Genomic DNA, 57,102 nt, shown 5'->3' on the forward strand with positions numbered 1-57,102 from the left:
ACTGGGCAAAGTTCAGCGGACTTCCTTTTAGTCCGCCATCTCAGCGCATCTTTTCCGCTCGCTCCGCGTTGACAAATCCTCCACATAGCCCCGCTATGCGTCCGGTTTGTCCCTTGATCGAACGAAAAATCTGCGCCCATCTGACGGACTTCCTTTTAGCTAAGAAAATGGCGCCGTGCGGATTCCAGCGAATCCATGCGGCGCCGTTTCTTTCTTTCGCATCGAGGCGGGTCATATCCGTGCCGCATATTCTCGCGTCGTTTGACAAATAAATCGTTACATCGTAATATATGGATATAACAATCCAAGGGGTTGAAAATATGATAGGGGATATGGAGCTTGAACATGCGGCAGAAATCCTGAAGGCGCTGGCGCATCCCGTGCGGCTTTGCATCGTGCGGGGGCTTTGGCGGAACGGCGCCTGCAATGTGGCGCACATGCAGCAGTGTCTTGAGACGCCGCAGTCGACGATCTCGCAGCACCTCGCAAGGCTGCGCACAGCCGGCATCATCGAGGGCGAGCGCAATGGGCTGGAAGTTTTTTATCATCTCAAGAGCCCGGAAGCGGAACGGCTGCTGCAGGGACTTTTTGCAAAGAAGAACCAAAAGAAGAAGTAAGTGTACGTTGATACGGAAGGATCCTAGGATAAGAAAGGCGGAATCATCATGGAAGCAAAGGACAGCCGGGGAGCCTCGGCCGCGAAGCGCTATGTCATCGTCGGCGGTGTTGCAGGCGGGGCGACGGCTGCGGCGCGCCTGCGGCGGCTTGACGGAGAGGCGCAGATCACCCTGTTCGAACGCGGGGAGGATATTTCATTTGCAAACTGCGGCCTGCCCTATTATGTGGGCGATGCCATCAAGGAGCGCGAGCAGCTGCTCCTGATGACGCCGGAGCTTTTTCGGACGCGCTTCGCCGTCGATGTGCGCACGAGATGCGAGGTCACGGGCGTGGACACCATCCGGCAGCAGGTCCATGTGCGGACGGCAGACGGCGCACGCTACGACGAACCTTACGATGCGCTGCTCCTGGCGCCCGGTGCAAAACCGCTGCGGCCGCCGATTCCGGGCATTGACAGCCCGCGCATTCTGGCGCTTCGCAATGTGCCCGATGCAGCGCTCCTGCGCGGCCTGGCAGACCGCTATGCGGGATCCGGCCGTGCCGTCATCGTAGGCGGCGGCTTCATCGGTGTAGAGATGGCGGAAAACTTGCGGGAACGCGGGCTTTCCGTCACGCTGGTCGAGGCGGCGCCGCATATTCTCGCGCCGTTCGATACGGATATGGCGAAGCTGGCGGAAAAGGAGCTCAATGAAAACGGCGTCGGGCTCGTGCTGGGCGACGCCGTGCAGGAATTCAAAGAAACGGAGGACGGCGTGCGCGTCCTTCTCGGCAGCGGACGTGAGCTTGCGGCGGATTTCGTCGTGCTGGCGATCGGCGTCAGCGCCGATACAGAATTTTTGCAGGACGGCAGCATTGCGCTTGCACAGCGCGGCCATATCCTTGTGAACGAATATCTGGAAACGAATATTCCCGGCATCTATGCCGTCGGCGACGCCGCAGCGACGCACGAGCGGCAGACGGGGCGGCCCGGATCCCTGCCGCTTGCCGGTCCCGCGAACCGCCAGGGCCGCCTGGCCGCCGACAATATGGCAGGCCGCCACCATGCCTATGACGGCTTCATCGGCACCGCCATCCTCAAGGTCTTCAGCCTCACGGCGGCTGCCGTCGGCAAGAACGAGCGTACGCTCGAGAGGGAAGGGCTGCGGTACGGTGAGGACTATCGCGTGGTGAAGCTGCACCCGTTTTCGCATGTCACCTATTACCCGGGGGCGGCCGCGATGACCGTGAAGCTCATTTACGCTGCGAAGAATCCTGCGGGAAAAATCCTCGGGGCGCAGATCGTCGGCGGCGACGGCGTGAAGGCACGCATCGACGCGCTTGCAGCGGCCATCTCCCTGGAAGCGGACGCCGTGTTCCTGTCGGGACTGGAGCTTTCCTACGCGCCCCCTTACGGTGCGGCAAAGGATCCGGTGAATATGGCGGGCTACATGGCCTTGAACGAGTTGGACGGGCTTGTGCGCTTCCTGCCGGCCGAGCGTCTTGCGGCGGCAAAGGAAAACGGCGTCCGCGTCCTCGAGGTGCGTACGCCCGGCGAGGTGCAGAGCGCGCCTATGGCGTCGGACGCACAGATTCCGCTCGACGAGCTTAGGGAACGCTGCGAAGAGCTCGACAAAAATACGGTCTGGGCCGTGCTCTGCAAGGTTGGCCAGCGCGCCTACAACGCCGCGCGCATCCTCGCGCAGAGAGGCTATCAGGTGCAGGTCATCTCGGGCGGCTATACTTCGCTCGCCATAGAGGAGTTCGAAGCCTCCCCCGAAGCCGCGCCGCCGCGGTCGATTTCGTGATGCGCTATATTGCATTTGCGTAAGTTTCGCATTAGAATGGCGGTTTTCCCTTCTAGCCGAAACGGCCGCATTGCAGCAAGGAAAAGCTCCTTGTTGTGCAGGAAGCGCGTGCCTCAGGGACGGGAAAATGCGGCGCGAATATGCAAAAAATGAAGGATGCCTGGGGCTGACGCATGATTTTGTGCGGCAGCCCTTTTATCCGCGCGAAAAGAGCTGGGAAATCAATGGGGATGGAATCGTTGGTTCCTCATGCCATTGCCGATAGCTGCTCTCGGGCGATGGCAATAGCTCGGCAGTGCTGCTCGTAAATCTGTTTGTCGAATTCCACAAGAGTAACAAAGCAATCCGTATACCCAGAGGTATCTATATCGTTTACGCCACTGGCCCGGGGGTAATCGCTTTCATCGATGCCCTCAAGCATGCAGCCAATAGCATCTTGCGCCATCCACATGGCTTTTTCCAGCGTCTTTCCCTCTGTGAAGCAGCCGTCAATATCCGGCACGGTCACCGTATAGCCGCCCTCTTGTGCCGCTTCAAACACGGCAGGATAATAATGTTTCATGAACCATATTCCCCCTTCCACAGGCAGGTCTTATTCTACCAGTCCCGCCTGCTTCAAAATCTTGTGCTCCAATCCTTTGCCAAGCGTCCCAGTATGCATTGGGACGACAGTCGTTTTCCCCGTCACGGGATTCCTCATCTTTTGATGGGAGCCGGAGCACGAGTATACTTTTTCAAAGCCGTTCTTTTCAAGCAGTCGCACCATTTGCTTTGCTGTCATCGGCATTTGCGCCGCCTCCTTGGGCTGTATCATAGCCTTTTATCCGCGCGAAAAGAGCTGGGAAATCAATGGGGATGGAATCTTTTTATCGTTATCGTGTAGGTGGACAGCAGCAGAAGGTTCTGCATATCGGGCATATAGATCGTTTTATAAATATCGGATTTTTCAAGGGCATTGATCCACTAGGGAACGACGATGGTTCCGTCGGCCAAGGAATCGATATGCTCAGCTGCTTTATGCAGTTCCGCGCACTTTACAGCAGCTCTTTTGCCTTCTTTCCCGTCAGATGCTCGATTTTCATCTCGATCATGGCGAAGGCCGCCCATGTCCTTTTGATTTCCGCATCGCAGTCTTCCGGGTGGCCGGGGTAGTAGGTTTCCCCGAGGAATTCCGCTGTCCGGAACTTCTCCTCGTCGTCCGTGATAAGGCGCAGCCGCCCGAAGGCGATGACGCTTCGGTAGTACGTCGTGAATTGGCTCGGCACGACCGTGTCCTCGGCGATGACGGTGAAAGACGCCTTATCCGAGCGCGCGATGGCGTCCATCTTATGCCCGGCGCGTGCGCTGTGGAAAAGCAGGCGGTCGCCCTCCTCGTCGTAGGCGAAACTCATGGGCACGGCATAGGGGTAGCCGTCGTCGCCCGCGAGCGCGAGCACGCCTGAAGTCGCCTCCGCCAGCACATCGCGGGCTTCTTCGTCTGTCATCTGCTGCCTTTTGCGGCGCATTTCCCTGAACATGGCATCGTCTCCTTTTCGTAGATGGATTTTGATGTATCTGGCATAAGAATCCGGCGCAAAAGCATTCTTTCATCGCCGATGCCGCTTTTGACAGAACCGTTCTTCCTCCTTGCGCATTAGTAAGCTACACGCACAAACGTCCACTCTGTGGACATTGTGCGCCGTCCTTACAGAAGCCTAGCCAATCAGTCTGCGCCCTGCGGGCTTGACTTCTTGGGGCTTCATGGTAAAATGCTTAAAACGTAAACATGTACCGGGGTTTCATGAAAGCAAAGGGATGCTTCCTAAAATTGTTTCTATTTCCATTGACCGATTTCTGCATGGCCGTTTTCATGGAATATGTTTCTCGCATTTGTTTTTTTCTCCATACATAATGTTTAATCCTGCTTGTCGTGTATAATTTGCATGAGCTGCACGTACAAACATCCACTTCGCGGACATTGTGCGCCGCTCTTACAGAAGTATGGGGAATCTGCTGTACGAGTCTTGCGACGAGAGGTCTTTTTCTGCACGGTTGAGCCGTTCATTTCCATCGTATATCATCAGGAACAGCCGTATTCTTATAGAGAAAAAAGTTTTGTATTTCAAAAAGAAAACGTTTGCTTTTTCAAAATCCATAGAGTATAATGGAAAACGTAAGAAAGAAAACGTTTACTATATTTCCCGCTCCTATTATTTTCAAGGTTTGTTTACGGGAGACGCATAGCCGTTTCCCAATGATGAAGGAGGAAGTCACATGGAGGAGAAAAAATTCATTCTCACCATCAGCCGCCAATATGGCTGCGGCGGACGGGAGCTTGCCGGGCTGCTCGCGGAGAAGCTCGGCGTTCATCTCTACGATCGTCAGATCGTGCATCTTGCCGCGGCGAAGCTTGGCATCAACGATCTGAATGAGAAGGAGCTGCTCGAACTTGAGAATAGGGTGAAGCCACTGTCCTCGCGCTTCATCCCGTTTCACTCATTCGGCATGGCGATGGGGGAGTCGAGCCAGGGGATGTTTATGGCGGAGTCGAACGTCGTGCGCAAGCTCGCCGCCGATGGTCCCTGCATCTTTCTCGGACGCTGCGCGGACTATGCGCTCCGAAAGCGCGACGATGTATTTTCCGTCTTCGTTTGTGCGGACGACAACTACCGCGAGGAGCGCGGGCGCACGGTCTACGAGGGCAAGACGCTCAAGGAGCTGAATCGCGAGAACGAGAAACGCGCGCGCTACTATGACTACTATACGGGGCGCAAGTGGGGCGACGGAATGAACTATGATCTCGTTGTGAATACGAGTAAAGAACCGCTCGGAAAGATTGCGGACGGCATCATCGCCTACATCCGCACGGTCAAAGGCTGAGGAGGGCTTCCCATGTCGGACAAAAAGAGCAAATTCTGGCCGCGCATTGCGTATTCCTGCGGCACTTTCGGACATGATGTGTTCTATGCCATGCTCGCGACGTACTTCATGATCTTTGTCACGAGCAATCTGTTTCACTCCGAAAACCACGAACACGATGCTTATATGATCGGCATTGTGACGACGATCATCCTCGTCTTGCGCGTGGGCGAGCTCTTCCTCGATCCGTTCATCGGCAATACGATTGACAAGACGAAGACGCGCTGGGGCAAGTTCAAGCCGTGGGTGATTGTGGGCGCGTTTGTTGCTGCAATTTCCCTTGCGATCCTCTTTACGGATATGGGCGGGCTGACGGTGTCGAATCCAATGCTCTACCTCGTCCTCTTCGCATTGCTCTATCTCATCATGGATGTGTTCTACTCGGCAAAGGACGTTGCGATCTGGTCGATGATTCCCGCTCTCTCGTTCGACTCGCGCGAGCGTGAGGTGACAGCGACTTATGCGCGTATCGGCTCGGTGTTCGGCGGTCAGTTGGTGACGGCGATCGTCATGCCCGTTGTCCTGTACTTCTCACTGAATGAAAATGGCGGCGCGGGAGACTCTGCGGGCTGGTTTGCGTTTGCCGTCATCGGCGGCGGCATCGCGACCCTCGGGGCGATCATCCTCGGCCTTGGCACGAAGGAAGAGGATTCCGCGCTGCGCGAGAACAAGACGGAGACTTCGTTCAAGGACGTGTTCTCCGTGCTTATCAAGAACGATCAGCTGCTCTGGATCGCGATTGCGTATCTTGTTTTCGTTCTTGGGCAGAATATCATCAACAATTTCAACCTCTACTATTTCATCTATGTGCTTGGCGATGCAAAGCAGTTTTCGTTCCTCGGCGTGATCAACGTCATCATCGGTCTGCTCGCTGTGGCGCTTTTCCCGACGCTGACGGAGAAGTTCAGCCGTCGCAGGCTCTTCTTCGGCTCGGTCGCCGTGATGCTCGCCGGCATTGTTCTTTACGCGATGGCGGGCACGAGCGTCGTCATGACGCTCTTTGCCGCAGGTCTGTTCTCCCTGCCGCAGCCGCTGATCTTCCTCGTCGTGCTCATGACGATTACGGATGCGGTCGAGTACGGGCAGCTGAAGCTCGGGCATCGCGACGAGGCGCTTGTTCTCTGCGTGCGTCCGCTGGTGGACAAGCTCGCAGGTGCGATTGCGAGCGGCATGATCGGCCTTACCGCGATCTGGGTCGGCATGACGAGCGGTGCGACAGCGGAGACGATTTCTCCGGAGAATCTCTTTCACTTCAAGCTCGTGATGTTCGCTGCGCCGTTTGCCCTCATTCTGCTCGGCACGATTCTCTACCGTGCGAAGGTGACGCTCACGGAGGCGGAGCACGCGCGCATCGTGGAAGAACTCGAAGAGAAATGGGATGAAATGAACAAGTGATTCTATTTTAGGAGATGGGAAAGCGGTCGGCGGCGGCCGCTTTCTTTCGGAAGCGCTGATAAGACGGGTGGCTGCATTTATCCGTGCTTCCTTTACAAGATCGGAGGTTTCACATGGCTGCATTCGACTTTGAGAAATTGAAAGATCCGCGCTACTTCGCAGAGAACCGTCTGCCTGCGCACAGCGACCACGTCTTCTATCGCGACGAAGCGGAGCTTGCGCGCGGCGTGTCCTCATTTTACCGCACGCTCGACGGCATTTGGCATTTCGCCTATGCGCGGAACACCGCGCACATCCCGCAGGGGTTCGAGGCGGCAGATTACGACTGCCGCGACTGGGAGACGATCCGTGTGCCGGCGCATATCCAGATGGAGGGGCACGGAGCGCCGCATTACACGAATACGACGTACCCGTGGGACGGTCATGAGAGCATCGTGCCGGGCGAGATTCCCGTGCGCGATAATCCCGTCGGCTGCTATGTGAAGTATTTTGCCGTGCCCGAGGATTGGGAGCGCGTCTATATCTCCTTTGGCGGCGTGGATGCGGCGCTCGCACTCTTCCTCAACGGTCATTTCGTCGGCTACAGTGAAGACAGCTGCACGCCTGCAGACTTCGACCTGACGCCGTATCTCGTGACGGGGGAGAACAAGCTGGCGGCGATGGTCTTCCGCTATGCGAGCGCGAGCTGGCTCGAAGATCAGGACTTCTGGCGGTTCTCGGGAATCTATCGCGACGTCCTGCTCTACACGAAACCGCAGCATCACATCGAGGATGTTGCCGTTCGTGCCGTGCCGCTTGAGCGGGATGGCTATACGCACGGAAAGCTTGATGTGCACCTTACATTCGGCGATGCGGCAGAAAAGCATGTCGAGATCCTGCTCTGCGATCCGGAAGGAGATTGCGTAGAGGGGGAAAAGGCAGTCATCACGGAAAAGAGCCATGCGTTTTCGGGAGAGGCTGCCTGCGTGCGTCTCTGGAGCGCGGAGCACCCATGGCTCTACCATCTTATGATCCGCGTGCGTGATGCGGCGGGTGCTTTGCAGGAGGTCGTGCGCGTGCGCGTCGGTTTCCGTGAGTTCTGCATCCGGGACGGAGTCATGCAGATCAACGGCGAGCGCATCGTGTTCAAGGGAGTCAATCGTCACGAGTTTGACTCTGACCATGGGAGGGCGATGGATCCTGCGCTCTTCGAGCAGGATCTCATCGCGCTGAAGCGTGCGAACGTCAATGCGATCCGCACGTCGCACTATCCGAACAGCAGTCGTCTCTACGAGCTGGCAGACATTTATGGCTTTTATGTGATCGATGAGACGAACCTTGAGACGCACGGCACATGGATGAAGAACGGCGCGTGTGTGAAGGACGCGCATACCGTTCCCGGCGACAGCGAGGAGTGGCTGCCCGCCGTGCTCGACCGCGCGCAGTCGATGTACGAGCGCGACAAGAATCATCCGTGCATCCTCATCTGGTCGTGCGGCAACGAGTCCTGCGGCGGCCGCATCATCTACGAGATGAGCGAGTACTTCCGCCGCGTCGATCCCACGCGCCTCGTGCATTACGAGGGCATTTTCTGGGACCGCAGCTATCCGGCGACGAGCGACATGGAGAGTCAGATGTATACGAAGGCGGCGGACATCGAAGCGTTCCTCAAGGAGCACCGCGACAAGCCGTTCATTTGCTGCGAGTATACGCATGCGATGGGCAACAGCTGCGGCGGCATGCACAAGTACACGGAGCTGACGGAGCGCGAGCCGCTCTATCAGGGAGGCTTCATCTGGGATTTCGGCGATCAGGCGATCCGCAGGCGCGGGCGTTATGGGGAGGACGCATTCCTCTACGGCGGCGACTTCGGCGATCGTCCGTCGGACTACAACTTCAGCGGCAACGGCATCTTCTTTGCCGATCGTCGTCCGACGGCAAAGCTGCAGGAGGTGAAGTACAACTATCAGAATTTCACGCTCCGTCCTTCATGGGAAGGTGTGGAGATCGAGAATAAGAGCCTCTTTTCGGATGCGGGCAGCTATGATCTGTGGCTCTCTCTCCTCCTTGACGGGCGCGAGATCTGGCAGGCGTATGCAGGGGAGCATGATGTGTCGCCGGGAGAAACACGCTTCATCAAGAATAGACTGCCTTACGCAGGCGAAGGCGAGTATGTGCTGACGGCATCGCTCCTTGTCAAAGAGGAGGAAATATGGGCGCCTGCAGGCCATGAGGTCGCCTTCGGGCAAGCGGTCGTCGTGCCGCCTGAGGATGCAGGAACACGCCTTTTGGATGTCCTTGGCTTTGGCGTCGCCGCTCCTGCCCATATACCGCTGGAAGCGTCGGGCAGCCTGCGCGTGGTGCAGGGAGATATCAACCTCGGCGTGCAGGGGGAGGGCTTTTCCCTCATGTTCTCAAGCGCGCAGGGCAATCTCGTCTCCTATCGCCATGGCGGACGGGAGCTGATCGAGGAACTGCCGCAGCCGAGCTTCTGGCGTGCGCCGATCGACAATGACTACGGCAGCGGACGCATGGCGGATACGGCGCAGTGGAAACTCGCGAGCCTCTACCGCCGCTGCACGCGCATCGAGTACAGCGTGGACGGTGAAGATTTCGAGACGGTGAGCGGTTTCTTCGGCAGACGCGATGAACGGCGCGCCAAGCGCGTCACCGTGCGCTTTACTTATGCGCTTGCCACGGAGCCTGCTGCTGCATGCGTGGTCTCCTATACGGCGGAGGCAAGCGGGGAAGTTGGTGTCACGATGGAGTATGAGACGGCGGGGATGCCCGAGATGCCCGACTTTGCCATGATTTTTACGCTAGATGCGGACTATGACCGCATTCGCTTCTACGGCTATGGGCCGAAGGAAAACTACATCGACCGCTGCTGCGGCGCACGTCTCGGCGTCTACGAGAGCACGACGGCGGACGAGGTCGAGCCGTATCTGCGTCCGCAGGAGACGGGAAATCACTGCGGCGTGCGCTGGATCGAGGTCACGGATCATGGCGGTCACGGAATCCGTCTCGCGGCAGATGTGCCGTTTGAGGCATCGGCGCTCCCGTACAGTCCGCACGAGCTGGAGAATGCGCGCCATGCGTATGATTTGCCGCGTCCGCAGCATACATATCTGCGTGCGTCGGCAGGCATGTGCGGCGTGGGCGGCGACGACAGCTGGGGTGCACCCGTGCTTGCGGAGTATACCTATCCGAATGGGAAGAGAAGCCTCTCGTTCACGATGAAGGGGATTTGACGGCGGGGGCATCCGTCTTTTGCTGAACCTATGGAATCACTGATAAATTCAGCCACCCATCTTCACGCATCTGCACTGTCCTCTCGTCGTCGACAAATCCTCGACGTAGCACCGCTACGCCTGCGGTTTGTCTCCTTGCTGAGCCGTCCAAAAGCCAAGTCCGAAGGACGCAGGCGATTGGGCAACGGCTCGTATGCGAAAACGTCCCAAGAATGCAAGCGCGAAGTGCGCCGCATGATTGGTTGACGTTGACCGCCATAGAACCAGTGCATCTGCGCAAATCTGGGCGACTTCATTTTATCAGCGTTTCCCTATGAAAATCTCACAAAAACGCTTGCGTTTCTTTACGAAAGAGGATAGAATAGGAAGCGGGAAAAGAAAACGTTTACTTTCATACAAGCCAAAATATAGACGGACAAATGAAGATATATGGAGGAGGAGCCAATGGCAATCTTGGATGAGATGAAAAAAGTATTTCGTGAGAAATTCGGTGCGGCTGAAACGCATGCGTATTTCTCACCGGGGCGTGTGAATCTCATCGGCGAGCATACGGACTACAATGGCGGGCACGTCTTTCCGTGTGCGATCTCGCTCGGCACGTATGCGCTCGCTGCGCCGCGTGCGGATGATGTGTCGCGCCTCTACTCGATGAATGCGAAGGAGCAGGGCGTGGTGGAGTTCCCCATGCACGGTGCGGTGAAGAGCGCGGCCTATGGCTGGGCAAACTATCCCATCGGCGTCGTGCGCATGATGGAGGACGCGGGTCATCCTGCAGCGCACGGTTTCGACATCCTCGTCTACGGGACGCTGCCCAACGGCGCGGGGCTTTCTTCTTCCGCTTCCATCGAGGTCTTGATGGGGGTCATTCTGAACGATGAGCTTGGTCTCGGCATCGACATGGTGGAGATTGTAAAGCTCGCGCAAAAGGCGGAGAATGAATTCGTCGGCATGAACTGCGGCATCATGGATCAGTTTGCCGTCGGCATGGGCAAGAAGGACTGCGCGATCCTGCTCGACTGCAATACGCTTGAGTACCGCTACAGCAAGCTCGACCTCAAGGGGTGCAGCATCGTCATCACAAACACGAACAAGGCGCACAGCCTCGTTTCTTCTGCATACAACGAGCGGCGTATGCAGAGCGAGGCGGCGCTGAAAGCTCTGCAGAAGGTCAAGGCGATCAAAACGCTCGGCGAGCTGACGAATGCAGAGTTCGATGAGAATGCCGCTGTCATCGAGGATGAGGTCGAGCGCAGACGCGCACGCCACGCGGTTTATGAAAACCGCCGCACACTTGAGGCAGTGGAGGCGCTTGAGCAGAATGATGTGAAGCGGTTTGGCGCACTGATGAACGATTCCCACGTTTCCCTGCGCGACGATTACGAGGTGACGGGGCCCGAGCTGGATACGCTCGCGGAACTTGCGTGGCAGCAGGAAGGAGTGCTCGGCTCGCGCATGACGGGAGGCGGCTTTGCAGGCTGCACGGTCAGCATCGTGCGCGACGAGGCAATTCCTGCATTTGAGAAGAATATTGCAGAGGCATATACGGCGAAGATCGGCTATGCGCCGAGCTTCTATGTGGCGAATATTGCGGACGGCGCACACCGTCTGTAAGAGCGGAGCGAAAGGAGAATTCTCATGGCGATATTGGTATGCGGAGGCGCGGGCTACATTGGCTCTCATGCCGTGCACGCGCTCATCGAAAAGGGCGAGCAGGTTGTCATTGTCGACAATCTGCAGACGGGACACCGCGGCGCACTGAATCCGAAGGCGAAGTTTTATGAGGGCGACATTCGCGATGCTTCGGTTCTCGACAAGATTTTTACCGAAAACAAGGTCGAGGCGGTCATCCACTTTGCGGCGAATTCTCTCGTCGGCGAGAGCATGGAAAAGCCCCTGCTCTACTTCAACAACAATGTCTACGGGATGCAGGTGCTCCTTGAGGCGATGGTGCGTCATGGCGTCGACAAGATCGTATTCTCTTCGACGGCGGCGGTCTACGGCGAGCCGAAGCGCGTGCCGATTCACGAGGACGATGAGACATGCCCGACGAACACCTATGGCGAGACGAAGCTCACGATGGAGAAGATGATGAAGTGGGTGAGCCGCGCCAACGGCGTGCGCTATGTGTCTCTGCGCTACTTCAATGCGGCGGGGGCGCTGCCGGACGGCTCGATCGGCGAGGATCACGCGACGGAGACGCATCTCATTCCGCTGATCCTGCAAGTGCCGACGGGGCGGCGTGACCATATCACGGTGTTCGGAGACGATTATCCGACGCCGGATGGAACGTGCCTGCGCGACTACATCCACGTCGTCGATCTCGCGGACGCTCATGTGCTTGCGCTCGAATACCTGCGAAAGGGCGGTGCGAGCGATATCTTCAACCTCGGCAACGGGCAGGGCTTCTCGGTCAAGGAGATGATTGCGGCAGCGGAAAAGGCGACGGGACGCTCCATCAAGGTGGAAATCGGCGCACGGCGCGCGGGCGACCCGGCGCAGCTTATCGCGTCCAGTGAGAAGGCTCGTTCCGTGCTCGGCTGGAAACCGCAGTTCACGGATGTGGAGCAGGTCATCGGCACGGCGTGGCGCTGGCATGAACATCATCCGCATGGCTATGAGGACTAGGAAACGGGAGGATTCATCATGTGTGATATGCAGCATGAAATAAGCCGCCTCCTGCACTTTGCCCGTCAGAAGGGGCTGATTGCGCCGGAGGATGAAGTCTATGCCGCGAATCGTTTGCTCGACGTGCTCGGTGTGGAAGAATATGTTCCGGAGCAGGTGGATGAAACACTGGAGACGGCGACGCCCATCTTGGAGCGCATGCTCGACTATGCGGCGGGGAAGGGGCTGATCGAGGGCACGACGGATGAGCGCGATCTCTTTGATACGCGCATCATGGACTGCGTGATGCCGCGTCCGTCCGAGGTCGTGCGTCAGTTTCGCGCCCTTTATGCGGCATCGCCGCGTGAGGCGACGGATTACTATTATGACCTGAGCATCGCCTCGAACTACATCCGCAAGACGCGCATCGACAAGAACATTGCATGGAGGGCAGAAACGGAGTACGGCGCTCTCGATGTGACGATCAACCTCTCGAAGCCGGAGAAGGATCCGCGCGACATCGCAAAGGCAAAACTCGCGAAATCTTCCGCCTATCCGAAATGTCTGCTCTGCCGCGAGAATGAGGGCTATGCGGGGCGCGTAAATCATCCCGCACGTGAGACTCATCGCCTCATCCCGCTCGAGCTTGCGGGACGTTCGTGGTTTTTGCAGTATTCGCCTTACACCTATTACAATGAGCACTGCATCGTGCTGAACAACGAGCATGTGCCGATGGCGATCTCGCGCGAGACGTTTGAGAATCTCGCGGCGTTTCTTGAGATTTTTCCGCATTATTTCGCGGGCTCGAATGCTGATCTGCCGATCGTCGGCGGCTCGATCCTCTCGCACGACCACTATCAGGGTGGGCGCTATACGTTTGCCATGGAACGCGCGCCGGTGGAGCAGGAATATCGCTTTGCGAACTATCCGAATGTCCGTGCAGGGCATGTGAAATGGCCGATGTCGACATTGCGCCTCACGTCATCCGACAAGGGAGCGCTCATCGACCTTGCAACGAAGATTCTCGCCGCGTGGCGCACATACAGCGACGCTTCGGTGGAGATTCTGGCGGAGACGGATGCGCCGCACAACACGATCACGCCGATTGCGCGGCGGCGCGGCAAGGATTTCGAGTTCGATCTCGTCTTCCGCAACAATCGCACGACGGAGGAGCATCCGCTCGGGTTGTTCCATCCGCATGCCGATGTGCACCACATCAAGAAGGAGAACATCGGCCTGATCGAGGTGCTGGGGCTGGCAATTCTGCCCGCGCGCCTTAAATCGGAGATGGAGCAAGTGCGTGCGGCACTGCTGAAGGGAACGGAGGACATCTCCTGCATCGCGGACATTGAAAAGCATGCGGACTGGTATCGCTCGGTACGCGCGTCGCATCCCGCAGTGACGGAGGCGGATGTGGATGGAATCCTGCGCGATGAGATCGGCGCCGTGTTTTTACGGGTGCTCACGCACGCGGGCGTTTTCAAGCGCGATGCGGCGGGGATGGCGGCGTTCGATCGCTGGATCAACAGTATAAAGGACGTTTGAAATCGGGAGTATGAGGGAGCAGAGAAGAACGAGATGAAGGCGACGATCATCGATGTGGCAAAGGATTCCGGCGTTTCAGTGGCGACGGTCTCGCGCGTGGTGAATGGCAATTATCCCGTGCGCGAAAAGACGCGGCTCAAGGTGGAGGATGCCATCAAAAAACTGGAGTATGTGCCGAATTTGCAGGCACGTGAGCTGAACATGCAGCGCTCATCGAGCATCGGCGTCGTCGTACCGAGCTTTGACAATATGTTCTTTGCCGAGGTGCTCGACGGAATCGAGGAGCATCTGCGGCAGAGCTCGTACTCCCTGCTCCTCGCGTGTGCACAGAACGATGCGGCGCGCGAGGAAGAGTGCGTGCGGGATTTCATCACACGCAATGTTTCGGGCGTCATCGTTGTCAGTCCGAATACGGAGATGGCTGTGTCGGACTTCTACGAGAATACGGCGGCGCGTCTGCCTCTGGTCTTTGTCAACAGTGCGCGGGAGATCGCGGGCATATCATACGTGACGAGCGATCAGAGCAGCGGGGCGCGGGCGGCGCTTGAGCATCTCTTTCACTACGGGCACGAACGCATCCTCTTCGTGCAGGGGGAAAACAGTGATTCCTACCGCATCAAGGAGAAAGTTTACCGTTCCGTCATGCAAGAGCGCGGGACATTCCATGAAGCGGATATTGTCAATATCGGCGAGGGCAATCGCATCGAGACCGTCGAGAACACGATGTTCATCCTGATGGACATGATGCTGGGGTTTGCGCCGACGGCAATCTTCTGCTGCAACGATCTCATGGCGATGGGGGCGCTGAATGCTTGTCAGCGCATGGGGCGACGCGTCCCGCAGGATATCTCGTTGATCGGTTATGACAATACGGCACTCAGTCGATACACTGCGCCCAACCTTACGACTATCGACCAGCACATGGGCGATCTCGGGCGGGAGGCGGCGCGCCTCATGCTGAAAAGGATCGAGGATGGCGTGACGGAGAGTGTCGTGCTTGCCAATACTGTGGTTGAGCGTGGGTCGACAGGGTTTCGCGTGGAAGAAAGTTGAAATGCGGGGGACTTGCATGGAAAAGGCTGCAAGCGAAGGGGGAAATTGCATGAACATCGTCTATCATGAGAAGGGCAAGGTCTTTCATCTCTTCAACGATTCCGTGAGTTACATCTTCATGGTGCTGCCCCATGGCGGGCTGGGTTCGCTCTACTACGGCAAGGCGCTCCGCGACCGTGAGGGTTTCGAGCACATCTTCGAGCGTGCGCACCGCGGCATGACGGCATGTGTCTTTGCGGATACGCGCAGCTACTCGCTGGACGCGATCCGTCAGGAATTGCCGACGTACGGCTCGTCGGATTTTCGCCGCCCTGCGCTGAATGTTCTTCAGGAAAACGGCAGCCGTATCCTCGATCTGCAGTATGCAGGCTATCGTGTCATGGACGGCAAGCCGAAGCTTGCCGGGCTGCCTGCGACGTATGCGGAGGCAGAGACGGAGGCAAAGACGCTCATCGTCGAGGTGAAGGACGAATTGACGGGACTGCGTGCCGAGCTTCTCTATACCATATTTGCCGAGGGCGGTGCCATCGCGCGCAGTGTTCGCTATATCAATGAGGGCAAGGAAGTGCTGCATCTGCAGAAGGTCATGAGCATGTCGATTGACTTGCCCGATACGCAGTACGATTGGCTGGAACTGACGGGGGCTTGGTCACGCGAACGTCATATTGAGATTCGTCCGCTCACAACGGGCATCACGGCGATCGGCAGCCGCCGCGGGCACTCTTCGGGACAGTACAATCCATTTGCAGCGCTCCTGCGTCGCGGGACGACGGAGACATGCGGTGAGGCGCTGGCGATGAGCCTCGTCTACAGCGGGAATTTCGAGATGCTTGCCGAGGTCGACAACCACGGCGTGACACGTCTGCAGGCGGGTATTCACAGCACGGATTTCGACTGGAAGCTTATGCCGGGCGCAGAGTTCCAGACGCCCGAGGCGGTTCTCGTCTGGACGGATGCGGGACTCAACGGCATGAGTCAGACGTATCACCGTCTCTATCAGAAGCGATTGGCGCGCGGGCCGTGGCGCGACAAGGTGCGCCCGATTCTCATCAACAACTGGGAAGCGACGTATTTTGACTTTACGGAGGAGAAGCTGCTCAAGATAGCGGACAAGGCGGCGGAGTGCGGCATCGAGCTCTTCGTTCTCGACGACGGTTGGTTCGGTGCGCGCACCTCCGACTATGCGGGACTGGGCGACTGGACGGTAAACCGCGACCGTTTGCCGAACGGCATCGACGGACTTGCGGAGAAGATCGAGGCGCGCGGCATGAAGTTCGGCATCTGGGTCGAGCTTGAGATGGTCAACGAGGACTCCGATCTCTATCGTGCGCATCCCGACTGGGTGCTTTCCGTACCGGGACGGCGCAAGTCGCTCGGACGCTCGCAGTGCGTGCTCGATTTCTCGCGCCAAGAGGTGGTCGACAACATCTATGGGCAGGTGGAGGCGATTCTCGCGAGCGGCAAGGTCTCCTATGTGAAATGGGACATGAACCGCAGCATTACCGAATGCTGGTCGCACGCGCTGCCCGCAGATCAGCAGGGCGAGGTGTTCCATCGCTATATCCTCGGCCTTTACGAGCTCTACGAACGCCTGACCGCGAAATTCCCGCATGTGCTCTTCGAGTCCTGCGCTTCGGGCGGCGGCCGCTTTGACCCCGGTATGCTTTACTATGCGCCGCAGGCGTGGACGAGCGATAATTCGGATGCCGCCGAGCGGCAGAAGATCCAGTACGGCACATCCATGTGCTATCCTGTGAGCAGCATGGGCAGCCATGTCTCCGTCGTGCCGAACCATCAGATGAATCGCATGACGCCGCTGCACACGCGTGCGAATACGGCATACTTCGGGACGTTCGGCTATGAGCTCGATCTGAACAAGCTGACGGAAGAGGAGATTGCAGAGGTCAAAGAACAGGTTTCCTTTATGAAGGAGTATCGGGAAATCTTCCAGTACGGGACGTTCTATCGCCTGCAAAGCCCCTTTGAAAATAATGTCATGGCGTGGATGAGCGTGAGTGCGGATCGGAAGACGGCGATTGTCGGCTGGTATCGCACACTGAACCGCGTGAATTATCGCTTCGAGCGCGTGAAGCTTGCGGGACTCCTGCCGGATGTCCTCTATGAAAATCGCCGCAACGGTGTGCGCTGCTACGGCGATGAGCTGATGAACTACGGGCTTATCACGACGGACGGCACGGCGGGCGAACCGATTGCGGAGAACGGGCTGTCGGTGGATTTTGAGTCGCGCATTTATGTGCTGAAGGCTGTTGAATAGATTTGTATTGCCGGAAGGCAGCGAGGGAAACCGGACTGCACCCCAAAATACGGACAAAAATCCCTCCTGCTGTAGAAGAACTACAACAGGAGGGATTCTCTATGCTCGGGAAATAATATACAAAGGTGGTGTCCAAGATCGTGTCGGTGAGCGGCTGTGCGAGGTTCATTCTGTTATCGCTTTGCGCCGTATCTTGGAAGCACCGCGCAGCAGTTATTACGCCGGGGAGCATCCGCCGTGTTTTCTGTCAGCAGTTCCCCTTATGCACATAGCGCAGATGCTTCCCTGCGATGGCAGCGAGCCGCTCGATCGTCTCGATGGGCGTCGCGGGAGCGTATTCCTTCCAGCGCGGGAAGTAGCGGCTGATGTGGAGAGGCAGGTCGGGACTCAGCGAGGCGAGCCAGAAGGATTCTTCTTCCATATCGCCTGCACTGTCGTTCTGACCGGGGATGATGAGCGTCGTGACTTCGACGTGGCAGCTCTTTACAGCGCGGGCGATCGTATGCTTGACCGCAGCGAGGTCGCCGCCGAGGCGGCGGTAGAAGTCCGGCTGCCAGCCCTTGAGGTCAATGTTCATGGCATCGACGTGCGGGAGGAGCGCTTCCAAAGGCGCAGGCGCGATCGTGCCGTTCGTCACGAGGACGACGAAGAGGCCGGCCTCGTGCAGCAGCGGCGCGGCATCCATGATGAATTCATAGCTTAGAAGCGGCTCGTTGTAGGTGAAGGCGACGCCGATATTGCCGGGCGGGCGGCGGCTGAGGTCATGGGCGAGCGCGGCAAGCTCGGCGGGCGTGACGTCCTGCGTCTCGCTTTGCCCGTCCGCCATGGAAATCGCGTAATTTTGGCAGAAGGGGCAGGCGAGGTTGCAGCCGAAGCTGCCGACGGAGAGGATGAATCTGCCGGGGTGGAAGTGATAGAGCGGCTTCTTCTCGATGGGGTCGAGGGCGACGGAGGTCAGCCTGCCGTAGTTCTTGCAGCGGATCGTGCCGCCCTCGTTCGCGCGGGCGCGGCAGAAGCCCGTTTCGCCCTCGGCGAGGCGGCAGTGGTGCGGACAGAGGGAGCAGACGGTGCGCTTGGGTGATGGCGCCCCTGCCGTGGCCGCGTCAGTCTCCCCGGGGCGGGCGCGTTTTTCTGAAATATCCCGGTGTGACGGGATCATTTCCATGTTCAATGGTGCCGTTCGACTTCGAAGCGCCAGATGCGGATCGGCGCATCGTCCGGGATGCCGCCTTTCTTGCGCGCGATTTTGAGCTGTTCGTCCGCCGTGTCGACGCCTTCCAGGTCGGGCAGGAGAAGCCCCTTGCGGCCGCGCGATTCCACAATCACGCCATACCGCTTCGGATCGAGGTCTTTTGCCGCATCGTTGATAAGCTCCGGCTCCGTCAGAACGTCGACGCTGTAGACGATATCGGGCAGCTCGTCGTCTTTGAGCGGCGAAAAGCGCGGGTCGTGGATGGCGGCAGAAACCGCATTGTAGAGGATTTCTTCCGCAATATTCTTTTGCGCGGGCTGGAATGTGCCGATGCAGCCCCTGAGTTCGCCGTCCTTTTTCAGAGAAACGAAGACCCCGGCGCGTCCGTCCATCTCTTCCGGCAAATCCTCGGGGATTGCCGCATATTGCCCGGTCACGACGAACTTCTCAACGCTTTCCCGCGCCAGGCGCACATAGGCGTCTTCCGCCGACTTGATGTCGTCGAGGCTGCGGCGCCGTGCAATCTCATAGCGCATGCCGAAATTGCGCTTCAGATCCTCGCGCTTGACGACGAAGGAAACGAGGCCGTAGCCGACGCCGAAAGGCCCCTGATAGGAGAGCTTCTTGATCTTCAGCGCCTGGCAGTCGAGCGCTCCCGCCATGATCCAGAAGGAGCGCAGGCCGCACTCCGCCGCCTGTTTGCAGAGCGGCGGATCCATCTGCAGGAGCTTGAGGAACGTTCCTTCCTCGAGGTTTTTCATGCACGCCTTGTCGAAGCGCGGTCCCTCGGGCGCGAAGCCGTAAGGGCCGTCGGGGGAGAGTTTGTGCGAGAGATCGCCGCTCGCGATGAAGACCGTCTTTCGATTGAGCTCCTCCGCCGTCCGCGCGATGCTCATGCCGAAGCGGTAGTGGTCGAGCGGCGTCAGTCCGGAAAGCCCGACGCGCACGAGGCGGAAATCCTTCGTATGCGCCTGCAGGAAGCGCAGCGGCACCATCGTGCCGTGATCGAGCGCCGCGTTGCGCCCGCCCAAAGGCCCGGCCTCAAGGCCTGCCTCGCCCGCGACCGTGGCGAGCGTCTTGGCGAATGCCGTGTCGTATTCGGCATGCACCTCGACTTCAGGTGCGCCGAACTGCGCGAAGCTTCCTGTGCCTTCATCGCCCGGCGAGATATGGAAATAGTCGGCATACATGACGGCGTGCGGACTTGAGATAACGACGGTGTCCGGCTCGAAGGAGGCAGCCTCCTTCATTGCCCGCTCATAAGCGTTTATCGTGAGCTGGATCTTGCGCTCCTCGCCCTTTCCGATTTCCGGCAGGATGATTGGCGGGTGCGGCACAGCATAAGCAGCTAGAATTGCCATGGGTAAGACCTCCTCGAAGTGCGGTGTTCATTAAAATATGTATTCGATATGAGGAGGGAAAAGCCCTTTATTTGAAATGAAATTTGCGCCAGGATGCGTGATGTGCCGCTGCTGTTTTTATGGCGCGATTCTGTCAGCCATGTTATAATCGGTTCGTTGCCTCCTCCAGACTGGCACGGGAAGGAGGGCGCGTTTTATGGAGTTCATCACCTTTATTCTCTCCGTTTTGGCAGGTGTGATTTGCCACTGCATCTGCAAACGGCTTGACGGAAGAGACAAGGGCAACAAGCCTAGGCGTTAATCCCTGCCTGCAGTATGGGAATAGAAAAGCCCCCCGAGTCGCTACCTTGGGGGGCTTTTCGTGCGCCAATGAGTTCATCACTTTTGCCGTTCTTAGTATACCATGGTTTTTCGTATGTGTGCAAGTGATGTGCTGCTGTTTTTGTAGGTTCTTCGTTTAGCGTGCGAGTGGGTATGGCAAAGGTCATGCGCATGGAGCGGTCCTTTATCCGATCTGCTATGCACGAATCGTATAGCAGATGCCATTTTTGGCATTGTACAAAAACCGGAAGCGCTTTTAAGGAAACGCTGATAAAATGAAGTCGCCCAGATTTGCGCAGATGCGCTGGTTCTATCTAGGAGACAAACCGGAGGCGTAGCGGTGCTACGTCGAGGATTTGTCGACGACGAGAGGACAGCGCAGATGCGTGAAGATGGGTGGCTGAATTTATCAGCGGTTCCTTAAAATAAAATACGAAAGAGAACGCTAGGATACGAATGAAGGAAATCGATGGGAGGAACGATACCATGACGAAGGAAGAATGGAGCGCCGGGGGTCACACGGAAGAGCGCGGCGGCGCTTTTGTCAAGCATTGGCACGGCGCGAAGAAAGACAGCTGGTTCAGCCACCTCGCCGTCGAAGTGCCGGGCGAAGAGACGTCGAACGAATGGTGCGAACCTGTGACGGACGAGGCGTACGGGAAGCTCGAATAAAGCAGGCATGGCTTGCGGTGGTTCGCGGATCAGGGAGGAGCGAAAGAGTATAGAAAGCGCCCCTGCATCAGCAGGGGCGGAAGGGATGGTTAGGTTTGAAACAACTTGGCGTGACTTCCAAGGCGGGCAAGTGAAAGGATCAGCGCGTCCTCCTTGACTTGATAGATGAGCAGCCAGTCAGGCGTGATATGACATTCGCGATGATTGCGGAAGCTGCCCGCGAGGGCATGATCGCGATGCTGCGCAGGCAGCGGTTCCCGTCGTGCCAAAGTGTCGATGACGTTTTCAAGCAAGGTGAGGTCGCGATGTTGACGAATGGCAGCTTTGAGATCCTTTTTGAATTGTGCGGTTTGCTTAAGGAATCACTGATAAATTCAGCCGCCCATCTTCACACATCTGCGCTGTCCTCTCGTCGTCGACAAATCCTCGACGTAGCACCGCTACGCCTCCGGTTTGTCTCCTTGATAGAACCAGCGCATCTGTGCAAATCTGGGCGACTTCATTTTATCAGCGCTTCCTTAATCTTCAGCATCTACTTCGTCCTTAGCCTCACGAATCAAGTCGGCAGCGCAACGATATGTTTTCGCGGCAATTTTTCCGGCAGCGATGTCATCAGACTCCTGCAGTGCAGCCAAGGTTTCAGGAGTAAAGCGAGGTTTTTGTATCGCGAATGGCAGACCTTCATGAAGAAGGATTTGATGGAAAAAAATATTTACTGCATCGGAAGCGGAAAGTCCAAGTGTGCGCAAGATATTTTCGACAGAAATCTTGACTTGGGGTTCAAGGCGTATATGCAATGTTTCTGTTTTTGCCATGCAAATCAGCTCCTTTATCAAATTGTATCACGTTGGGTACACAAATGCAAAGAAGATGGAAAAGATATTTGCATGGCGGCTTTTTTATGCAATCGTCTTTTCCGTCACTTTGTCGAACAGCTTGCGATACTTCGGCAGGTCTTCCTTCAGGCATACGAGCCGGTAGTCCGTGTGGCATTCGGGGTCGGCGAGCGGCACACAGAGGCGGCCTTCGATCGCTTCGCCTCGCGCGATGAAGTAGCCGGACTGAAAAATCGGATAGGGGGAGTTTGCGGCGAGTTCGGTGAGCGTCGTGCGCTCTTCCTGCATGAGATAGCGCGTTTGCGGCGTCTTTTCGTGCACGGCTTTCATCCAGAAGCCGACGCGGTTGAGGAGCAGCAGCGTTTCGCCTTTGAGATAAGAAAAAGCGCAGTGCATCTTGATACTGCGCTTTTTGCATGCGCTTGATTGTATACTTTGAAAAGAATATAATCAAGGTATAGATTATAAAAATCGCTGCTCCGTCGCCAGGCGTCTGACGAAGTGGGCAGAGACCGTAAGAAAGGCGGGAGCATCTCATGCCGGAGCGGGTTCGGGCGATACAGTGCCATAACTGCGGCGGGGCGATGTACTCCGAGCAGAAGGCGGCGGCGTATGTCTGCGCCTTCTGCGGTACGGAGGTACCGTGGACGGACGCACCGGTCTTCTGGGCCTCGCCGATTACGTTCCGCCATAAGCCCGTGCAGATCGTGGACGGGGCGATGAAGCTCGGAGCGGTGGAGACGATGTGGGAGGTCGAGGCGCACGACAAGGGCCTCCTCAGCCAGCACTACCGCCAAAAGAGCGTCGAGGAGAAGCTCGCGCTCTGGGACAAGACGGCGACGGAGGCATTTGCGGGGGTCTGCCGGCTGACGTTCCGCTGTCCCTTCTGCGGCGGAGATTTCTCGGGCGAGTCGACGCAGCATTTCTTCACTTGCGGCTACTGCAACAATACGTTCGGCGATGAGGAACTGCTGCGCCCCGGCGCATATCGGCGGGAGTTCATCATGGGCGTTGGCGCGAAGAACGTCCCGGGCAAGGCGATTCCGTTCGTTGTGACGCCGCTGCAGGCACAGAATGCCGCGCGCAAACTCGCATGGAGATTTCCACAGGAGTTTTTGGGGCAGGACATTGAGCGCCGCATCCGCTCGGATATGACGGCAGTCTACATCCCGTTCTCGCTTGCCGACCTCAGTGTCAAGATGTGCATCCGCAGCGATCGGAGGAGTTTCGAGGCCTACGAGGAAATCATCAACTGGGCGTGCCCCGACACGGCGCTTTATGATATCCATCTGCTTGATCGGCTCGACCCATGGGATTTCGGCGCGGTCATTCCGTTCGATCCCGCCTTTGCCGAGGGGATTTTCCGCATCGCGGCGGCGGCGAACAACGTCTCGCGTGTGGAAGTGATTGAGAACATCCTTGCAGAGCGGTTTGTCTCCGACGTAAAAAGTACATTCGATTTGGCGGCGCCTTCACTCATACTCTGGGGACGCGATTTCCGTGTGCACAGAAACGCTTATTTTCTGCTGCCCGTCTACGTTCTGGATCGACGCGCAGAAGACGGGGAAGGTGCGCGGCAGGTGCGCATCGCAGTGAACGGGCAGACGGGAAAGGCTGTTGCGCTCTTCTATCGGTATGGGCAAGAGGAGCGCTATGTGGCAGACGCACCTTCTCAGCTGCAGCCGATGTCGACGGAACATACGATCCGCACGCCGCCCGTCGCGGTGAAGCGCGTCGGTTCGCCGTTCCTGTACCGTGTCACGACGCTTGCCGAGGCGACGGAAGGATAAGGAAGCACTGATAAATTCAGCCACCCATCTTCACACATCTGCACTGTCCTCTCGTCGTCGAAAAATCCTCGACGTAGCACCGCTACGCCTGTGGTTTGTCTCCTCGATAGATACAGCGCATCTGTGCAAATCTGGGCGACCTCATTTTATCAGCGCTTCCATAAAGCTGACGACGTTCGCTCGCCTATGGACGCATCGAAAATAATTTCCACGATATTCCTGTTTCCGTAAGACAAAGTGACAGAAAAGTTGTATAATGTATACAAAAGATAGACGATTCGCACAAAAGGAAAGGACGGGATTGCAATGCGGAAAGAACATGATTTTCTCGGCGAACTTGAGGTGCCGGACGAGGCGTATTACGGCGTGCAGACGCTGCGTGCCGTGGAGAATTTCAGTATCACGGGCAGGACGCTCGACGTCGATTTCATCCAGGCGCTCGCGAAGGTGAAGAAGGCGGCGGCGCAGGCGAACATGGAGACGGGAAGGCTCGATAAGCGCATCGGCAACGCGCTCGTCGAGGCGGCGGAGGAAATCATCGACGGAAAATTCATCGACCAGTTCCCCGTCGATCCGATCCAGGGCGGCGCGGGTACGTCGGTCAACATGAATATGAACGAGGTCTTGTCGAACCGCGCGCTTGAAATCCTCGGCGAGCCGAAGGGCAGCTATGACATCATCTCGCCGAACAATCATGCCAATATGGCGCAGTCGACGAACGACGCTTTTCCGACGGCGATCAAGGTCTGTCTGACGCACAAGGGACATAAACTGACGGCGGCGCTCGACTATCTGGCGACAGAACTGGAAAAGAAGGCGGAGGAGTACAAGGACATCCTGAAGATGGCGCGCACGCACCTGCAGGATGCCGTGCCGATCACTCTGGGGCAGGAGATGGGCTCCTATGCGTCCGCCGTGCGCCGCAGCATCAAGCGCGTCGGCTGGTCGATGGACAGCATCCGCCTCATCAATATGGGCGGTACGGCGGTCGGTACGGGGCTGAATGCCGAACCGGCCTACATCAAGGCGGTCGCACGCAAGCTCCGCGAGATCACGGGCGAGAATTTCGAGACATCGACGAACATCATCGACGCGACGAACAATACGGACGGCTTCGTCGATGTGTCGTCCGCGCTCAAGAACACCGCGCTCGTGCTCATCAAAATGGCGAACGACTTCCGCCTCATGGCGTCGGGTCCGCGCTGCGGGTTCAACGAGCTGAACCTGCCGAAGCGCCAGCCGGGCTCCTCCATCATGCCGGGCAAGGTCAATCCCGTCATCGCCGAAGTGCTCGACCAGGCGTGCTACCAGGTCATCGGCAACGATCTCGCCGTTTCGTTCGGCGTCGAGAACGGGCAGTTCGAGCTCAACGTCATGGAGCCGATCATGGCATACAATCTTTTCAGCTCGATGAACTACCTGACAAACGCTGTGCGCACCTTCGTCGACAAACTGCTCATCGGCCTCGAGCCGAATCGCGAGCAGTGTCAGCAGTGGGTCGACCGAAGCGTGGGCGTCGTCACGGCGCTCCTGCCGCATATCGGCTACGAGCAGTCGGCGATGCTCGCGAAGGAGGCCTATACGACGGGCAGGCCGATTCGCGAGGTCATCTTGGAGAAGCAGCTCTTGACGAAAGAGCAGCTCGACCACATCATGTCGCCCGAGCAGATGACGCATCCGGGCATTACGCACGAGTGAGGGAATATAGGGAAAGGCCGTGTTAAGCAGCTTACCGATGTTCGAACCTGAAAAGAAGAGCCGTCGCACAAGGCAGCATTGCATTGCTCTTGTGCGGCGGCTCTTCTTTTCAGGCAGAGAGCAGGTGTTGCTTCAACGGTTTTTCGTGAGAAGAGCCCTTCTTTAAAACAAACTTGAATATAAATGATATTATATAATTTTTTTTGAAAACTATTGATTTATTTTGAAATAAACACTATAATAAATACAGAAAATAAAAACTAAACAGAAGTAATCAAGAGGAGTGAGTGACGTGAAATTTGCTACCAGAATCAACTCATTCAAATCCAACACGGTTAGGAATGTGGAAGAAATCCTAGATCTCATGGGAAAAGTAGAGGGACTGGATTTTGTGGATTTAAATTATCCAGAACATTTCGAAGGCATTGACATCAAGAATATGCGGGAATTGCTCGCACGGAACGGTTTGAAACTCAATGGAGTGGCGCTTCGTTTCCGTGATGAGTTCATCCGCGGAGAGCTGGGGAATGCGGATGCCGCGGTCGCTGCGAAGGCGTTGGATTTGTGCAAGGAAGCGGTTGATGTTTGCCGCGATTTGGGCGGCGAAGTCGTCACCATCTGGCTTGGTTACGATGGCTACGACTATTCGTTCCAGATGGATTATGTCAAAGCGTGGAAGCAGACGGAGCAGGCGTTTCGCGAGGTTTGCGACTATGGTAGAGATTTGCGGATCAGCATTGAATACAAGCCGTTTCAGCCGCGTGTTTATTCCCTGATTTCAAGCTGGGGAAGCACGATGTCCATGCTGCACGATGTTGGGCGCGATAATCTGGGTATTACGTTGGATTTTTGCCATATGCTTATGAAGAACGAGAACCCGGCGTTCAGTGCGGCGTATCTGGGTGAGCGCGGCAAGCTGTATGGCGTTCACCTGAATGATGGAGCGAAGTTCAATGATGACGGTCTGATGATCGGCATGGTCAACTTCATACAGACGTTGGAGTTCATCTATTATTTGAAACGCTATCGCTATGACGGCGTTGTCTATTTTGATACTTTCCCTGTGCGTGAGGATGCCATGCAGGAAGTTCAGGCAAACATTCGCATGATGGGCAAGCTGGAGAAGTTGGTAGAACGCATCGGAATGGAGGAGATGACAAGGGTTATTCAAACAAACGACGCGATTGAAGTGCAGAAAATGATTTGTGATTGTTTTTGAGGAAGCGCTGATCGAATTTATCAGCGCTTACCCGGGCTGAATTGGAGGGTAAAACGATGAGCAAGAGATTCTGGGTGCTTTTGACGGCGCTTGTCATGTCTTTGGCGCTGCTTTTGACCGGCTGCGGAGGCGACAAGGGAGCGGATAAGAAGCAGGAGACGAAGGAGCAGGCGCAGAACTTCAATCCCGATGAAGAGAAGGATGCCATTGATTTTGCAAAACTGCGCAGCGATTATGGGAAAATCGCCAAAAAGGATGGCGAAATCAAGCTCGGTGCGGTGGCAAAATCCTTTGAAAACGAGTATTGGCGCACCTTGAAAGAGGGTATGGAACTCGGCGCAGCAGATTTCGCACAGCATGGCTACAAGGTCACGATCGATGTAAAGTCTGCGCAGAGCGAGGGTGATGAGCAGGGACAGTTCTCTATCGTCAAGGATATGATCAACAAGAAGTACAGCGCCTTGCTGCTCTCCCCTATTTCCGACGGTAATCTGATTCCGGGCGTTGAGATGGCGCAGAAGGCGAACATCCCGACCATCAATGTCAACGACGGCATCATCGCGATTGCTCCGAATTACGTTGGCCCGCGTGCCATACAGAACGGGGAGCTTGCTGCGGAGTGGATTGCACAGAAGCTCGATAAGTCCGGCAAGGTGGCGATCGTCATTGGTATGCCGAAGGCCTTTGCCGCTCGCCAGAGAACGGCAGGCTTTGAAAACTGGATGAAGGAGAATGCGCCGGGCATCCAGATCGTCGAGAAGCAAAATGCGGATTGGGATCGTGCAAAATCCAAGGATCTTGCGGCAACCTGGATCAAGAAACATCCGGATTTGAAAGCGATTTTCTGCAATAATGATACGATGGCGCTCGGTGTTGTCGAGGCCGTCAAAGAGGCGAACAAGGATATTCTCGTCGTTGGTGTCGATGGAATCGGCGAAGCCTATGATTCCATCCGAAAGGGTGGGCTTTCTGCGACGATTGATTCCTTCCCGAAATATAAAGGTCAGGTCGCAGTTGAGGTGGCTATGCGTATTCTCGCCGGAGAAAAGATGCCGCGCGTCATTTGGACGCCGCAGGCTTTGATCGATGCGACGAATGTCAATACGCCGGCGGAAGAAATCATCCATTGGACAGCGCCGAAATTTGAATGAACGGATAATTCAAAGGGACAAGGCCGCAGTGGTCTTGTCCCTTTATAAAAAGGGGGGGAGGATATGGAAAAACAAGAAATGATTGAATTTCGGCAGGTCGGAAAATCTTTTTCGGGCAATAAGGTGCTCGACGACATTTCGTTTTCCATCCGTAAAGGAGAAATCCATGCCCTGATGGGGGAAAACGGCGCAGGAAAATCCACATTGCTCAATATTCTGCACGGGGTGTACCCGGATTATGAGGGCGAGGTTTTCATCGAAGGGGAAAAAGTGCATTTCGCATCGGTGCAGGAGGGACTGAAACGCGGCATCGCAAAGGTTCATCAGGAAGTCAGCGTGATTTCGGCACTCACTGTCGGGCAGAATATCGCCCTTGGCTACGAGCCGCAAAAAGGACCGTTTGTCGATTATGACGCTTTATACAAGCATACGGATGAGATTTTGGAACGGCTTCACTGCAAGTTCCGTAGCCGGGATTCGGCAGGGCTTTTGAGCACCGGCGAAATGCAGATGCTGGCCATTGCTAAGGCACTTTTCCACAAGGCGCAGGTCATTTCGTTCGACGAGCCTACGGCGGCACTTTCGGAGCATGAAGTGGAGACCTTTTTCGACGTTGTCGCAGAGCTCAAGAAAGCAGGCATGACCATCCTTTATGTTACGCATCGCATCAACGAGGTTTTTGCGATCGTTGATCGCACGACGGTTCTGCGGGATGGAAAATATATTGGGACGTATGAGATTGCTTCCATTACCAAGGAAGCTTTGATCCAGAGCATGGTCGGGCGAGACGTCGCTGCTTTTGCCGTGCGTAACCAGCCTTCCTGCGCACAGTCGGAGGTTGTGCTCGAGGTGAAGAATCTTTGTCGTGACAACGTATTTTCGAATATCAGTTTTCAGCTTCATCGTGGGGAATTGCTCGGGTTTTCCGGCTTGGTCGGCTCAAAGCGCACGGATGTCATGCGAACGATTTTTGGCGCCGATCAAAAAACGGCCGGGGAAGTCTTTGTAGGAGGAAAGCCCGTTCATATCAAGAATCCGCGTGACGCGCTCTCCTGCGGCATCGCCTTGATTCCGGAAAATCGCAAGACGCAGGGTTTTGTTCGCATGATGAATAATGCGGACAACGTGGGGCTGGCATCGCTCAAAAATTTCTGTAAGTTTGGTTTTGTTAATGTGAAGCAGAAAATCAAGAATTGTGAGCATTATATCGAGCAGATTCACCTGCATCCGGCTGACCCGTATTACGATACGGAAAAATTAAGCGGCGGCAATCAACAGAAGGTGGTTATTGCCAAATGGCTGAGCACGCATTCGAATATCATCATTTTTGATGAACCGACAAAAGGCGTGGATGTTGGAGCCAAGGCGGAAATCTATCGCCTGATGGAGGAACTTCTGGCAGAAGGCAAGTCCATCCTCATGGTGTCCTCAGAAATGCCGGAGATCATCGGCATGAGCGACCGCGTCATCGTCATGCGCGAGGGCAGGATCATGGCGGAGCTGCAGCGTGGGGAACTGAGTGAGGAACGGGTCATTTCCTGCGCAATGGGAGGAGGAAGTTAACGTGGCAAAAGGAAAAATTTTTCAAACCATGGGGCGTGAGATCGGGGTATTCGTGGCTTTGATCGCGGTCATGGTGGTTTTTTCTGCGATAGATGAGCACTATTTTACGATGGCGAATCTGATCGACATCGTTGACCAGAGTACGATCAACGGCTTGATTGCCATCGGCATGACTTTCGTCATCGTGACGGGTGGCATCGATCTTTCTGTGGGTTCGGTCATGGCGATCGTCATTGTTCTCGTAGGGCGGCTTTTAACAGAGCAGGGGATGGATCCGATTTCGGCGACGATTGTCGGCATCATTCTGGGATTTGCCCTTGGTTCGTTCAATGGCTTCCTCATCACAAGACTGAAGTTGCAGCCTTTCATTGCCACGCTCGGCACGATGAGTGTCTATCGCGGTTTTGCCTACATCATCACGAGCGGCTGGCCGGTGCTGAACATCCCGCAGGAATTCCGCACGATGCTTGACGGGGATTTCTTTTCAATTTTTCGCATCTCGATTTTGATTTTGTTGATTTTTGCGTTTATTACGCATATTCTCATCAAGTCCACGAGGTTTGGAAATTATGTCTATGCTATCGGCAGCAACGAAGAAGCGACCCGGCTCTCGGGCGTGAGTGTCGATTTCAACAAGCTGATGACCTATGGGCTCTGCGGCGTCGGTGCGGCTCTTGCAGGCATGGTTATGTTGGCGCGTCTCGGTACGGGTGAGCCGGCAGCAGGACAGGGCTACGAGCTCAATGCCATTGCGGCGGCGGCAATCGGCGGGACGAGCCTTGCGGGCGGCAAGGGAACAATTATCGGCACGCTTTTGGGAGCATTCCTTCTCTCTGCGCTCAAGGTTGGGCTTGTCGTCGTCGGAGTAGACGCTTTTTGGCAATATATAGCGACGGGCGGAATCATCGTCGTGGCGGCCTATTTTGAAGTGTTGCAGAACAAGATCAAGGGCACGCATTGATGGTTTGGTGATGCAGGAGGAATATGACAGTGAAAGAGCAGTTGATTACAGTCATAGGCAGCCTTAATTACGACATTGTTTTCAAGCAGGAGCGCCTGCCTTCCCCCGGGGAGACCTATACGGCGGATTCCGTGCAGACCGCGGGCGGCGGCAAAGGGGCGAACCAAGCGGTGCAGTGCGCGAAGCTCGGGGCGCAGACCTATATGGTCGGTGCCGTGGGAAATGATGCGATGGGATCGTTCCTGCGGGATTCGCTGGAGAAGTATGGTGTAGAAACCCGGTACTTGCTTGAACGGGAGGGAGGCTCCGGATTCGCGGTTGTCCATGCCCTTGAGGACGGGACGGTTGCTGCAACACTGGCCAGGGGCGCGAATTATGCTCTGACTCGGGACGATATAGAGGCGGTGCGCGATCTCCTAAAGCGCAGCAAAATTGCGGTTTTCCAGATGGAAATTCCACGCGGGGTGCTTGAATACGCCATTGAAATTGCTGCGGCAGAAAAATGCTTCATCGTACTCAATGCTGCACCAGCGGCGCCTATTGATAGCAGCGTCTTGAAAAAGGTCGACTGCCTCGTCGTAAATGAGGTAGAAGCGTCGTATTATTGCGGCGCAGAAATACGCGACCGAGCCTCAGCTGAGCAGTAGATCGAGGCGCTTCATGCGAAATGCGGCCGTCTCGTCATCATAACCTTGGGCGTTCAGGGCAGCGTCATCTATGACGGACAGCGGCTGGAATTCATCCCGGCGAAAAAGGTGGAGGCGATCGAGTCCACAGGCGCAGGGGATTCTTATATTGGAGCGTTCAGCGTCCGTCTACTGGAAGGAGAGGATTGCTTCAGTGCAGCTCGTTTTGCGGCGGAGGCAGCGGCACTAACGGTCACAGGAATTGGGGCGCAGCCGTCCATGCCGACGCGTGAACAGCTGAGATAGCATGAAACAGAAAAAAATCGTCATTCAACAAGGTGTATGGTATAATGGAAACCAGTTTTGTTTGCAGCACGCCAATAAAGTGGGTGACGGAGAATTGATTCCCTATGTGAGAAAACAAAAGATCATTGCGGCGTTGGAGAAGACGGAGCTTCTCTACGTCGAACAGTTGGCTGAACTCCTCGGCATCTCGATTTCAACCGTGCGTCGTGATGTGAGGCGATTGGCGGAAGAAGGTATGATCAGTGCCCTGCGCGGCGGCGCTGTTAAACTGAAGCGTGGAGCTTATGACACACCCTTGGAAACGAAGCAGCTTCTCAACAGCGATCGGAAGCAGCGCATTGCCCGATATGCCGCATCCCTTGTGGCAACGGGAGATGTCATTTATCTTGACTCGGGAACAAGTGTGCTCTATATGGCAAAATATTTACGAAAGAAAAAGATCACGGTTGTCACATCGAATACGAAGGCTGTGGATGAATTGTTGGATTCGGCAGCAACGCTCATAACCTTGGGCGGAGAAATCAACAAACAACTGGGCTCTGTTGTCGGTTCGGCGGCAGAAATGATGCTGCGCTCCATGTATTTCGATAAGGCCTTTCTCGGGGCGAGCGGCTACAGTTTGCTCGGCGGCGTCAGCACGCCGGATGCGCGTGAGGCGATGAAAAAGACCATCGTGCACGAGCGCTCAAAAGACGCTTATGTCTTAGCGGATGCTTCCAAAGCAGGGATGACAAGCTTCTGCAAAGCCTTCGATTTAAGCGACGCCGTCCTCATTACCGATGAGGAGAACGACTGCCTGAAAGATTGCAAACAGTATTTCGTTGTTTGATTCCTTTTGTCCATTGAAGCTCCCGAGCAGATGACGCATCCAGGCATCACGCACGAGTGAGGGAAGGATTATGCCGTTGCCTGGAAGTGTCGATAATAGATTATATGAGAGATGTACAGTAAAGGAGGCGTTTGCATGAAACGGATTTTTCTGGCCGTCGTTTTTGCCCTGTTTGCCCAAGTCTTATGGATGCCGCAGACCTTTGCCCAAGATGTCTGGGCAACATCCTATGACGGCAAGGACATCTACGTCGTGACGGAAACCCTGGAGAAAGAGCGGGTTCCGACAGGCAATGCCACCAGCTATCGCGGGATGGTGAAGTTCGTGCACGGCGATGAGCTGCAGAACACGGCGCAATACTTGTACAAAGCGAGCGAAGACGGTGTGTTTCTGTCGATCGACGGCGGTGCCTTTTTCCGACTCGGCGGAGATTTTGACGGCGTTCCAGAGAGATATGCACACTACATGGCGGTCTATGATACCATGTGGAAGACGCTGAGAAACAATAGAAATTGAAAATCGTATCCCCATTGCCTACCCCAAAAATGTTCAGGTGGACTTGAGCGAAGATGAGAAAAGAGCGTTCAGAAGTATCGTGGAAGAGATGAAAGCGATTTTTCAGAGGAAGGAGAGGCAGCATGGGGCAGATGATGTCGGGTGCAGCAAGTGAGATTTTGGCAGGATTGCAGGAAGCGTTGCTGGATGCGCAGGGAGCTTCGGTGCATGGTCTGAAAAAGACAGTCGTGTATCGCATCCAGCCACAGGAAGTGCGCAAGAGTTTGGCTATGTCACAGCAAGAGTTTTCGCGAGCTTTCGGGATTCCGTTGGCTATGCTGCAAAATTGGGAACAGGGACGCAGGCAGATGGATGTCACTGCAGCCTCATATCTGAGAACGATTGCACGATTTCCCAAAGAAGCCATGGCGGCACAGATGTGAGCCGCCATGGCTTCTTTTTCAGTATCTTTCCACCCATCGTCCGTCGAAGTGCGGCACGAAGGAGGCGGAGACGGTGCCGCCTTGCTGGATGTAGCAGTTTTCGATGCCGAGACTGCGCGCATGGTCGACGACGCTTTCGTACTCGAACGTCGTGAGGCGGCGCTTGAGTTCGGGGACTTTTGAGAGGTCGCCTATAGGCGTGTATTGGTTCATGAGGCTGATGTAAATGGTATCAGAGAAGTTCTGCCAGAGCCAGTCGAGGATCTTCATGCTTTCCTTGCGCCGTCCCGGCAGAACGAGGTGGCGTACGAGGACGCCGCGCTGCATACGATTGGTATCATCGAAGACGGGACGGCCCGCGATCTCGCGCATGCGGCGGATGGCGGCGCTCGCCGTCTTGAAGTAGTCGGGGGCGGCGCTGTAGCGGAGCGCCGTTTCTTCCTCCATGTATTTGAGGTCGGGCAGGAAAATGTCGACGAGTCCCGCCATGAGGTCAATGGTATCAATGGTCTCATAGGCGGAGGAGTTGTAGACGACGGGGAGCTTCAGCCCCTGCGCCTTGGCGAGGCGGAGCGCGGCGGTGATCTGGGGGGCGAAGTGCGTCGGGGTCACGAGGTCGAGCGTCGCCGCACCGCGCGCTTCCTGTTCCAGGAAGATTTCGGCAAGGCGCTCTTCCGTGACGGTGATACCAAAGTTTTCCCGGCTGATTTCGTGGTTCTGGCAAAAGGCGCAGCGCATATTGCAGCCCGAGAAGAAGACGGTGCCCGCGCCCTTTTCGCCCGCGAGACACGGCTCTTCCCACGGGTGGAGCGATACGAGCGCGACGCGCGCGTATCTGCCCCCGCCGCAGAAGCCACGCGCATCCTGCAGGCGGTTCGCGCCGCAGCTGCGCGGACAGAGGCGGCAGGCGGCGAGCGGCGCGAGGTCTTTGCCCAGGTTTTTTGCCGTGCAGTTCTTTGCTGCACGGCTTTTTTGCGCGGGCGGGAGGCTTCCGGCATTTTCCTGCTTCGCGGTTCTCATTCGCGTCCCTCGAGCTTTGCCGCGTCGAGCAGCGGCCCGTACTTCGGACGCCACCATGATATGGCACGCACGGCGTTGATGTAGTCCTGCAGTGCCTCTTCGTCCAGGTCGCCGCTGCGCTCTTTGATGGGTTCTCCTGCGAGCGGCACAGTGTCCGTTCTGCCGATGGCGTCGTGCGTGATCCAAAAGCCGTAGTTCACGCCGCAGCGGTTGCCGCAGGTGAGGCTCCTGCCGACGGCTTCGTAGCGGAAGCCGGCGGGGGCGATCAGCTCAAGGAGCGTCGGCACGATGTCGATCTGGCTTCCGGCCGCGTCGGCAGGCAGCAGTTCCGGACGCACGCCCTTGCCCGTGAGGATGAAGGGAACGCCATAGCGTTCGTAGAGCGTCGGCGTCTTTTCGATGTTGTAGCGGTCGGCATGGTCGCCGACGATGAGGAAGAGGCTGTCCGGGAATTTCTTTTTTGCCGCGCGGATGAAGGCGGCGAGCTCGCGTGAGGCGTACCAGTAATGTCCCAGCTCCTTTAGCAGGTCGTCGTCTTCCTGCGCTTTTGGCGGGAGCGCGGCGCGCACTTTTTCGGCTGGAAATCCCTTGGCCGCGAGATCGACGGTGTAGGGCGAATGGTTTGAGACGTTCAGGAGGATGTTGAAGCTCGGCACAGCGGGATCGATGCGTGAAAGCGCTTCGGCGTAGAGGAATTCGTCGTCGATGCCCCATACGCTTCCCTTGTCCGCATCCGCTGCGAGGTCGCCGCGGCTGTAGAAACGATCGAAGCCCTGCGCTCGAGAGAAGGCTTCGATGCGTTCCCAGGTCGCAGGCCCGGCGTACCAGAAGCTCGTTTCGTAGCCGAGGCGTTGGAGTGCGGGAGCGGCTGCCGTCGGGTAGGGGGCGGCGAACGATTCGGGCATGGTCGTCAGGTAGAGGTTGGCGTCGGCAAACCCTGTGACGATGCCCGTGACGGCGGCAACGGTGCTCGGGCCGTTCGGCAGGAATGCGTCGCAGTAGGCTGTATCAGGTTCGGCGAGGATTTCCTTCATGGGATCGGCGATATGGAGATCTTCGTATTTTTTGAGAAGCGGCCAGTTCGCATAGCTTTCCGAGATGATGAGAAAGATCTGGCGCGGCTTGTCGATCTGTGCGCCCTTTGCCTCGCGCACGAGGTAGACGTCGAGGTCGTCGCTGTCCGCAGGCCGTCCGGCGTGAAGCGCTGCGAGGCGGCGTATTTCGTCCGTGGTGAAGTCGAGCCCGTTGCAGGCACGGAGGCGGCTGTTCATCGTATAGGCGCGGTAGACGGCCTGGAAGTTGTCGAGGATGGTCTCGTTGAGGAAATGGTCTTTCGTGACGCCGGCGTTTTCCCAGTCGACGGCTGTCTGCCAGCGGAGGCTGCCGCCGAAGAGCACGAGCAGGGATACGACGTAAAGACCGCCGAGGAAGGCGGCGCGGGAGAGGATCCTTACGAAGCGTCCCCTTTCGGGCAAAGAAGGCGCGGGGATGCGGTCGAGCAGGAAGAAAAGAGCGCGGCAGAGGAGCCATGCCATGAGGAATGCGCCCAAAAGGCGCAGGGGCAGTTGGAATTCCTGCACGAGCGAGACGAAAAGGGCGAAGGCGTCATCGTTCGCTGTATTGAAGAGGAGCTGGTGGAAGCCCGAGTGGAACTGGCGGTAGTAGGGGAAGCTGGCAGCGTAGAGGACGGAAAGCACCGTGAGGGAAACAGCGGCCGTCGCGCGCCAGGCAAGGCGTTCGAGCGGCGGATAGGCGAGGCGGAAGAAGGCGGCAGGGAGGAGCGAGGCGAGCGTCAGAAGCCCTGCCGTCTGGCAGCTGAGGCGCAGGCCGCGCCAGACGGCGAGCGCGATATCGGGAGCGCCGACGCCGCCGCCCATGTAGTCGTGCAGCCAGAAGATGAAAAAAAGGCGACAGAAAGAGAGGACTGCAAGGTAGAAAAGAAATACCCTGAGCCCTCTGTTCATGAAGGTATAAAATCCCTGCCAATCAAGCAGGCGGGAAGAAAATGGCTGCATGAGGCTTGACGCTCCTGTGGTCGATGGATTCTTGCGGCCGAGGCAGTTCGCGGTCCAAAGGTGCGGGCGGCGTTCCGCAGGCCGATGTTCGGCGCCGCGCGCCCTTACTCCTCCGGCACGATGATGTCCACGCCGTAGTCCTCGGCAGCCTGGCAGATGTCGGGCGCGGGCTGCGAGTCGGTGATCAGGCCGGAGAGGGTGTCGAGCGTGACGTAGTTGTAGTTGCCGTCTGAGCTGAGCTTCCTCGCCTCGGCGACGACGTAGGCGCGCTTGGAAACGCGGATGATGGCGGCCTTGTTGATGCCGTCCTCGATGTCATAGGTCGAGACGCTGTTTTCCTTCACATCGACGCCGACGGCGCCGAGAAAGGCGATGTCGGGCTTCAGGCGCGAGATGAAGTCGAGGGTCATGCCGCCCCAAAAGCCGTCGCGGCTCTTATTGATGACACCGCCGGCAAAGACGACGCGGATCTTCGGGTTCTGTGCGAGGATCGAGAGGATGTCGATCATGTTCGTGACGATGGTCAGCTCGCGCTCGTCGTGCACCAGCAGTTCCGCGACGGCGAGATTGCTCGTCGAGATGTCGAGAAATACCATGTCGTGCTCATGGACGAGGTGCAGAGCCGCGCGCGCAATGCGGCGCTTCGCCTCCACGTCGATGTCGCGGTGCTTGCTGACCTCGATGGTATGCGGATTCTCGCGCCGGATGACCGCGCCGCCGTAGGTGCGCTTGAGCCTCCCCTGCTTTTCGAGCGCACCGAGATCCTTGCGTATGCAGTCCTCTGTCACATGAAAACGCTCGCTGAGGTCTTTGACACGAACCTTGCCGTCGCGTGCCAGGATATCGAGAATGGCATCGTGGCGTTCCACAAGAAACATAGTATCGCCTCCGTTATTATTGATTCATCGCATTTTCTCCAATTCTAACTGAAAAGAGATATTTTTTCAAGTCCTATATTTTTCCTATAGATTCGGATGCCGAAAACGCCCGGCAAAGGGAGGCGGATGATGCTGCCGACCGGTTGACGGATTCCGGCGAAGTATGCTAAACTTAGGGGCGACGATGCGGCGGAAGCCGTGATCGACGAGCTTTGCTCCTCCGGGAGGAAATCTTTTTCAGTTCGGGGCGCAGCGCCTTGGTCTTGCGCAATGGAGTCTCGTGAACCCCGTCAGGTCCGGAAGGAAGCAGCGGTAAGCGAATCGCTTCATGTGCCGCGAGGGTGCCTGGGAGCTGTGTCCCGAACTGGAAAAGAGAAATTGTCGCTGCTGTGCGGAGCGCCTGCTTTGTACAGCAGCGATATTTTTGTCTGATGCACACGGGCAGGGCGCGGGTCATGCGCCTGTCTGAAAGGCTTGCGTACGGGGATTGCCGCTGGGCAAGGAGGGAGTTCATATGGCTTATATCGCGCTTTATCGCCAATGGCGGCCGGGGAGCTTCGGGGAACTCGTGGGGCAGGAAGCGATATCGAAGACGCTTTCCCGGGCGATTACCCTAGGCAGGCTCAGTCATGCCTACCTCTTTTCGGGGCCGCGCGGCACGGGCAAGACGAGCACGGCGAAGATTCTCGCGAAGTCCCTGAACTGTGAGCAGGGCCCGACGCCCGAGCCGTGCGGGACATGTACCAACTGCAGGAAGATCGCGGACGGCACTTCGCTCGACGTCTTTGAAATAGACGCGGCTTCGAACCGCGGCATCGACGAGATGCGCGATCTGCGCGAGAAGGTGAAGTTCACGCCCGCCGAGGGCCGCTACAAGATCTACATCATCGACGAGGTGCATATGCTGACGACGGAGGCGTTCAACGCGCTTCTGAAAACGCTGGAGGAGCCGCCCGCGCATGTCGTGTTCATCCTGGCGACGACGGAGCCGCACAAGGTGCCCGCGACGATACAGTCGCGCTGCCAGCGCTTTGATTTCCGCCGCATTACGGTGGAGGAAATCGTAGGGAGGCTCGCTCATGTGGCGCAGGAAATGAAGATTCCCTGCGACGAGGAGGCGCTTCATCTCATCGCTTTGCAGGCGGACGGCGGCATGCGGGATGCGCTGTCGCTGCTCGACCAATGCTCGAGTCTCTCCGAGGACGGTGTGACGGCGGAGCGCGTCGGTGAAATCCTCGGTCTTGTGGGACACGCGCCGATCTACCGCCTGACGAAAGCCATCGCAGAGAAGGCGAAGGGCGAGATCTTCGATACGGTCGCCGATCTCCTGGCGGATGGCAAGGAGGCGATGCAGGTGCTCGCCGAGCTCGTCCTGCATCTCAGGAGCCTCATGCTCTATCAGGCGGCAGGCGAAGTCGCAGGGCTCGATCTCTACGGCGACAGGCGCGAGGCGCTGGAGGAGCAGAAAGGAAGCTTCAGCCAGGAGCAGCTGATGCAGATGATCGGCCGCCTGCACGGAGCGATGGCGGAGCTGCGCTGGACGCCACAGCCCCGCATCACATTAGAGGTTGCGCTGCTCTCCCTCTGTTGCGGGACGGGGGAAGAAGGCCGCTTGTCCGATGGAGAAACGAGGGCCGCTTCTTCCGGGACAGAGGCGGCTCCTGTTTCCGCAGGGCAAGCTTCGGCAGAGACGGCGCGCATCGCGCGTCTTGAGGCGGAGCTTGCCGCCTTGAAGGCGGTGGTGGAGGCGCGCCCTTCGGCGGCTGCACCCGCGCCGCGGCGTACCGCCTCGGCGGCGGGCGGGGCGGTGCGCCCGGCTCCTGCCGCTAGGGCGGGCGCGCCGGCGCTGTCTGCGGAGACAGGGCCGGCCGTGCCGCTTACGCCCGAGGGCGAGGCGCTTCATAAGGCGCTGCTCCAACGCCTCCAGGAGGCGAAGCGCGCGCCCGTGCTCGCCTGCATCAACGGCGCTTCCTTCGCGGGCCTTGCGGACGGGGTGTTCTACCTGCGCTTCAATAGCCCCTTTCTCGCGGAACGCACGGCACGCGCCGATTACCGTGAGGCCATCGAAAAGATTTTGGCCGAGCTTTCGGGCGAAGCGCTTACCTTGTCCTGCATCAAGCCGCAGGACAAGCCGGCGCCCCCGCCTGCACCGAAGCCGAAGAAGAAACCGGCGCTTGACGCCCTTCAACCGCTCCATCCCGCACCCAAGCGGCTGGAAATCGACGAGGCGGAACTCTCCCCCGACGAGCGTCGGGTCCTGCAGAATGCCGTCAACATTTTCGGCGGGGATATCGTCGATCTCCCGGAAGAGGAGCGCATCGAGGCATTGGCCGCCAAAGGCCGCCTCGTGACCGATGAAAGCGGCAGGAAAGACAGGGCCGGTGCGCCGTCTGCGCCTGCACCGCCGCCGGGGGCTGCGCCTTCGCCGTCGTCTGCCGCTGCGCCGCCGTTCGGCAAGGCTGCCGCCGCGCCGCCCGAAGCGACGGCCGCGCCGCCGCCTGAGGCCTATGAAGCACCGCCGCCGGGCGATGAGGACGCGCCCGAGCCGGAGGAAAACAGTTGACCGGCAGAACGCTTTACGGCTATAATTAAAAGGAAATCGAACAGACAGCGGGGAAAGTGAAGAACCTTTTTCCGCTTTTGAAAGGAGAAACGCAATGTTTGGTGGAATGGGCAACATGGGCAATATGGCCGGCATGATGAAGAAGGTCCAGAAGATCCAGAATGAGATGAAGAAAATGCAGGAGGATCTCAAGAAAAAGACCGTCGACGTGTCGGCGGGCGGCGGCGCCGTCAAGATCGTCATGAACGGCGAAAAGGAAGTGCAGTCGCTCCATATCGACCCGGCGGCCGTCGACCCCGAGGATGTCGAGATGCTGCAGGATCTTCTGTCCGCCGCCTTCAACGAAGCCGTCAAAAAGGTTGACGACATGATGGCGAGCGAGATGGGCAAGCTCACGGGCGGCCTCGGCCTGCCGCCGGGCATGTTCTGAGATGCAGTACATCGCACCTCTGGCAAAATTGATCGAGCACTTTCGCGCACTGCCGGGCATTGGCTCCAAGACGGCAGTGCGTCTTGCTTATCACATCCTGGACATGGATGCGGCGAAGGCAAAAGCGCTTGCCGCCGCCATCGTCGAGGCGCGCGAGAAGATCGGCTTCTGCAGCCTCTGCTGCAACCTCTCGGATGCGGATCCCTGCGCCATTTGCGCCTCCGCAAAGCGCGACGGCACGAAGATCTGCGTCGTCGAGCAGCCGCAGGATGTCGCCGCCATTGAGCGCATGAAGGATTACAAGGGCCTTTACCATGTGCTGCACGGCGCACTGTCACCGCTCCAAGGCATCGGCCCCGAGAATATCCGCGTCAAGGAGCTTCTGAAAAGGCTTGAGGGAGGACGGGGCGAGCAGGTGGAGGAAATCATCATGGCGACGAATCCCACCGTTGAAGGCGAGGCGACGGCCATGTATCTGGCGCGTCTCTTGAAGCCCGCGGGCCTCAAGGTCACACGGATCGCCCATGGCCTGCCCATCGGCGGCGATCTCGAATACGCCGACGAAGTCACCCTTTCCAAGGCGCTGGAAAACAGGAAGGAAATATAATCATGCTTGACATCATTGCGGCGCTGGCCATCGGCCTGCTCCTCCTCTGCATTCTCGCGAAGATCCTCGCCCTGCCGTTTCGGCTGCTGAAAAAATTCATCGTCAACAGCGTCGTCGGCGCGGTTCTTCTGGCCATCGTCAAGTTCCTCGGCTTCAAGGTGACGATCAACATCCTGACGGCGCTGCTTGCCGGCATCTTCGGCATCCCCGGCGTCCTCCTCGTGCTTGCGTGGAGCTATCTGTAAACGACATGTTCAGCCGTTACGCGAAACGGCAGGATTTTCTAAAGAAGGAACAAGATTGGACAACGAAAAAATGCTTCCGCCCCAAGCGGGAGAAAAGCTTTGGACAGCGGAATTTCTTGGTCTCAGCGGCGCGAACTTCTTTCAGTTCATGTCGCAGTACATCCTCATCGTCGGCCTTCCCATCTATATCATGGACGACATGGGCGGCGGGGAGCTGGAGGCCGGGATGGCCATGACCTTCTTCCAGATCGGCACCGTCTGCTGCCGCCCGCTGGCGGGCCGGCTGATTGACAGCGTCCACAAGGGGCGGCTTATGCTCGGCGCGACGCTGGCCTTCTTCGCCATCATGGCCGCTTTCTGCTTCGCACATACGGAAGAGGCGCTCTATGGGCTGCGCCTCCTGCACGGCATCCAGTTCGCACTTGGCACGACGGCGGCTGCGACGCTCGCCGCGCTCGTCCTGCCCGCCGCGAAAAAGGGGACGGGCATCGGCTACTTCGCTCTTTCGACGAACCTCGCGATGGTCGTCGGCCCCCTCGTAGGGCTCCTCGTCATACGCTCGTTCGGCACGCTCGCCATGTTCCTGTGCCTTGCAGGCAGCGCACTCCTGACCGTCTGGCTCGCCAACCGCAGGACGCTCGACGAGGCTCTTGTCCGGCCGGAGAAGAAAAAGGAAGGAGGCGCCCGCTTCTCGCTCGTCGAGCGGCGTGCCTTGCCGATGGCCGCGCTCGGCGGGCTTGTTTTTTTCGCCTACGGCGGCGTCCTGACCTTCATTCCCCTTTATGCGCGCAGCATCGGCCTTGAAGCGAGCGTGAGCCTCTTCTTCGCCGTATTTGCGCTCGTCATCGTCCTCACACGTCCCTTCGTCGGGCGTCTCTTCGATAAAAAAGGCTCGGATTATACGGTGTATCCGGGTTTGGCGCTCTTCCTCGCAGGCTTCCTGCTCTTCGGCACGGCGAACAGCCAGGCGCTCTTCCTCCTCTCGGCGGCTGTGCTCGGCGCGGGTTTCGGTGCTGTCAGCCCCGCCTTTCAGACGCTCGCTGTTGCAAGCGTGCCGCCTGCGCGTGCAGGCCTTGCGACAGCGACCTACTTCTGGGCGCTCGACATCAGCGTCGGCCTTGCCGCCGCCTTCCTCGGCCTCGTCGCCGCCCGTTTCGGCTACGACTTCCTTTACGGCTTGCTCTCGCCTGCCGTCCTCCTTTTTGCCGCCACTTTTTATGCTCTTTGGCGCAGGCAGGGAAAACGCGGCGGAAGCCGAATATAAATTTATATGAAGTGAAGATGAGAAAGATATCCTGCAAAGGAGGAACAGCATGGAGCAGCATTGTTGTGTATGCGGCGTCGCCGTAAGAAAAGGCGCGGCCTTTTGCCCGGAATGCGGTGCGTCCCTGCAGCCTGTGGGCTGGGCCTGCCCCCGCTGCGGCGGGCAGAACCCGCAGGACGCTGCCTTTTGCGGCGCCTGCGGTGCGAGAAAAAGCGACGGCGTGAGCGATGCGACAACCATGATGCCGCCGGTGCAGCCGCAGCAGACGGGGCATTTTCCCCGGCCGTCGGCCGCTCCTATGGCGGCACAGCCGCAGCCGCCCGCCTGGCAGGGCGGCGCGTCCGGAGGCGCACAGCGCTCTGTTTTGCAGGACATGCGCCTCTGGGCGGCTGTCATCGTCCTACTCATCCTGTTGGCGGCGGGCGGCGGTTCGTACTATTACTTCAACTACATGAACGAGGGAAACTACATCAAGCAGTACAGTCTGGCAGCCAATGCCGTCGGAGAAATCGACGGGCTGCTCGGCTCTGAGGTGCGCGCCGAAAAGCTCAAGGGCGCGGCGGCAAACAATGTGCGTCAAAAACTACAGGCGCGGAAAAACTCTTTCGACGACACGGCGAAGGACTTCGCCAAGCGTACGCCGTTCAAGGGGTACGAAACCCAACATGCCGATACGATTTCCCTGCTGCAGAAGGAAAGCGCGCTCGTGGATGAAATCATGACCGTGCTCGCCAATCCGCTCGATGCGCAGGCGGACGAGATGATCAAGACCATACGCGAGGACATCGCCGCGCGCAGCGACCTCGGCGCGAAAATTCAGGTGCAGGGTGCAAACTTCGTCGCAGCCGCAGAGCTGTCCAGCGTGCCGCAGCAGTTGGCTCTTTTCGTCTCGGCCGAGAGAAAGGCTGAGGAAGAAAGGAAGCGCGTGGAAAAAGAAAAGAGCGAGCGCCTCGCCGCAATGAACGCTTTTTTCAGCAAGATGGAAGAGCTGATCAATCGCTATGAAAGCGCCAAGACCGATCTGAACGACATCATGAATTCATCCTACAAGAACGACATCATCTGGGCGGATTACTTCCGTACGGTCGACCGCGCGAAGAACACAAGGCAGGCTTTCCGCAACGAGCTCAAGGGCATTGCGGCTCCCGCCGGGGCGGAAGACATCAAGGCCGAGCTCGACAACGTCCTCGCCCATGCTCTGACCTACTGCGAGCTCAAGAGCCAGGCGGCGCACCTCCAGTTCAACCGATATTATACGAACGCGAGCAAGAAGGAAGCCGAAGCCCGCGCCATGGACGACGACATCCAAAAAGAATATGCGGCCTTCAAAAGCCATTTCCAGGAAGAAAAAGCTCGCCTGACAGCAGGCGGGATATAAAAAAAGCCGTGGGACAAGCGAGTTCGCTTCCCACGGCTTTTTTGCTGCCGCGTTGATGTACTTGTACTTTGTTAAAGGCAAGGGGGCGGAGGCGGTCTGTAGGGTTCTCTTCGCCGTGTTCACACAGGCTTTCCTGCTGCGGCAGCCTGCTCCAGAGTCGGCTGCGCGGCTGCGGGCTTTTCGCCCTTCGCGCGTTTGGCGCGGCGGTAGGCGCCGTCGGAGCGCATGAGATAGGCGCGCGTGTTGTCCTTGAGGTAGGTCCGCAGGATGGCGAGCAGGCGCTTTTTCAAGGGCTTGGCGCGGACGGGCAGCATGAGCTCGACGCGGTTGTTGAGATTTCGCGGCATCCAGTCGGCGGAGGAGATGAAGACGTCTTCCTGCCCGCCGTTATAGAAGTAGAAGATGCGGCTGTGCTCCAAGAAGCGGCCGACGATGCTGCGCACGCGGATGTTCTCGCTGACCTCTTTGAGGCCGGGGCGCAGGACGCAGATGCCGCGCACGATGAGATCGATCTTGACGCCGGCGGCGGAGGCTTCGTAGAGTTTGGCGATGATGAAGCGGTCGAGAAGCGAGTTCATCTTCGCCGCGATATAAGCCTTTTCCCCTTTTTTAGCGCGCACGATTTCCTGCTCGATGCTCGCCGTGATGCGTTCGCGCAGGGTCAGCGGGGCGACGGCGAGGCGGTTCCAGACGGGCGGGTCGGAGAAGCCCGAGAGGAAGTTGAAGAAAGCCGAAGCGTCGACGCCGGTCAGGGTGTCGGCGGTGAAGATGCCGACATCGGTATAGACCCTGGCCGTCGAGCCGTTGTAATTGCCCGTTGCGATATGGCAGTAGCGGCGGATGCCCTCCTCCTCACGGCGGATGACCATCGTGATCTTCGAATGGGTCTTGAGGCCGAGGATGCCGTAGATGACATGGCAGCCGGCTTCTTCGAGGCGGCGTGCCATGAGGATGTTGTTCTCTTCGTCAAAGCGCGCTTTCACTTCCATGAGAACCGTGACCTGCTTGCCGTTTTTCGCGGCTTCGGCCAGGGCGGCGATGATGGGGGAGCCGCGCTCGACGCGGTAGAGCGTCTGCTTGATGGCGAGCACCTTCGTATCGGCGGCTGCCTGCTGGATGAAGCGCTCCACGGTGTCGAAGGATTCGAAGGGATGATGCACGAGAATGTCCGCTGCGGCGATGGCCTGCCAGATGTCCGCCGCTCGGCGCGCGGCGAGATCCAGGGAGGGACGCGGCGAAAAGCGCGGATAGCGCAGGGCGTCGAAGCCTTCGAGATTGGCGAGGTCGGCGAAGAAGGAGGCGCCGAGCGGCCCCTTGGCGGTGTAGACGTCCATATCCTCGATGGCGAGCTCCTCCTTGAGGAATTCGAGGATGGACGCAGGGCAGGCGGCCGAGATCTCAAGGCGCACGGCTGCGCCCTTGCGCCGCTTTTCCAGCGATTTTTCCACCTCGGCCAGCAGATCCTCCACGTCGTCGCGGATGTCGAGGTCGGCGTCGCGCGTAATTCGGAAGGGCACGACATCCAAAATCTCGTAGCCCGTGAAGAAGCGCCCGGCAAAGTGCGCCAGAACGTCCTCGAGGAGCAGGAACGCCGTACCGCCGGGGAGGCGCAGCAGGCGATGGATGACGGGCGCGGGAACGGGAAGGATGGCGAGGCGCGTCTCCTGCTCGCCCGCGCGGCGGAGCAGGACGGCGAGATTCAGGCTGCGGCTGGCGAGGAAGGGGAAGGGATGCGCGGGGTCGACGGCCATCGGTGTGACGACGGGATAGATTTCGCGCTCGAAGAGCCCGGTGAGCCAAAGCGCCTGCTCGCCTTCCAGCTCGCCGGGGCGCAGGAAACGGATGCCGTGCTCCTTGAGCTCCTTGAGGACGAGGGCGAGGCAGCGATAGATGTCCTGCTGCTGGCGGTGTGCCTGTGTCGAGATGGCATGCATCTGCTCTGTGGGACGCATTCCGGCGATGTCGCGATGCTCGATGCCGCTTTCGATGAGGTGCTTGATGCCCGCGACGCGGATCATGAAGAATTCGTCGAGGTTTGAGCAGGCAATGGCGATGAAGCGCAGGCGCTCGAGCAGCGGATTGTCCTTGCCCGTGGATTCTTTCAGGACGCGCCGGTTGAAGCTCAGCCAGGATGTTTCGCGGTTCAGGTAGTAAGCTCTTTTCATGGGATCCATGCTAGTCCCTCCTCAGGCTTTTTCGAGCAGAGGCGCGATGCCGAACACCTCGCGGAAGAGGTCGGCGGCGCGCCGGAATGTCCACCGGATCAGCGGTATGTCGTACTCGGTCACATAAGCGACGCGGAGCTCCTCCTTTTCCAGTCTCGCAGAAAAGCGCGCGATCTTGCCGCTGTGCCCCTGATCGAGCGCATCGGCCAGGCGCAGGATGGCGCAGAGCTTGAGCATGATGATTTTCTGCTCGTGTGCGAGAAGCGCATAGGGATTGTCCTTGCGGCCGGGATTTGCGCTGTTGTAGTAATAGGCGATGTTGGCGACGATTTCCTTTTCCTTTTCGGAAACGCCGAAAAAGTCTGTACCGAGGATGATTTCATAGGAATAACGGCTGTAATGGCGCAGATTGATGAACTTGCCCGTTTCATGCAGGATGGCGGCGAGGCGCAGCAGGAGGAGCGAGCGCGGCTTGAGGCCGTGTTCGCTTTCGAGCGCGCGGAAAAGCTGCGCGGCGGCATCCTCCACACGCTTGCAGTGCTCCGGCGTCGAGCCGTACTTTTCCGCCGTCGTGCGCGCGAGCTGCAGCGTGCGGCCCTCCTGTTCCGCGAGGCACGGAAGCTGCGCCATCCGTGCGCCTTGGTAAGCGCTGTAGCTCTGCAGGAAAGTCGTTCCCATGAGGAAGAGTCCCTTGACCCGCGTGGAGCGCACGACCTCGTCGTAGAGCAGGATCGTCGGCAGGAGGAGATTGGCGCGGCTCTCGGGAATCTTGCAGCGCTGCATGAGCTTTTGCGGCGTCATGGGGCCGAAGGAATCGACGAAACCTAAAAATTCCTCGGGCGCGAGAAAGGCATAGGAGCCTTCCTGCCCGGGGGCGAGGAGGGAAGCCACGGTTCGCGCCTCGAGGCCGGAGAGCACGAGGTGGCGTATGCCGTAATGCTCGATGCTCGGCCAGAGCGGCGAAAGAGCCGCATGGATGTAGTCGCGCACGGCGGCGGGAAATAGCAGATCCTCGCGCTCCTTTTCGCTGAAATGCTCGAGGATGCGCAGGCTGCCGCTGGCGACGTTTTGCTGGAAGAGGAGCCGCCCCGCCTGCCAGCCCGTCAGACCTAGGCCGCCTGAGGTGATGTCCAGCAGAAGTACGGGCTTGTCGCCGAAGTTTTCCGCATTTTCGAGAAGCTCGTGCGACAGAGCGAAAAACTTATAGTAGATTTCCTGCGTCATATCGGCCACCTCGACATCGAAGCCCGTGCGGATCCGGATCCGGTCGAGAATGCCGAGCCGGTTTTCCGCTTCCCGAAGCACCGATGTGCCGATGGCAAAGACCTTTTCCACACCGTAGTCCGCGAGCAGACGACGATAGCCCTCCAAGATATGGCAAAGCTCGCTGAGAGAAGAAAAAGAAAGGCGGCCGCTGCGGAACACTTCCTCGCCGAACCCCGTTGCCTTGCGCACGCGCTCGATGATTTCGACATCCTCCATCGAGGCGAAAGAAACGATGATGAGGCTTGTATGCACGGAGCCGACATGCACGACGCCGTAAAGGAACCGCTTTTTCATGACAGGCTGCCCCCTTTCTCTTCCGCGGGATATAAGCGGAAATACGCCGAAAACGGCGGGTTCTTTCTATTTTAACATAAAGCGCCCGATGGTGTGCTTGAATATTTCACAAAGAACGACTTTTCATTGACGTTCACAAAATCATCAAGAGAGGCGTGATTTACGCCTCTCTTGATCATCCGTAATGCTTTTTATGGTTATAGTCGAGGCAGTATACCAAATTCTTTTTTCCGTCGCCTCGTTCCTGCATATACATTCTTCCTGTTTTGCTGTAGCGATATTCGAATAGTTTTTCAATCTTCCATTCATTAAATGGCTGTTTTCTGATCCCGTTAGATAAAGGATCACCATTGTTTATGGTTTTCAGCAATTTATACACTCTTTTGTCGAAGGTTTTTTCATCCAAAATTTCAGCGATAGCGAGAGGCGTAAATTCTAGATTGTCGAAAATCTCTTCTATAAGAGTTCTCGTATCTTTCTTTATTGTGCTCTGCATGCGTGTATTTATGTTGTTCATAAAATCCGCGAAGGAATGTTGGGCAGTCGTGAATTCTTCTTCAAGTATACCGATTAATTCTCTGTTTTCTTTTGCTTCTTGCAGGATTTTCTCATAGCCCTCCAACCGTTTTTTGAGACTAATGATCTTAGCTGATAACACGACGCTGCGCACGGGTTTGTCTATAAATTCGACACCGTATGCTTAGGGGAGAGAAGAACTTCTTTTTATTTCAAGTATCGCGTATATTCCAGAGAGGCTGGATATGGCGGCGCCGGTTCCTGCCGTACCAAAGGAACTCGCCAGAAGGACGGCAGAACCGGAAGCTAATGAACCTACGGCTGTACCTTTAAGAATGGATTCAGCTGCTATATTATCCTCTACGCTAACAGCTTGTTGGTTTGTTTTTTCGATTTTATGATTGTCAGTCGTTATAGGAATCCCCAGATCTTCAAAGAAGGAACGCAATTCCTCAGTAATTCTCTCTAAGTTCGCTATTTCATTGCTTAGGATAAAATAAGTTCTCTCATATTCCTTTACAGATTCGTTCATTTGTTCTTCAGTCGATTTATTTAATTCTTGTACTCTTTTATATCTTTCCTGAGGAGAAGTAATTACTTCTTTTCCTACATCTATAAGAGAGGAGCCTATTTCAATAATGCCGTTAAAAATATTTGCGGAACCATAAGGAGATATTCTAGTAGAATTCTTTTTGCTCCCCATAATGTGCGCCTCCTTTGCTTTATTAGATTTCAGGATATATAGAGATTTCTGTTATGATCCCATCTCTATCAATCCCGAACAGCATATAGAGGCCATCGGATAGAATGCGCACGCCATCTTTAAAAACGCGGCAGCGATTCTTATAATGATCTTTTACAGCGGATATGTCAGAACCTACGGTGAACCCCAATGGCGTCTTTAATCCGTTATCCCCCGTACTTTTAATTTTATATACGTTATGATCATCTTCATCAATGTCTATAGTAAAAGTTGTCCCGTAATGCAGCGTCTTTAGATGCTGAGGCTCGTAGAATTTTCCCTGGTAATAGGAAACGCTGTCCGGTTCTCCATATACGCTGATTACATATTCCTCGCTCGAACCAAAAGAAATTCCTCCGATTGTCAGGTCTTCTTTTGGCACGCTTTTTGTCGGTGCAGCAAAACAAACCTGTGCGATTAAAAGAAAGATCGCGGCAGCAAGCATGATCATTTTTGTTTTCATCTTTTTCTCCTCCTTAGTAAATATGATGTTTTATTCATATAATTCTAATTTCCTGCTAAAAAATCCTGCTTGAAATAAAACCGGGAAGGATTTTTCCTGCACTTTGCTTGAGAAGCTGAGAAAGAGCGCGGTTTTTCGGGCGCTTGTTTCGTGAAAAATCTCCGTGCTCCTGCTATAATGGGGAAGATGAGTTTTTGGCAAAGGAGGCGAAGCGATGGAGCGCATACGCATTGCGGCGGCGAGGTGCATCAAGGGGCAGATGCAGCCGCCTTGCCGCGCCTGCGAGGCGGTCTGTCCGGCGGGGGCGTTTTCGTGGGGGATGTTGGACGCTTCGGCCTGCATCGACTGCGGTCTTTGCACGGCGGTCTGTCCGGCGGGGGCGGTGGAGACGCAGCTCGCTTATGGGGAGCGTCTGGCAGAGGCTTTTGCGCAGCCGCGCGTTTTGCTTGCCTGCGAAAAGACGGCGCAGCGGGCAGACCGGGATGCCGCATGGGATGAAACTGCGGCAGCGGGCGAGGCGGCCGCCCGTACCGAAGGCGCTGCGCCGCTTCCCTGCCTCGGCTTTTTGACGCGCGGCCTCCTCTGGGCGATCGCTTCGCAAAAGGAGGCGCGGCTTATCGTCGGCGCATGTCGTTCCTGCATTCCGGCTGTACATCGCCATCTGCTCGCTGAGGCCGAGGCGGCGAATGAGGCGCTGTTGGCGGCAGGGCGGCCGCCCATCGCTGTGCTTGATGAAGCGCCTGCGGCAGGAAAGGTCAGCCGCCGCGATTTCTTCCTGCATTTCGTACAGGCGGCAAAGGAACGCTTGGGACAGGGCGGGGAGGTGGCGACGGGAGAAGCGCGGGAGGGCGACGGAGCGGCAGTCATCGGAACAGCGGCATCTTCTTCATCATACGAGACCGCTGCTGCGGCGCAGAAAAAAGAGGCGGAGATGCTTTCGCCGCCGGTTTCGTTTTTCACGCCTGTCTGGGCGTTTTCCCGCGGCGCTCTGCCGGCTGCAGTCCATGGCGATCTCACGCTCTTTGACGGCTGTACGGGCTGCGGCTTCTGCGCGCGCCTCTGTCCGTCCGGCGCGCTTCGGGCGGAGCTGCAGGAGGCGGAGCTTGTGCTCACGTTTTATCCGCAGCTCTGCACGTCCTGCGGGCTTTGCCAGGCGCGCTGCCCCAAGGGGGCGCTTCGCCTCACGGCGAGTCCTGCCGCAAAGCGCTGGCGCGTGCCGCTGCCGCATTGTGCGTCTTGCGGTGCGCCGTTTCAGCCCATAGGTGCGAGCGATGTCTGCCGCGCTTGTCTGGACGGCGCTCGCACGGCGGCCGCTCCTTCTTCGCCGCACGAGGATTAGGGCGGGTTGCCTTTTGGCGGCGCTGTTGCCGGAGGCAGGAAAATTTCCTTTGAAGAGAGCGCGAAAAAGGCCGCTTTCCGATCTTTCGGCTGCGGCGGCGCTTCGCGCTGCGATGTGGATTTTGACGCAGTTTCCCTTGTTTTTGCCTTTATACTAAGGTATACTGAAACCATGATAACGGGTTTCAGACTGGGGTGAGGGAAATGGTTTATACAGTGACGTTCAATCCATCGCTTGACTACATCCTGCGGCTCGACGCACTGGAAAAGGGTGAGATCAACCGCGTGACGTACGAGAACATCCTTCCCGGGGGCAAGGGGCTCAATGTGTCGATGGTTCTGAAGAATCTCGGGCATGAGAGCCAGGCATTGGGCTTTGTCGCGGGGTTTACGGGCGAGGCGGTGGAAAAGCAGTTCGCCAGCTTCGGCTGCCGGGCGGATTTCGTTCGCCTGCCCGACGGTTTTTCGCGCATCAACGTGAAGATCAAGGCGAAGGAGGAAACGGAGATCAACGGGCAGGGGCCGTTGATTTCGGAAGCGGCGCAGCAGGAGCTTTTCCGGAAGCTTGAGAAGCTGGAAAAGGGCGATACGCTTGTCCTGGCGGGCAGCATACCGAATACGCTGCCCGACGATATTTACGAGCGCATCATGGAGCGCCTGGCGGGACGCGGCTGCCGCATCATCGTCGATGCGACGAAGGGGCTGCTGCTGAAGGTTCTTGCCTATGGGCCGTGGCTCATCAAGCCGAACAACCATGAGCTTGGCGAGATGTTCGGAAAGGAACTGCGGACGGAGGAGGAGCTTCTGGCTCATGCGGGAAAGCTGCAGGAAAAGGGCGCGAGAAACGTCCTGATTTCGATGGCAGGCGAGGGTGCGCTGCTTTTGACCGAGGATGGGAAATCGTACCGCAGCCCTGCGCCGAAGGGAACGCTCGTGAATTCGGTCGGCGCCGGCGATTCGATGGTGGCGGGATTCCTCGCGGGGTACGAGGAATCGGGAGGCTCTCTGGAGGAGGCTTTCTTCATGGGAGTTGCGACGGGATCGGCTTCGGCTTTTTCGGAGAATCTCGCGACACGGCCCGAGGTTGAGGCGCTTTTGCGGACGATTCGCCGCTGAACGGCGGCGCGGTTCGAAAAAGGGAGCGCCATGGGGTATGATGTTGAATGATGGGGAAAGGAGCGGCTTCTATGCGCATTACAGATCTTTTGAAGAGCGAGAGCATCGCGCTCGGCACGTCGCCGAAAGACAAGGGCGATGCGATTGCTATTTTGACGAGCCTGATGGAAAAGGGCGGCAATCTGGCGGACAGGGCGCAGTATGAAAGCGATGTGCTCGCGCGTGAGGCATCGGGAACGACGGGGCTTGGGGACGGCATCGCGACGCCTCATGCGAAGAGCGCGGGCGTGAAGGCGCCGGGGCTTGCGGCGATGACGGTGCCGGGCGGCATGGATTTCGAGTCGATGGACGGCAATCCTGCGCGGCTCTTTTTTGAGATTGCGGCTCCTGATACGGCGGCAGATGTGCATCTCGAGGTGTTGAGCAAGCTGGCGACGATGATCATGGATCCGGATTTCAAGGAGGCCTTGATCGCGGCGAAGACGAAGGAGGAGTTCCTCGGGCTCATCGACGCCAAGGAGGACGGGACGTTCGAGGCTCCGGCGGCGGACGAGGCCGCGGAGGGGGAGCCGCTGCCCGAGGTGTCGGCGAAGAAGGTGCTTGCCGTCACGGCCTGCCCGACGGGCATCGCGCATACCTTCATGGCGGCGGAGAGCCTGGAGCAGCACGCAAAGCGGCGCGGCATCCCTATCAAGGTGGAGACGAACGGCTCGGGCGGCGCGAAGAATGTGCTGACGGCGGCGGATATCGCCGAGGCTGCCTGCATCATCGTCGCAGCGGACAAGAAGGTGGAGATGGCGCGCTTCGAGGGCAAGCCGGTCATCCAGACGAAGGTCGCGAATGGTATCAACAAGGCGGACGCGCTGCTCGACGAGGCTCTTTCGGGCAAGGCGCCGATCTACCATCACGCGGGCGGCTCGGATGCGGCGGAGGGCGCCGCGCCGGAGGATGAGAGCCTGACGCGCCAGATCTATAAGCATCTGATGAACGGCGTATCGCACATGCTGCCGTTCGTCATCGGCGGCGGTATCCTCATCGCGCTGGCCTTCCTCTTTGATACCTTTGATCCGGCGAACCCGGGAAGCTTTGGTTCGAATACCTGGTACGCCAAGACGCTTATGGATATCGGCGGCGTGTCCTTCGGTTTTATGCTGCCGGTTCTTGCAGGTTTCATCGCCATGAGCATTGCGGACAGGCCGGGACTTGCGGTCGGTTTCGTGGGCGGCGCTCTTGCTTCGGCGAGCGGCGCGGGCTTTTTGGGAGCCTTGATTGCGGGCTTCGTTGCAGGCTATGTCGTGAATGGTCTCAAGAAGGTGTTCTCCGGCCTGCCGCATTCTTTGGAAGGCATCAAACCCGTACTGCTCTATCCGCTGCTCGGCGTTTTCCTGATCGGTATCATCATGCTTTTCGTGATCAATCCGCCGGTTTCCGGTATCAACAACTGGATGATCGATACGCTGAAGGGCATGGATACGTCCAGCCGCGTCCTGATCGGCCTTCTCATGGGCGGCATGATGGCGGTCGATATGGGCGGCCCCGTGAACAAGGCGGCCTATGTCGTCGGCACGGGAATGCTGGCTTCGGGCGAGTATGGTATCATGGCTTCGGTTATGGCGGGCGGCATGGTGCCGCCGATCGCCATTGCGTTGGCGACGACGTTCTTCAGGAACCGCTTCACGGAGGCGCAGAGGAAGTCGGGCGTTGTCAACTATGTCATGGGGCTTTCATTCATCACGGAAGGTGCGATTCCGTTTGCAGCGGCCGATCCGATTCGTGTGATCCCGTCCTGCATCATTGGTTCGGCGACGGCCGGCGCGCTTTCGATGTTCTTTGACTGCACGCTTAGGGCGCCGCACGGCGGCATCTTCGTCGTGCCGACGATCGGCAATCCGCTGTTGTACATTGTCGCTGTTCTTGTCGGCGCGATCATCAGCGCGATTTGCCTCGGTTTGGTCAAGAAGCGCGTGGAATAAGGCGCGTGTTTACAGGATAAGAAAGCGGCCGGCTCTGCTGCGGGAAAACCTCGCGCAGGGTCGGCCGCTTTTTGCGGGAAATGTTATGCGTTCAGATTCTTAGCCCAGGCGGCGAGTGCGGCGATGTCCTCGGGGCGCGTGCGGCAGCAGCCGCCGATGATGCAGGCGCCGGCCTCCTGCCATGCGGCGGCGCAGACAGCGAGCGGAAGGCGCGCGCCGTGCCAGCGGCCGCTCTCTGTGTCGTAGGTTTCGCCGGAATTGGGGTAGACGATGACGGGCTTCTTCGTTTCCTGACGAATCTGCCGGATCAGCGGCGTGATGAATTCGGGTGCGGTGCAGTTGACGCCGAGGGCGGCGACCTGCGGTGCGGCGGCAAGACGCGCGGCGCAGAGGGCGAGAGGCGTGCCGTCCGAGATGCGCCTGCCATCCCTGCAGGAGAAGCTCAGCCAGCAGGAGAGCTGCGGATGGGTACGCAGCTCCTCGACCAGCGCTTCGGCTTCGAGGAGGGAGGGCAGGGTTTCAAAGGCGATGATATCGGGATGCGCTTCGGCGAGGAGGCGCAGGCGCTCCCGATGGAAGAGGCGCAGTTCTTCTTTCGTGAGGCCGTAGCCGCCGCGGTATTCGGAGCCGTCGGCGAGGCAGGCGCCGTAGGGACCGAGAGAGGCGGCGATGAGGGGCGGCGCTGCGGCCGGGTTTTCGCTTTGGTATAGAGCGGCGGCTTCCCGGGCGAGCCGGACGGAGCGGCGGATGAGTTCCGCCGCTTTTTCGCGTGCGGCTCCCTTGCGGCAAAAGCCTTCAAGCGTGGCCTGATAGCTTGCCGTGGTGATGATCTCGGCGCCGGCGCGCAGGTAGTCGAGATGCACCGCGCGCACGAGTTCGGGGTGATCGAGAAGCGCCCGCGCGCTCCAAAGCTCGTCGGCGAGGCAGAGGCCGCGCCGTTCCAGCTCGCTGGCAAAAGCGCCGTCGAGGATGAGGACGCGTTTTTCGCGAAGGCGCTTTTCGATGGGGTTCATGACGGTTCCTCCAGGCGTATGGCGATGCGTGTGAGATAGTCTTTTTCGTCAGAGGCGGCGATTTCGTCGATGAGGCTTTCCTCGTAGGAGCAGCCGACGGGGGTCAGCGCGTGCTCCGCCAGGTAGGCGCGCAGAAGTGCGTAGGCAGGCGCAGTCTTCATGTAGTCGCCTGCGAAATAGGTCACGAGGTAGCGCCCGGCGAGGCGTTCGTGCCGGAATTCTTTCGGCAGACGGCGCAGGGGCAGTGCGGTGGGGGTGAAGTAACGGCAGATGAGCCCTTCCTGTCCCGGCGTCATGTAGTCGGCGCGTTCGACCATCGCGCCGAAGCCGAAGCCTGCGTAGACATCGTGGGACAACACATAGCGCAGATGAGCGGCGATGGCCTTTTCCACTGCCGCATGGTGCCCCTGCTCCTCCCAGGTGCGCGTCGCCTCGGAAAGAAGCAGCGTCGCCTTCTCCCACTGCTCCTCGTATACTTTCCCGACGGTGATGCTTTTGGCGGCGGACAGACGTTCGCTTTGCCTGCGCACGAGGGCGCGCTTTCTGAGGAGCTCCTTGATTTCTCCGTCGAGCCAGGTCTCCTGGCTTTGGAGAAGCTCCTGAAGGTTTTCGGGGCTGCGCTCCTTCATATAGTCTTTGATCTCTCCCAGTTCCAGTCCCATGCCGCGCATGGTGCGTATGAGGTGAAAGGGATAGATCTGCCAGAAGGAATAGGTGCGGTAGCCGTTCGCGGCGACGCCCGCAGGCCGAAATATGCCCTCGCTGTCGTAGTAGTGCAGGGTGCGTTTGTTGACCCCGGTGATCTTGGCGAATTCCCCGGTGTGAAATGTCATGCGGCGCGGCATGGCGACAGCTCCTTTCTTTCCCTGCTTTGCGGGAGTTCGTGAAATGGGAAAAAGATTTGCAGGGCAGGCTTGACATTACAGTTACTGTATAGTTTACTATGAAAGTCCAAGAAGTCAAGCCCGAAGGGCGCAGGCGGATTGGCGAACTTTCATTAAGGGCGGCGCACAATGTCCACAAAGTGGACGTTTGTGCGTGTAGGTTACCATGAAACCCCAAGAGGTCAAGCCAAAGGTGCAGACCGATTGGTCAGGTTTCTGTAAGGGCGGCGCACAATGTCCACAAAGTGGACGTTTGTGCGTGTAGGTTACCATGAAACCCCAAGAGGTCAAGCCAAAGGTGCAGACCGATTGGTCAGGTTTCTGTAAGGGCGGCGCACAATGTCCACAAAGTGGACGTTTGTGCGTGTAGCTTACACTGGAAAATAACAAGAATCAACCGCTTGGGAAAGGATGGATTTTGCATGAACGCATTGGCGCGGCATTTCGGTCTCGGAGGGCTTCTGCGCTTTGCTGCTCCGGCGATCGGCATGATGCTGGTCATTTCCATATATACGGTCACGGACGGCATCTTTATCGGCCGCTACGCGGGCAGCCTCGCGCTGGCCGCTTCGAATATCGTCTATCCGGCGCTGAATCTCGTTTTCGGCCTTTCCATCATGCTGGCTTCGGGCGGCTCGGCTCTCGTCGCAAAGACGATGGGCGAGGGGGATATGGCGCTGGCGCGCAGCCGCTTCACGATGATTGCGGCGGTCGGAGCGGCGCTCGGCGTATGGCTGGCGCTTTCGGTCTTCTTCTTCATGGAGCCGCTTCTTTCGCTTCTGGGTGCATCGCCCGAGCTTTATGCGGACTGCCGCTCCTATCTCGCGGTGAATATCTTTTTTGCGCCGTGCATCGCCCTGATGATTGTTTTCAATGCCTTTTATATTGCCGACGGACGCCCTGTGCAGGGATTTTTCGTCTCTCTTACGGCAGGGATGGTGAATGCCGGGCTGGACTATGTGTTTCTCGCGCTTTTCGGCATGGGCGTATTCGGCGCAGGCCTGGCGACGGGGCTTTCTGATCTGACGGCGGCCGTTTTGGGGCTGCTGTATTTTTCGCGCTGGAGCCGCACGATTTTCTTCTCGCGCTTTTCCTTTTCCCTGCGCCCGCTTTTTCGGGCCGCCTATAATGGCTCTTCCGAGATGGTCACGCAGCTCTCCGTCGGCATCACGACGTACCTCTTCAACCTCGTGACCTTCGCCTATGCAGGGGCGGACGGCGTCGCGGCGATCAGCATCATCCTCTATGCGGAAATGCTTCTGACGGCTGTATTCATGGGCTTTTCCAACGGTGTCGCGCCGATTTTTTCCTATCGGTTCGGCGCACGGGACTATGGGGAGCTGCGCCGTCTGCTGCGCCTGTCGCTCGGCGTGCTCCTTGCCTTCGGGTTTCTGTCGTTTGCGGCGGCGCATGTTTTTGCCGCGCCCTTGATCGCGCTTTTCCTGCCCGACGGGGGTCATGTCTATACGCTCGCCCACGGAGGTTTCCTGCTCTTTTCCTGGAGTTTCCTGCTCTGCGGCTTCAATCTCTTCGCTTCGAGCTTCTTCACGGCGCTTTCCGACGGCAAGATGTCGGCGATTTTGTCCTTCGTGCGCAACCTTGCCGGCATCGTGATCTTCCTGCTCGTCCTGCCGCGCTTCTTCGGGCTGGACGGCGCATGGCTCGCCGTGCCTGCCGCCGACGCCGCCGCCGTCGTGCTCTCCTTCTGGCAGCTCCATGGAGCCGCCGAATCCTTTCGGGAAAAGAAGGAAAAGGCGCGGGTCGGGGTGATCTTGGAACGATGAAGGACTGGGACTGAATTTTTTGTCAGCGAGAAGGAGGATGAAGCGATGGGGAGGATCATCGTTTGCCTTGCAGCGGCAGCTATTTTTTGCGGCATATTGCCGGCGGCTGCCATTGTCGCCTCCGCGACGCCGAAAGCGGACGAGGCGAACGAGGCGCGGCAGCCGGACTACGGCGTGGCGCTTTCGGGGCGCTGTGCTGAGGCGGATTTTTGGTGCAGCGCGGCGGGGGAACGGCTCCTGGGCACGGCGGAGGACGTCGCGGCGCTGAATGAACGACTGCGCG

At 57.7% G+C, this 57,102-nt stretch carries 48 protein-coding genes, 1 other RNA gene and 2 pseudogenes (1 of these 51 running past the window's edge); 33 read left to right on the forward strand and 18 right to left on the reverse strand.

Translation table 11 applies throughout. The features are described 5' to 3' along the window. Positions 1-320 precede the first annotated feature (320 nt). Complete coding sequence (locus ACRTGH_RS04975) at positions 321-617, forward strand: ArsR/SmtB family transcription factor (protein ID WP_368847889.1); 297 nt, start codon at positions 321-323, stop codon at positions 615-617. 48 nt (positions 618-665) lie between these two features. Further along, the gene (locus ACRTGH_RS04980; protein ID WP_368847890.1) at positions 666-2,402 is read left to right on the forward strand and encodes an FAD-dependent oxidoreductase; all 1,737 of its coding nucleotides are present in this window, start codon (positions 666-668) and stop codon (positions 2,400-2,402) included. Positions 2,403-2,649: 247 nt separating this feature from the next. Here ACRTGH_RS04980 and ACRTGH_RS04985 read toward each other — a convergent pair whose 3' ends face one another. The 3 genes from ACRTGH_RS04985 to ACRTGH_RS04995 all read right to left on the reverse strand — a co-directional run bounded on the left by ACRTGH_RS04985 (position 2,650) and on the right by ACRTGH_RS04995 (position 3,919). Next, positions 2,650-2,964, reverse strand: a complete 315-nt coding sequence (locus ACRTGH_RS04985; RefSeq protein ID WP_368847891.1) for a type II toxin-antitoxin system HicB family antitoxin — start codon at positions 2,962-2,964, stop codon at positions 2,650-2,652. Between the two features lie 30 nt (positions 2,965-2,994). After that, a complete protein-coding gene (locus ACRTGH_RS04990) occupies positions 2,995-3,189 on the reverse strand; it encodes a type II toxin-antitoxin system HicA family toxin (protein ID WP_368847892.1) in 195 nt (64 codons plus the stop codon). Positions 3,190-3,436: 247 nt separating this feature from the next. After that, on the reverse strand, positions 3,437-3,919 hold the full coding sequence (locus ACRTGH_RS04995) for a pyridoxamine 5'-phosphate oxidase family protein (RefSeq protein ID WP_368847893.1): 483 nt from the start codon (positions 3,917-3,919) through the stop codon (positions 3,437-3,439). A 736-nt stretch (positions 3,920-4,655) separates the two neighbouring features. On the opposite strand from ACRTGH_RS04995, the gene ACRTGH_RS05000 reads away from it, so the two are divergent. The 8 genes from ACRTGH_RS05000 (at position 4,656) to ACRTGH_RS05035 (ending at position 17,402) form a co-directional block, all read left to right on the forward strand. Next, entirely contained in the window at positions 4,656-5,261 is a 606-nt protein-coding gene (locus ACRTGH_RS05000) for a cytidylate kinase-like family protein (protein WP_368847894.1), read from the forward strand. Between the two features lie 12 nt (positions 5,262-5,273). After that, positions 5,274-6,695: a glycoside-pentoside-hexuronide (GPH):cation symporter gene (locus ACRTGH_RS05005; protein ID WP_368847895.1), complete on the forward strand. Its 1,422-nt coding sequence runs from the start codon at positions 5,274-5,276 to the stop codon at positions 6,693-6,695. A gap of 113 nt (positions 6,696-6,808) precedes the next feature. Next, positions 6,809-9,925 carry a beta-galactosidase, LacZ type gene (gene lacZ, locus ACRTGH_RS05010; protein WP_368847896.1) on the forward strand — a complete coding sequence of 1,039 codons (3,117 nt, stop codon included), beginning with the start codon at positions 6,809-6,811 and terminating at the stop codon, positions 9,923-9,925. 444 nt (positions 9,926-10,369) lie between these two features. Next, positions 10,370-11,536 carry a galactokinase gene (locus ACRTGH_RS05015; protein WP_368847897.1) on the forward strand — a complete coding sequence of 389 codons (1,167 nt, stop codon included), beginning with the start codon at positions 10,370-10,372 and terminating at the stop codon, positions 11,534-11,536. Positions 11,537-11,560: 24 nt separating this feature from the next. Then, the gene (gene galE, locus ACRTGH_RS05020) at positions 11,561-12,550 is read left to right on the forward strand and encodes a UDP-glucose 4-epimerase GalE (RefSeq protein WP_006190744.1); all 990 of its coding nucleotides are present in this window, start codon (positions 11,561-11,563) and stop codon (positions 12,548-12,550) included. Positions 12,551-12,568: 18 nt separating this feature from the next. Beyond that, the gene (gene galT, locus ACRTGH_RS05025; protein WP_368847898.1) at positions 12,569-14,074 is read left to right on the forward strand and encodes a UDP-glucose--hexose-1-phosphate uridylyltransferase; all 1,506 of its coding nucleotides are present in this window, start codon (positions 12,569-12,571) and stop codon (positions 14,072-14,074) included. Between the two features lie 33 nt (positions 14,075-14,107). Then, the gene (locus ACRTGH_RS05030; protein ID WP_368847899.1) at positions 14,108-15,127 is read left to right on the forward strand and encodes a LacI family DNA-binding transcriptional regulator; all 1,020 of its coding nucleotides are present in this window, start codon (positions 14,108-14,110) and stop codon (positions 15,125-15,127) included. Between the two features lie 49 nt (positions 15,128-15,176). After that, positions 15,177-17,402: an alpha-galactosidase gene (locus ACRTGH_RS05035; protein ID WP_368847900.1), complete on the forward strand. Its 2,226-nt coding sequence runs from the start codon at positions 15,177-15,179 to the stop codon at positions 17,400-17,402. A gap of 247 nt (positions 17,403-17,649) precedes the next feature. On the opposite strand, the gene amrS is transcribed toward ACRTGH_RS05035, so the two are convergent. Together amrS and amrA are read right to left on the reverse strand one after the other, a co-directional pair. After that, positions 17,650-18,561, reverse strand: coding sequence for an AmmeMemoRadiSam system radical SAM enzyme (gene amrS, locus ACRTGH_RS05040; RefSeq protein ID WP_438474848.1), 912 nt, complete (start codon positions 18,559-18,561; stop codon positions 17,650-17,652). A gap of 8 nt (positions 18,562-18,569) precedes the next feature. Continuing rightward, positions 18,570-19,955 (reverse strand): AmmeMemoRadiSam system protein A, encoded by a 1,386-nt coding sequence (gene amrA / locus ACRTGH_RS05045; RefSeq protein WP_368847902.1) that lies wholly within the window; start codon positions 19,953-19,955, stop codon positions 18,570-18,572. A gap of 807 nt (positions 19,956-20,762) precedes the next feature. Between amrA and ACRTGH_RS05050 the strand changes: the two genes are divergently transcribed. Then, positions 20,763-20,948, forward strand: coding sequence for a cupin domain-containing protein (locus tag ACRTGH_RS05050; protein ID WP_438474753.1), 186 nt, complete (start codon positions 20,763-20,765; stop codon positions 20,946-20,948). Between the two features lie 89 nt (positions 20,949-21,037). Here the strand turns inward: ACRTGH_RS05050 and ACRTGH_RS05055 are convergent. From ACRTGH_RS05055 to ACRTGH_RS05065, 3 genes and pseudogenes are all read right to left on the reverse strand, one after another. Continuing rightward, positions 21,038-21,295: pseudogene (locus ACRTGH_RS05055) on the reverse strand (type II toxin-antitoxin system YafQ family toxin); the annotation flags it as partial. 171 nt (positions 21,296-21,466) lie between these two features. Continuing rightward, the gene (locus tag ACRTGH_RS05060) at positions 21,467-21,763 is read right to left on the reverse strand and encodes a type II toxin-antitoxin system RelB/DinJ family antitoxin (protein WP_368847903.1); all 297 of its coding nucleotides are present in this window, start codon (positions 21,761-21,763) and stop codon (positions 21,467-21,469) included. An 84-nt stretch (positions 21,764-21,847) separates the two neighbouring features. Further along, positions 21,848-22,180 (reverse strand): hypothetical protein, encoded by a 333-nt coding sequence (locus ACRTGH_RS05065; protein WP_368847904.1) that lies wholly within the window; start codon positions 22,178-22,180, stop codon positions 21,848-21,850. Between the two features lie 140 nt (positions 22,181-22,320). Between ACRTGH_RS05065 and ACRTGH_RS05070 the strand changes: the two genes are divergently transcribed. The 10 genes and pseudogenes from ACRTGH_RS05070 to ACRTGH_RS05115 all read left to right on the forward strand — a co-directional run bounded on the left by ACRTGH_RS05070 (position 22,321) and on the right by ACRTGH_RS05115 (position 32,865). After that, positions 22,321-23,574, forward strand: coding sequence for a hypothetical protein (locus tag ACRTGH_RS05070; RefSeq protein ID WP_368847905.1), 1,254 nt, complete (start codon positions 22,321-22,323; stop codon positions 23,572-23,574). Positions 23,575-23,880: 306 nt separating this feature from the next. Then, positions 23,881-25,272, forward strand: a complete 1,392-nt coding sequence (locus tag ACRTGH_RS05075) for an aspartate ammonia-lyase (protein WP_368847906.1) — start codon at positions 23,881-23,883, stop codon at positions 25,270-25,272. A gap of 292 nt (positions 25,273-25,564) precedes the next feature. After that, complete coding sequence (locus tag ACRTGH_RS05080) at positions 25,565-26,491, forward strand: sugar phosphate isomerase/epimerase family protein (RefSeq protein WP_368847907.1); 927 nt, start codon at positions 25,565-25,567, stop codon at positions 26,489-26,491. 56 nt (positions 26,492-26,547) lie between these two features. Beyond that, positions 26,548-27,642, forward strand: a complete 1,095-nt coding sequence (locus tag ACRTGH_RS05085) for a sugar ABC transporter substrate-binding protein (protein WP_368847908.1) — start codon at positions 26,548-26,550, stop codon at positions 27,640-27,642. Positions 27,643-27,705: 63 nt separating this feature from the next. Next, complete coding sequence (locus ACRTGH_RS05090) at positions 27,706-29,205, forward strand: sugar ABC transporter ATP-binding protein (RefSeq protein ID WP_368847909.1); 1,500 nt, start codon at positions 27,706-27,708, stop codon at positions 29,203-29,205. A 1-nt stretch (position 29,206) separates the two neighbouring features. After that, entirely contained in the window at positions 29,207-30,166 is a 960-nt protein-coding gene (locus ACRTGH_RS05095) for an ABC transporter permease (RefSeq protein WP_368847910.1), read from the forward strand. A 29-nt stretch (positions 30,167-30,195) separates the two neighbouring features. After that, positions 30,196-31,098: pseudogene (locus ACRTGH_RS05100) on the forward strand (ribokinase). A gap of 1 nt (position 31,099) precedes the next feature. Further along, positions 31,100-31,927 carry a DeoR/GlpR family DNA-binding transcription regulator gene (locus ACRTGH_RS05105; protein WP_368847911.1) on the forward strand — a complete coding sequence of 276 codons (828 nt, stop codon included), beginning with the start codon at positions 31,100-31,102 and terminating at the stop codon, positions 31,925-31,927. 135 nt (positions 31,928-32,062) lie between these two features. Further along, entirely contained in the window at positions 32,063-32,443 is a 381-nt protein-coding gene (locus ACRTGH_RS05110) for an 8-amino-7-oxononanoate synthase (RefSeq protein WP_368847912.1), read from the forward strand. Between the two features lie 122 nt (positions 32,444-32,565). Continuing rightward, positions 32,566-32,865, forward strand: coding sequence for a helix-turn-helix domain-containing protein (locus tag ACRTGH_RS05115; protein WP_368847913.1), 300 nt, complete (start codon positions 32,566-32,568; stop codon positions 32,863-32,865). Positions 32,866-32,883: 18 nt separating this feature from the next. Here ACRTGH_RS05115 and ACRTGH_RS05120 read toward each other — a convergent pair whose 3' ends face one another. From ACRTGH_RS05120 to ACRTGH_RS05130, 3 genes are all read right to left on the reverse strand, one after another. After that, positions 32,884-33,885: a radical SAM protein gene (locus ACRTGH_RS05120; RefSeq protein ID WP_368847914.1), complete on the reverse strand. Its 1,002-nt coding sequence runs from the start codon at positions 33,883-33,885 to the stop codon at positions 32,884-32,886. Then, positions 33,882-35,900, reverse strand: a complete 2,019-nt coding sequence (locus ACRTGH_RS05125) for an LTA synthase family protein (RefSeq protein ID WP_368847915.1) — start codon at positions 35,898-35,900, stop codon at positions 33,882-33,884. The genes ACRTGH_RS05120 and ACRTGH_RS05125 overlap by 4 nt, the downstream gene beginning before the upstream one ends. 104 nt (positions 35,901-36,004) lie before the next feature. Continuing rightward, on the reverse strand, positions 36,005-36,778 hold the full coding sequence (locus ACRTGH_RS05130; protein WP_368847916.1) for a DeoR/GlpR family DNA-binding transcription regulator: 774 nt from the start codon (positions 36,776-36,778) through the stop codon (positions 36,005-36,007). A gap of 254 nt (positions 36,779-37,032) precedes the next feature. On the opposite strand from ACRTGH_RS05130, the gene ffs reads away from it, so the two are divergent. The 7 genes from ffs (at position 37,033) to ACRTGH_RS05165 (ending at position 43,265) form a co-directional block, all read left to right on the forward strand. Continuing rightward, an RNA gene (gene ffs / locus ACRTGH_RS05135) (signal recognition particle sRNA small type) lies at positions 37,033-37,132 on the forward strand. A gap of 160 nt (positions 37,133-37,292) precedes the next feature. After that, positions 37,293-39,341 (forward strand): DNA polymerase III subunit gamma/tau, encoded by a 2,049-nt coding sequence (dnaX, locus tag ACRTGH_RS05140; RefSeq protein ID WP_368847917.1) that lies wholly within the window; start codon positions 37,293-37,295, stop codon positions 39,339-39,341. 94 nt (positions 39,342-39,435) lie between these two features. Beyond that, positions 39,436-39,771, forward strand: coding sequence for a YbaB/EbfC family nucleoid-associated protein (locus ACRTGH_RS05145; RefSeq protein ID WP_368847918.1), 336 nt, complete (start codon positions 39,436-39,438; stop codon positions 39,769-39,771). 1 nt (position 39,772) lies between these two features. After that, positions 39,773-40,378: a recombination mediator RecR gene (gene recR, locus ACRTGH_RS05150; protein WP_368847919.1), complete on the forward strand. Its 606-nt coding sequence runs from the start codon at positions 39,773-39,775 to the stop codon at positions 40,376-40,378. A 2-nt stretch (positions 40,379-40,380) separates the two neighbouring features. Continuing rightward, entirely contained in the window at positions 40,381-40,623 is a 243-nt protein-coding gene (locus tag ACRTGH_RS05155) for a pro-sigmaK processing inhibitor BofA family protein (protein WP_368847920.1), read from the forward strand. Positions 40,624-40,693: 70 nt separating this feature from the next. Next, positions 40,694-41,887: an MFS transporter gene (locus ACRTGH_RS05160; protein ID WP_368847933.1), complete on the forward strand. Its 1,194-nt coding sequence runs from the start codon at positions 40,694-40,696 to the stop codon at positions 41,885-41,887. Positions 41,888-41,936: 49 nt separating this feature from the next. Beyond that, complete coding sequence (locus tag ACRTGH_RS05165) at positions 41,937-43,265, forward strand: zinc ribbon domain-containing protein (RefSeq protein ID WP_368847921.1); 1,329 nt, start codon at positions 41,937-41,939, stop codon at positions 43,263-43,265. 119 nt (positions 43,266-43,384) lie between these two features. Here the strand turns inward: ACRTGH_RS05165 and ppk1 are convergent, their stop codons facing one another. From ppk1 to ACRTGH_RS05190, 5 genes are all read right to left on the reverse strand, one after another. Beyond that, positions 43,385-45,439: a polyphosphate kinase 1 gene (gene ppk1, locus ACRTGH_RS05170; RefSeq protein ID WP_368847922.1), complete on the reverse strand. Its 2,055-nt coding sequence runs from the start codon at positions 45,437-45,439 to the stop codon at positions 43,385-43,387. A 12-nt stretch (positions 45,440-45,451) separates the two neighbouring features. Next, a complete protein-coding gene (locus tag ACRTGH_RS05175) occupies positions 45,452-46,990 on the reverse strand; it encodes a Ppx/GppA phosphatase family protein (RefSeq protein ID WP_368847923.1) in 1,539 nt (512 codons plus the stop codon). A gap of 175 nt (positions 46,991-47,165) precedes the next feature. Then, entirely contained in the window at positions 47,166-47,660 is a 495-nt protein-coding gene (locus ACRTGH_RS05180) for a hypothetical protein (protein ID WP_368847924.1), read from the reverse strand. A 30-nt stretch (positions 47,661-47,690) separates the two neighbouring features. Continuing rightward, complete coding sequence (locus tag ACRTGH_RS05185; RefSeq protein ID WP_368847925.1) at positions 47,691-48,209, reverse strand: hypothetical protein; 519 nt, start codon at positions 48,207-48,209, stop codon at positions 47,691-47,693. 22 nt (positions 48,210-48,231) lie between these two features. Continuing rightward, positions 48,232-48,711: a hypothetical protein gene (locus ACRTGH_RS05190; RefSeq protein ID WP_368847926.1), complete on the reverse strand. Its 480-nt coding sequence runs from the start codon at positions 48,709-48,711 to the stop codon at positions 48,232-48,234. A 214-nt stretch (positions 48,712-48,925) separates the two neighbouring features. On the opposite strand from ACRTGH_RS05190, the gene ACRTGH_RS05195 reads away from it, so the two are divergent. The 3 genes from ACRTGH_RS05195 to ACRTGH_RS05205 all read left to right on the forward strand — a co-directional run bounded on the left by ACRTGH_RS05195 (position 48,926) and on the right by ACRTGH_RS05205 (position 53,138). Further along, positions 48,926-50,050 carry a 4Fe-4S dicluster domain-containing protein gene (locus ACRTGH_RS05195; protein WP_368847927.1) on the forward strand — a complete coding sequence of 375 codons (1,125 nt, stop codon included), beginning with the start codon at positions 48,926-48,928 and terminating at the stop codon, positions 50,048-50,050. Between the two features lie 203 nt (positions 50,051-50,253). Beyond that, positions 50,254-51,165 carry a 1-phosphofructokinase gene (gene pfkB / locus ACRTGH_RS05200; RefSeq protein ID WP_368847928.1) on the forward strand — a complete coding sequence of 304 codons (912 nt, stop codon included), beginning with the start codon at positions 50,254-50,256 and terminating at the stop codon, positions 51,163-51,165. A gap of 71 nt (positions 51,166-51,236) precedes the next feature. After that, complete coding sequence (locus ACRTGH_RS05205) at positions 51,237-53,138, forward strand: PTS fructose transporter subunit IIABC (protein ID WP_368847929.1); 1,902 nt, start codon at positions 51,237-51,239, stop codon at positions 53,136-53,138. A gap of 83 nt (positions 53,139-53,221) precedes the next feature. Here ACRTGH_RS05205 and mmuM read toward each other — a convergent pair whose 3' ends face one another. After that, entirely contained in the window at positions 53,222-54,151 is a 930-nt protein-coding gene (mmuM, locus tag ACRTGH_RS05210; RefSeq protein WP_368847930.1) for a homocysteine S-methyltransferase, read from the reverse strand. Continuing rightward, complete coding sequence (locus ACRTGH_RS05215; protein ID WP_368847931.1) at positions 54,148-54,996, reverse strand: MerR family transcriptional regulator; 849 nt, start codon at positions 54,994-54,996, stop codon at positions 54,148-54,150. The genes mmuM and ACRTGH_RS05215 overlap by 4 nt, the downstream gene beginning before the upstream one ends. Before the next feature lie 461 nt (positions 54,997-55,457). Between ACRTGH_RS05215 and ACRTGH_RS05220 the strand changes: the two genes are divergently transcribed. Beyond that, the gene (locus ACRTGH_RS05220) at positions 55,458-56,819 is read left to right on the forward strand and encodes an MATE family efflux transporter (RefSeq protein ID WP_368847496.1); all 1,362 of its coding nucleotides are present in this window, start codon (positions 55,458-55,460) and stop codon (positions 56,817-56,819) included. Positions 56,820-56,864: 45 nt separating this feature from the next. Next, a protein-coding gene (locus ACRTGH_RS05225) for an SH3 domain-containing protein (RefSeq protein ID WP_368847497.1) crosses the window boundary here: on the forward strand, positions 56,865-57,102 show its 5' end (the start). 1,223 nt of this gene lie beyond the right edge of the window; 238 of the gene's 1,461 nt are visible here — the first part of the coding sequence; it begins with the start codon at positions 56,865-56,867; its stop codon lies off the right edge, out of view.

The organism is Selenomonas oralis, assembly GCF_051603425.1.
Lineage (GTDB): Bacteria > Bacillota > Negativicutes > Selenomonadales > Selenomonadaceae > Selenomonas > Selenomonas sputigena_A.

What these genes read in the sequence shown, in the direction of transcription:
- ACRTGH_RS04975 (WP_368847889.1), top strand. Translation starts at nt 321, where the DNA reads ATGATAGGGGATATGGAGCTTGAACATGCGGCAGAAATCCTGAAGGCG.
- ACRTGH_RS04980 (WP_368847890.1), top strand. Translation starts at nt 666, where the DNA reads ATGGAAGCAAAGGACAGCCGGGGAGCCTCGGCCGCGAAGCGCTATGTC.
- ACRTGH_RS04985 (WP_368847891.1), bottom strand. Translation starts at nt 2,964, where the DNA reads ATGAAACATTATTATCCTGCCGTGTTTGAAGCGGCACAAGAGGGCGGC.
- ACRTGH_RS04990 (WP_368847892.1), bottom strand. Translation starts at nt 3,189, where the DNA reads ATGCCGATGACAGCAAAGCAAATGGTGCGACTGCTTGAAAAGAACGGC.
- ACRTGH_RS04995 (WP_368847893.1), bottom strand. Translation starts at nt 3,919, where the DNA reads ATGTTCAGGGAAATGCGCCGCAAAAGGCAGCAGATGACAGACGAAGAA.
- ACRTGH_RS05000 (WP_368847894.1), top strand. Translation starts at nt 4,656, where the DNA reads ATGGAGGAGAAAAAATTCATTCTCACCATCAGCCGCCAATATGGCTGC.
- ACRTGH_RS05005 (WP_368847895.1), top strand. Translation starts at nt 5,274, where the DNA reads ATGTCGGACAAAAAGAGCAAATTCTGGCCGCGCATTGCGTATTCCTGC.
- lacZ (WP_368847896.1), top strand. Translation starts at nt 6,809, where the DNA reads ATGGCTGCATTCGACTTTGAGAAATTGAAAGATCCGCGCTACTTCGCA.
- ACRTGH_RS05015 (WP_368847897.1), top strand. Translation starts at nt 10,370, where the DNA reads ATGGCAATCTTGGATGAGATGAAAAAAGTATTTCGTGAGAAATTCGGT.
- galE (WP_006190744.1), top strand. Translation starts at nt 11,561, where the DNA reads ATGGCGATATTGGTATGCGGAGGCGCGGGCTACATTGGCTCTCATGCC.
- galT (WP_368847898.1), top strand. Translation starts at nt 12,569, where the DNA reads ATGTGTGATATGCAGCATGAAATAAGCCGCCTCCTGCACTTTGCCCGT.
- ACRTGH_RS05030 (WP_368847899.1), top strand. Translation starts at nt 14,108, where the DNA reads ATGAAGGCGACGATCATCGATGTGGCAAAGGATTCCGGCGTTTCAGTG.
- ACRTGH_RS05035 (WP_368847900.1), top strand. Translation starts at nt 15,177, where the DNA reads ATGAACATCGTCTATCATGAGAAGGGCAAGGTCTTTCATCTCTTCAAC.
- amrS (WP_438474848.1), bottom strand. Translation starts at nt 18,561, where the DNA reads ATGATCCCGTCACACCGGGATATTTCAGAAAAACGCGCCCGCCCCGGG.
- amrA (WP_368847902.1), bottom strand. Translation starts at nt 19,955, where the DNA reads ATGGCAATTCTAGCTGCTTATGCTGTGCCGCACCCGCCAATCATCCTG.
- ACRTGH_RS05050 (WP_438474753.1), top strand. Translation starts at nt 20,763, where the DNA reads ATGACGAAGGAAGAATGGAGCGCCGGGGGTCACACGGAAGAGCGCGGC.
- ACRTGH_RS05060 (WP_368847903.1), bottom strand. Translation starts at nt 21,763, where the DNA reads ATGGCAAAAACAGAAACATTGCATATACGCCTTGAACCCCAAGTCAAG.
- ACRTGH_RS05065 (WP_368847904.1), bottom strand. Translation starts at nt 22,180, where the DNA reads ATGCACTGCGCTTTTTCTTATCTCAAAGGCGAAACGCTGCTGCTCCTC.
- ACRTGH_RS05070 (WP_368847905.1), top strand. Translation starts at nt 22,321, where the DNA reads ATGCCGGAGCGGGTTCGGGCGATACAGTGCCATAACTGCGGCGGGGCG.
- ACRTGH_RS05075 (WP_368847906.1), top strand. Translation starts at nt 23,881, where the DNA reads ATGCGGAAAGAACATGATTTTCTCGGCGAACTTGAGGTGCCGGACGAG.
- ACRTGH_RS05085 (WP_368847908.1), top strand. Translation starts at nt 26,548, where the DNA reads ATGAGCAAGAGATTCTGGGTGCTTTTGACGGCGCTTGTCATGTCTTTG.
- ACRTGH_RS05090 (WP_368847909.1), top strand. Translation starts at nt 27,706, where the DNA reads ATGGAAAAACAAGAAATGATTGAATTTCGGCAGGTCGGAAAATCTTTT.
- ACRTGH_RS05105 (WP_368847911.1), top strand. Translation starts at nt 31,100, where the DNA reads ATGAAACAGAAAAAAATCGTCATTCAACAAGGTGTATGGTATAATGGA.
- ACRTGH_RS05110 (WP_368847912.1), top strand. Translation starts at nt 32,063, where the DNA reads ATGAAACGGATTTTTCTGGCCGTCGTTTTTGCCCTGTTTGCCCAAGTC.
- ACRTGH_RS05115 (WP_368847913.1), top strand. Translation starts at nt 32,566, where the DNA reads ATGGGGCAGATGATGTCGGGTGCAGCAAGTGAGATTTTGGCAGGATTG.
- ACRTGH_RS05120 (WP_368847914.1), bottom strand. Translation starts at nt 33,885, where the DNA reads ATGAGAACCGCGAAGCAGGAAAATGCCGGAAGCCTCCCGCCCGCGCAA.
- ACRTGH_RS05125 (WP_368847915.1), bottom strand. Translation starts at nt 35,900, where the DNA reads ATGCAGCCATTTTCTTCCCGCCTGCTTGATTGGCAGGGATTTTATACC.
- ACRTGH_RS05130 (WP_368847916.1), bottom strand. Translation starts at nt 36,778, where the DNA reads ATGTTTCTTGTGGAACGCCACGATGCCATTCTCGATATCCTGGCACGC.
- dnaX (WP_368847917.1), top strand. Translation starts at nt 37,293, where the DNA reads ATGGCTTATATCGCGCTTTATCGCCAATGGCGGCCGGGGAGCTTCGGG.
- ACRTGH_RS05145 (WP_368847918.1), top strand. Translation starts at nt 39,436, where the DNA reads ATGTTTGGTGGAATGGGCAACATGGGCAATATGGCCGGCATGATGAAG.
- recR (WP_368847919.1), top strand. Translation starts at nt 39,773, where the DNA reads ATGCAGTACATCGCACCTCTGGCAAAATTGATCGAGCACTTTCGCGCA.
- ACRTGH_RS05155 (WP_368847920.1), top strand. Translation starts at nt 40,381, where the DNA reads ATGCTTGACATCATTGCGGCGCTGGCCATCGGCCTGCTCCTCCTCTGC.
- ACRTGH_RS05160 (WP_368847933.1), top strand. Translation starts at nt 40,694, where the DNA reads ATGCTTCCGCCCCAAGCGGGAGAAAAGCTTTGGACAGCGGAATTTCTT.
- ACRTGH_RS05165 (WP_368847921.1), top strand. Translation starts at nt 41,937, where the DNA reads ATGGAGCAGCATTGTTGTGTATGCGGCGTCGCCGTAAGAAAAGGCGCG.
- ppk1 (WP_368847922.1), bottom strand. Translation starts at nt 45,439, where the DNA reads ATGGATCCCATGAAAAGAGCTTACTACCTGAACCGCGAAACATCCTGG.
- ACRTGH_RS05175 (WP_368847923.1), bottom strand. Translation starts at nt 46,990, where the DNA reads ATGAAAAAGCGGTTCCTTTACGGCGTCGTGCATGTCGGCTCCGTGCAT.
- ACRTGH_RS05185 (WP_368847925.1), bottom strand. Translation starts at nt 48,209, where the DNA reads ATGGGGAGCAAAAAGAATTCTACTAGAATATCTCCTTATGGTTCCGCA.
- ACRTGH_RS05190 (WP_368847926.1), bottom strand. Translation starts at nt 48,711, where the DNA reads ATGAAAACAAAAATGATCATGCTTGCTGCCGCGATCTTTCTTTTAATC.
- ACRTGH_RS05195 (WP_368847927.1), top strand. Translation starts at nt 48,926, where the DNA reads ATGGAGCGCATACGCATTGCGGCGGCGAGGTGCATCAAGGGGCAGATG.
- pfkB (WP_368847928.1), top strand. Translation starts at nt 50,254, where the DNA reads ATGGTTTATACAGTGACGTTCAATCCATCGCTTGACTACATCCTGCGG.
- ACRTGH_RS05205 (WP_368847929.1), top strand. Translation starts at nt 51,237, where the DNA reads ATGCGCATTACAGATCTTTTGAAGAGCGAGAGCATCGCGCTCGGCACG.
- mmuM (WP_368847930.1), bottom strand. Translation starts at nt 54,151, where the DNA reads ATGAACCCCATCGAAAAGCGCCTTCGCGAAAAACGCGTCCTCATCCTC.
- ACRTGH_RS05215 (WP_368847931.1), bottom strand. Translation starts at nt 54,996, where the DNA reads ATGCCGCGCCGCATGACATTTCACACCGGGGAATTCGCCAAGATCACC.
- ACRTGH_RS05220 (WP_368847496.1), top strand. Translation starts at nt 55,458, where the DNA reads ATGAACGCATTGGCGCGGCATTTCGGTCTCGGAGGGCTTCTGCGCTTT.